Source organism: Variovorax sp. RTB1, from assembly GCF_035018765.1.
Taxonomy (GTDB): domain Bacteria; phylum Pseudomonadota; class Gammaproteobacteria; order Burkholderiales; family Burkholderiaceae_C; genus Variovorax.
This window is the reverse complement of sequence record NZ_JASJXG010000025.1, coordinates 1-57671: the sequence shown is the minus strand read 5'-3', so window position 1 is coordinate 57671 and position 57671 is coordinate 1. Positions and strand designations below refer to the sequence as shown.

Genomic DNA, 57671 nt, shown 5'->3' with positions numbered 1-57671 from the left:
GAGCAGGGTGCCCAGCGCCAGCGTACCGCCGTTGCCCACGTACGCGCCGTTCACCGTCAGCGTGGTGCCGGGGGTGGTGCCGACGATCGAGACGATGCCGGAGTTGGTGAGCGAGGCGACGGTCTGGCTGTTGCCGTTGAGCGCCAGGGTGGCGCCAGAGGCGACTGTGTGGGCCGAGGCGGCGCTGAGGCCATTGGCTGCGGTCGCCGAGAGCGTGCCCTGGGCCACGGTGGTGGTGCCGGTGTACGTGTTGGCACCTGAGACGGCGAAGACGCCGGTGCCTGTCTTTATCAGCGAGCCGCTGCCAAAGATCGCGCCAGTGAAGGCCGTGCTGGTATTCGCGCCGCCGGTGGTCAGTGCGGCAGAGCCGAGCGTCACGGCGCCTGCGCCGGCCAGCGAGCCGATGGTCTGCGCCTGGTTGGCGAGTGCGAGCGTAGCGCCGTTGGCCACGGTCACGGCCGTATTGGATGGCAGCACGTTGGCCGCACTGGCCTGAAGAGTTCCGGCATTCACGTTGGTGGCACCGGCATAGCTGTTAGCACCGCCAAGCGTGAAGGTGCCCGTGCCCGTCTTCACCAGCGAGCCGGTGCCCGAGACCACACCGTCGAAGGCCGTGCTCGCGTTGTTGCCACCGGTCGTGAGCGTTGCACTGCCGAGCGTGACAGCGCTGCCGGCGACGCCGGCCAGGGAACCGATGGTCTGCGCCTGGCCATTCAGGTCGAAGGTGGCAGCATTTGCAACGGTGAGCGCCGTGCCGACCGGCAGCACATTGGCGGCACCGGCGCGCAAGACGCCCGCGTTGACCGTGGTCGCGCCGCCGTACGTGTTGACGCCCGACAGGACGAGGGTGCCGACAGTGTTCTTGATGAGGCTGTCTGCGCCCTGAATCGAGCCAGCGAAGTTGCCGGCATTGACCGTAAGCGCCTTCGACGCGTCCGTACCCGTCAGTACCGTTCCAGCACCTTGCAGGTTGGCAACGCTCGTGTTGAAACTGTTGAGATCGAGCGTGGCGCCCTTGGCGACTGTCGTCGATGCATTGATCGAGGTCAGGGCGTTGAGGCCGGTGGCGTCGCCGGCGCGCAGCGTGCCGCCGGCCACGTTCAGGCTCGCCACGTTGGTCGTCGTGACAGACGCGGGCGTGAACAGCACCACGCCGTTGTCGGTCGCGTTGCCGAAGGTCGCGACCGATGCCTTGTTGGTGATGCCAGCCGTGAAAGTAAACGTCTTGCCTGTCGCTGCGGCCACGGTGGCCGATCCGTTGAAAGTGATGCTCTGCAAGGCACTGCCGAACGCCACGTCGTTTGTCGCCAGCAATTCACCACCGGTCATGACGACCGCGCCAGTGCCCAAGGCTTGCGCGTTATTGAACGCCAGGGTTCCCGCAGTGATGCCGGTACCGCCCGAATAGGTGTTTGTGCCGGTCACCGCCAGCGTTCCGGCGCCGACTTTGACGACTGAACCGCCGGCCGCAGTAGCGGCGTTGTTGTAGCCGTTGCCATTGAGGTCCTTGAACTGCTTGCCCAAGTCAGAAATGACGCCGCTGATGGTGTCGCTGTCACCCAAAATGCTGGCCCCGCCGACCGTCAACGCTTTTCCGCCCAAGACCACGTTGCCGGCGCCTGACAGCCTGCCAATCGCAACGCCGGTGGTGGAGTCGCTGATATAGACCGTTCCGGCGACGGCGTTGTTCACCTTGGCACCGCTCAGATCTACCGTGCCCAGGAGATACAGCCGACCGTCGGTGTTGTTGATCGTTGCAGTGCCGCCCGTGCTGTTGCCCTCGAAATAGATTCGACCGCCGCCGCTATTGTTAAGGGTCGATGTTGCCGCCGTCGTACCGGTTAGAAAGTCGATCAAAGCGCCCGCAGCACTGATGCCGATGGTGGCATTGCCAGCCGACGCGCCGGCAGCGAACGTCACGCCGGAGTTCGTTCCCAGCGTATCGGTACTTCTCAGCGTGTTGATGTGCAAGTTGCCGGCGGTAACGCCCGTGCCCGTGAAATCGAGTTCGCCGTTGTTGTAGATGTTGACCACGTTGCCGCCCGTTCCGAGGGCGCCGTCACTCGTGATTGCGACGTTGATGCGGCCCGAAGCAGGGACATTTGGCACATCGTTGCGGCCGACTTGGGTAGTTCCGGTGAACCCCGCGCTGCTGCCTGCCAGCGTCAGTCGCGTCGTTTCGCTCGGGCTGGTCCCGAGGTTGACCAGCGCCAGTGCACCGCTGCCGGCGAAGCCACCGCTCAGGACATTTGCGAAGGCGTCGTTGACGTCAATCGAGCCACCGCTAGCCGATACGGTTATGGCCCGCGCGCTCGTGACGTTTCCGGCCCCGAACTGGAGTGTTCCACCGTTGAGTTGCAGGCCGTTAGCCGCGTTTCCCAATGCCAGATCGTTTGAAATGGCCAGAATGCCCGCATTGATCGTTGTCGCGCCGGTGTAGTTGCTTGTCGTGCTGCTCAGAGCCAAGCGACCCACGCCCGTTTTGATAATCCCGCCTGCACCATTGATGTCGGCTGTTTGGCTTGCATCGATGCCAAGGTTGGTATTTAGAGAAATCGTAGCCGGGGCCGGGGCCGTGTTGATAACGGTGCCATACGGGCCATTGCCATAGTCATGCGACTGTGCCGAGGCGCCCGTAGCAGCGAAGAAACCTACAAACGTTGCGGCAGCGATCGCAACCACCGACCCAGAGCGCTTTCCGCGCGAACGTGTGACTTCAGAAACGGCAACCCATGCGCCGAGAGCATGGTTCCAGACGCTGCGATACGAGGTATTCAAAACAAGCTCCGATGACGGTGAAAATGTCCGCTACGCCCAGTAACAACTAGACGTGCAGAACAGTGCAATCGAGTATCTTAGTGTTACACAAGTTTGGCGTTTGGCTGTTGCTGGTAAGCACCAAGTACTACCTTCCAAAGCGAAGTGCCAATTTGTTCCACCTCGTCAGATGCTATAAAAACGATAGCAAAAGTCGCAAGCGGGACAAGCTTTTCCAGCCCTGCTATTGCCAAATAGACTCATGGGAACCCTCTACTTCGTGCGCCACGGACAAGCAAGCTTCGGGGCGTTGGACTACGACAACTTGAGCGATTTGGGAATCCGTCAGGCCGTGCGGCTTGGCGAGTACTGGCGCGAACGGGGCGTGAAGTTCGACGCGGTGATCACCGGAACGCTCAAGCGCCATGTCCAGACATGGAACGGCATCGCCAAGGGTTTGGGCATCGAGCGCGACGACGTGCTGCCGTGGCCGGGGCTGAACGAGTACGACAGCGAGGCCATCATTGCGACGATCCATCCGGAGAAGCTTGAAAAAGCCGATTCACCGGAGATGTACCGCCATCATTTCCGGCTACTTCGCACTGGCCTCGCCGCGTGGATGCAGGGCAAGACCGAGCCGGTCGGCATGCCCAACTACATCGACTTTCTGGCGGGCGTCACGACCGCGCTAGACCATGTGCGAGACAGGCACCATGGCGCCAAGGTGCTGGTGGTGTCGAGCGGCGGGCCGATCAGCACGGCGGTCGGCCATGTATTGGGGACCAGCGCGGAGACGACGATCGAGCTCAACATGCGCATTCGGAACACCTCGGTCACAGAGTTCGTGTTCACGCCGAAGCGCCACATGCTGGTCACCTACAACACGCTGCCGCACCTCGACGGGCCGGACTACGAGAGCTGGGTTACGTACGCCTGAAACGTACGCCTGAAACGTGCGCCTGAAGCCGCCTTCAGCGCAGCGGCTTCACGAAGTTCAAGGTCATGCGGTCGGACTCGCCGATGCCTTCGAACCTTTTCCGGTCGACATCACCACCGCGCAACGTCGGCGGCAGCGACCAGACGCCGTTCGGATGGTCTTTGGTGTCGCGCGCGTTGGCGTTGATCTCGCTGCGCGCTGCCAGTTCGAAGCCCGCTGCGCGGGCGCGGGCAATGACGAAATCTTCCGGCACGTAGCCGCTGGCGATGACGCGGGCGAGCGAGGTGCCGGCCGGCGCGCGATGCTCTTCGACGCCGAGCACGCCGCCGGGCTTGAGCACCGCATAGAACGCGCGCAGCATATCGTCGAAATCACCGGCCTCGATCCAGTTGTGGATGTTGCGAAAGGTGAGCACCAAGTCGGCACCTCCCTTGGGCGCGATGCCGACGAAGCCGCGTCCGGCAGCGGGCATCGTGCCGAGAACAGTACGGCCATAGACGTCCGGGCTGGCTTCCAGCTTCTTCTCAAAGCGCTGGCGCGAAGCCCGGGCGTCCGGGCTTTCATCCGGTTCATAGGCGGCGTAGAACTTGCCGCCGTCGCGCAGGTACGGCGCAAGGATCTCGGTGTACCAGCCGCCGCCCGGAGCGATCTCGATCACTGTCCGGCCGGGCGTGAGGCCAAAGAAGCGCAAGGTTTCGACAGGATGGCGCGCCGCATCGCGTGCGCGATTGGCAGCACTGCGTTGCGGACCGTCGATCGCCGCGGCGAGCCGCGAGCCCATGACGTCTTCAATCTGTGCTGCAGCCGCGGCAGCATGACCATGACCTTGCGCTGCAAACGTCGCGGACGGCGTGGTGGCGATCAACAAGGCAGCGAATATCGTGGAAGAAAGCAGGTGCATGCGGACCAGTGTGCCAGCCGAGGCACCTCGTGCGTCAAGCCTGCCAGACACCGAAGCCGAGTCTGCGCAGCGAGATGCCGAGTTCGACCTCCATGTCACGCGCTGCGTCGTATGGCATCGGGTTGTAGCGATCGTAGAGTTTCGGCAGCAGCCGCACACCGAAGTCGCGCACGAACACGTTGGCCTGGATACCAGCCTTGTGCTTGTCGAAGCGCACGTCGGGATCGAGCCCCGTCATGCCGACGTAGACGAAGGGCTTGCCCAGCATCCAGCCAGAGTTGGCCTTGCGAAAACGCGTGCTGTTCCAGACCTGGTCGTCGAGCTCCACGACATACACGTGGTAGTGGTGACTGCGGGGAATGCGCGGGACTTTTGGCGCCTTGGGGACTTTTGGAACACTGGGAACGCGAGGCGGCATGCGGTCATCGTATTTGACGAACCTGCACAGGTCGGGCGTTCGGTGGTGGAACCATCGGCAGCGGCGCACGATAACCCTCCGGCTTCCACTGCTGGCTGGCGGTCGACCCCGCACTGAACACCTTGACGGCGCGGTCGCCGTCGCACATCGCGTCCGAATACGAGACCTTGCCATTCGCGTCGGTGCAGCGCTGCACCTGCGCTTCGACGGTTCCGACACTCACGGCAGCGAGCAGCGCCGCGCACGACATGAGCGAATGCCTCCGCGACGCGTGCACGGCATCAGCGCAGTACGCGCCCCTCGGCCGTGATGTAGACCAGGTCGACCGCGCGTGCCGCATCGTGCAGTGGCGGACGCAGGTTCACGCGAAAGCCGCCGACGTCGTAGTCGGTCATGCCGGTCATGGCTTTTTGCAGCGCCACGCGTGTGGGGGACGGCCCGGCGCGGCGTGCAGCCTCGGCCAACGCCTTGGCGGCGATGAAACCTTCAAGTCCTTCGTACGACGCGATCTGATCCGAGTCGCCGACCGCCGCCAGATATTCCTTGACGATGGCGACCGTGGCCGAACTGCGCGGCGACGGCACCACCTGCGAAATGATGACGCCACGGATTTCCTTGCCGAGCGCGGTGTAGAGCGGATCGATGCCAACGACAGAGAACGTCATGAACGCGCTCCCGTAGCCGGTCTTGCGCATCTCGCGCACGAACGCTGCGGTGGTCGATGAGAGCGACGCCTGGATGATGGTCTGCGGTTCAGCCTTGGCGATGACGGCTACCGCGGCGGCCACTTGCGTGCTGCCCGGCTTGACGAACACGGTTGCAACCGGAGGCGCCAGCTTCAATTCGACCGCGGCGTCTTGCACCGCCTGCAGTGCGGCGCGCCCCATCGCGTCGTCGTCGGCGACGACCGCGATGCGCTTTTGCCCGAGGATGTCGCAGTGCCGGAGCATCGCAAAAGCCTCGTCGGCCATGCTCGGCCGTACATGGAAAACGTTGGCGTGCGCCTTGTCGCGCAACAAGTCGGGAGCCGCAAAAGGGGCGAAAAACGCTGCGCCCTGCTGCTGTGCCACTTGTGCGCCGGCCATGCTGCTGGCGGTACCGACATAGCCGAACAACACATCGGCGCCGTTGCCCAGCAACTTGGTGGAATTGGCCTTGGCTCGCTCTGCGTCGTAGCCATCGTCGAGCTGGCGCAGTTCGAGCGTCGGGCCGGTGGTGCCATGCTCGTTCCACGCGTCGACGTAGAGCTTGGCGCCCGCCGCAAATGCCATGCCGATTTCGTTGGCCGCGCCGGTCATGGGGATGGACTGGCCGACGATGATCTTCCAACCCGGGACGCGGCGCGCAGCCTGGGCAAACGACGTCGTCCCGATCAGGGTGGCGGCGCCCGTCGCACCCAACAAACCGATGGCAGCAGCCGTCCGGCCAAATCCTCTTCGAGTGGCTTGCATGATCGTGTCCCTGGAGCGCATGAAAACGGTTGCAAATTGATTGCCATGAAACAATCAATTACAAAGGTCATCATACGCAAACCACTGGGTTTGTACGACTGCAGCGCATGGCCGTCGGGCGCGCCTGTGACTTTATGCGCACTCTGGCAACCCGGCGCCATGCGCGCCTGACTTCAGGCTATCCGCGCGCTGTCGCGTTCTCTTTCATCTTTGCGAGCGTGACCATCAACGCAGCGCTGCCGAGCATCTTGATGAGCCCCGAATGCTGCGCATAGAACTGGCTCACCTGATCGACGATGCCGGGGTGCGACTGCTCGGCATGCGCCGCGATGTCGGTCACCTGCGCCGGCGACAACTGCGATGCCTGGTCCGGCGTGACCTGCGTCTGGCCGGGCGACAGGATGCGGCCCAGCGCACCGCCTGCGATGGCGGATGCGGCAGCAGGCCCGAGCGTGGCAAGAATCTGGTTCAGCACGCCCGCCTGCTGCGCAGAAGACGATTGGCCGAACAGCTTGCCGACCATGTCACCGAACGGCGGTGTCTGGTCGGAGCGCATCGCGCCCGCCAGGCCGGCTCCCAATTCGTCGGTCGACGCGTGCTGAGCCGCTTGATCGAAATGCTGTTCGGCATTTGCTTCGTTCGCAGCGCCGTTACCAGCCAGCGCGCTCTGAAGAATGTCCATCAATCCCATGATTTTCTCCTTGTCTGTGGGTTCAGCTCTTGCGCGCAACGAGCCCGTAGAGCACCAGCAACACGATCGCGCCGACCACCGAGGCGATGAAGCCCGCGCCTGCACCCGCCGTGTACCAACCCATGGCCTGCCCGATGTAGGTCGCGATAAGCGATCCTGCAATTCCGAGGACCGTGGTCAGGATGAAGCCCAGCGACTGGTTGCCCGGCAGCACGGCACGTGCCACCAGACCGGCGATGAAGCCGATCAGAATTGTCCAGATGATTCCCATGCTTTTCCCTTTTGTCGGTTGTTGAAACCGCCCGATGATAGAGCGACCAAGCTGACGGCTAACTGTGTTCTGTCGGTGCGACGAGCGCAGGCTGCAGCGCCTTTGACACGGCTGTTGCGAGTGTCGAAATATCGAAAGGCTTGATCAGGATCGACTGCGTACCGAGCACACGTCCGACCTCGGCCATGTCGGCATAGCCGGTCGCCAGGATCACCGGAATATCGCCTGCCTGCTCGCGCGCCCTGGCGATCACTTCGGCGCCATTCATGCCGGGCATGGCGTAGTCGACGATCAGCAAATCCTGCGGCGCAGCCCCGAGCGCGGCCAGTCCACTGGCACCGCCAGCCGCTTCGCTCACCGCGTAACCCAGCATCGTCAGACTGTCGACGATGGCGCGGCGAACCTCGGCGTCGTCTTCGATCACCAGCACCCTCTGCCGCTCGGCGGCGACGTCCGGCGTCGGTATCGCAGCGTTCGAGGCCCCGGCTTGGACCCGATCGTTCGACGCCGGAAAGCGCATCTCGACCACGGTGCCGCGACCTTCCTCGCTGCGCACCGTGGCAATGCCGCCCGACTGCTGCGCGAAGCCATAGACCTGGCTCAGCCCCAGGCCCGTGCCGCTGCCTACTGGCTTGGTCGTGAAGAACGGGTCGAACACCTTGGTCAACAGATGAGGAGGAATGCCAGCGCCGGTGTCGACCACCGACACGGCGACATAGGGACCGGGCTTCAACAAGGCGCCCACAGGATCAGCGCCATGCCCGGCGTCTCGGCCGTCCGCACTAGAAGCCATGTGGGCCACAGATGCGCAGATGGTCAGGGCGCCACCGCCCGGCATGGCGTCGCGCGCATTGACCGCCAGATTGAGCACGGCCATTTCCAGCTGATTGGCGTCGAGCACGGCCCAGACGGGTTCGTCGGCCAGCTGCAGTTCGACGTTGACGGACGGCCCGACCGATACCGCGACCAGTTCGCGTAACCCTTCCAGCAGCGCATTGACGTCGGTCAGCCGCGGCAACAGCGACTGGTTGCGAGCGAAGGAAAGCAGTTGCCCGGTCAGCTTGGCGCCGCGTCCGACCGCACCCTTCGCGCGCGCCGCGATGCCCAGCACCTTGTCGTCCTTGGCGACACGCGACACCATGTCGAGGTTCATGTTGACCACGTGCAGCAGGTTGTTGAAGTCGTGCGCGATGCCGCCCGTGAGCCGACCGATCGCCTCCATCTTCTGCACCTGGATCAACGCGGCCTGGGCCCGCTCCCGTTCAGCGATCTCAGCCATCAGGCGGTCGTTGGCGCCGGCCAGCTCGCGGGTGCGCGACACGATGCGTTCCTCGAGCGCGCCGTTCAGCCGTTCGACTTCGGCACGCGTGTCCTGCAGTTGCTGCAGGTTGAGCCGCGTCGCGTATTGGCGGCGACGCGCACGCACTGCGGCGTCGGCAGCTCGCGCTAGAGTTTCGGAATGCACTGGCCGCTCCAATACGAACACGTTGCCGAGTTTCTGCAGCAGCGCAAGCGCCCTTCGCGAACGACCATTGGCATCGCGCGAAGCCAACACGATAAAAGGAAAATCGGACCAGCTGGGCTGCGCGGTGAGCCAGGCGCTCAACGGCATCTCCGGCACTTGCAGCAAAGACTCTTCGGTCAGGATCGCGGTCGCCGCGCCTTCATCGAGATTGGTCAGCATTTCCTCGGCCGACTCGCACACCAACGCCACCAGATCGCGACCGGCCAGAACCTTTTGAACCACCGCGGCATCGCGTCCGCGCGGCGTATGAATCAGTACGCGCCCTTCCATGCTCAGGCGGCGGCAACCATCGCGTCGCCGAGCAAACGGACACCACCTCTGTAAGACGGCACGCCCGACAGAACGCCCTCGAAATCGGTCAAGGCAGGCCCCACTTCGACGCCCGCATCGCCCAGCCTGAACTCGCGAATCGTCAGCTCGTGCCGGTTCGTCCGGCTCTTGACCACCGACACCGCCTTCAAGAGCTGCCCGCGCGCCTCGAAAAAACGGAACAGCACGATGGCGTCCGACAAATAGCTGAGGTCGAGGTCGCTGCGCACGTCGCCGACGATGCCATGCTGCCCGAGCACCAGCAAAGTAACGATGCCCTGCTGATTCAAGAAGTTGAGCAGCTCGTGCATCTGCAGCAGCAGGAACTTGGCACCCGGCATGGCTTGCAGGTACGCATTGAGACTGTCGATCACTACGGTGCAGGCGCCGCGTTTTTGCACTGCATTGCGAACCATGTTGGTGAACTGCCCCGGTGATACCTCGGCCGGGTCGAGCGCGAAGACCTCGAGCTGACCGTTGTCGAGGTAGTTGCGAATCGGCAGATTCAGCGAGTCGCAGCGCTGCAGCAAGGTGCCCATCCCTTCGTCGAACAGGTAGTAAGAAGCGCGCTCGCCACGTTGCAATGCGGCGAGCACGCAAGACATGGCGGTCGTCGTCTTGCCCACGCCCGACGGACCAATGAACAACGTATTGCTGCCACGCGCCAGGCCACCGCCGAGCAACGCATCGAATGCGGTGGTTCCCGTGCAGACCGATGACGCCTCGAACTCCGTCCTGTGTTCAGAGGCGATGAGACGCGGAAATACTTCAAGGCCACCGGTGTCCAAGCTCACGTCGTGGTCGCCACCGCGGTACTTCACGCCACGCATCTTCACGATGCGCAAATGGCGCCGTACCGGGCCGTAGTCTCCGCTGGCCTGATCCAGCCCCAGCACACCATGGGCGATGCTGTGCAATTGCAGGTCGCCACCCGAAGCCGTCATGTCGTCGAGGAGCAGCACCGTGCATTCGCGCGCGGCGAAAAAATGCTTGAGCGCCAGAATCTGACGGCGGTAGCGCAACGGGTCTTGCGCCAGCAAACGCATCTCGGAAAGACTGTCGAAGACGACACGGCTGGGCGTCAACCGCTGGACCGCTGACATGACTCCGCGCGTCGTTTCCCCGAGTTCGACTTCGGACGAATAGAGAATCGACTGCTCGGCCGACGGACTCAGGCCCTCTTCAGTCACGAGCTCAAAAACCTCGATGCCTTCGAGCGACCAGCCGTGCGAAGCGGCGACGATGCCGAGCTCGGTCGCGGTCTCCGAAAGGGTCACGTACAAACCGCGCTCGCCGCGCTCGCGACCGTCCAGAAGAAATTGCAGGCCGAGGGTGGTCTTGCCAGCGCCCGGCGTTCCTTCGAGCAGGTAAAGATGGCCCCGCGGCAGGCCGCCGCCGAGCACGCTGTCGAGTCCGGCAATGCCGGTAGAAGCGCGCGGCTGCGCCGGGAAAGATGCGGGAGACGAGGGCGGGGTGCGCATGGAGAATGACGTGTTCGTTTCGAAAACATTCTGGTGGCAACCTTGTGCTGCGCATGTCATGCACCGTCCTACAACCCGCGCCGGACAGGCGCGCTATACCTCGTCCCATGCTTGAAAAATTACCCGACGTCATCGGTCACGCATTGCACGATGTGCGTGCCGGCCTCGACCAACTCGTGTTCAACACGCTCGGCCTGCGCAGCGGCCTCGCGGCGATCGAAGTCTCGAGCCTCGCCTTCGTCGATCACGCACCCATTCCCGATCGCTACACGGCCGACGGCATCGGCCACTCGCCCCCGCTGCAATGGGCCAAGGTTCCGGCCGATGTCGCGAGCCTGGTGCTGCTGGTGGAAGACGCCGACTCGCCGACGCCCAACCCGCTGGTGCATGCGATCGTGGTCGATCTGCCACCGCAGGACGGCGGCATCGCCGAAGGCGCACTCGCGAGTTCGGAGCACGACGGCGCTGGCCTGCACACCGGTCGCAACTCTTATCTGCAGTCGGCCTGGTTGCCACCCGATCCGCCACCCGGTCACGGCGTGCATCGCTATGCATTTCAAATCTTCGCGTTGAAGCCCGGCGAGGCGTTTTCCGAAACACCGGGGCGCGATGAGATCGTGGATGCGCTGCGTGCGAGAGCCGTGGCGAGCGGATTGCTGATCGGCACCTGCGAGCGGCCTGACGGCTCGGTCAAGGTTGGCAAGACCGAATCCGTGCCTTTCGGGATGACGCCAGCCGCCGGCTGATCAGAGGCCAGTGAAGGATGAGCGGCGACCGATAGACCGATAACGTCAGGGCGCCAACATGCCTTTGGAACGAATGACGTCGGCCGCGCCCGCACCGGTCATGCGCGACATGAAGGCTTGCGCGGTGGCCGCATGCATCGACGCCGCACCGACCCCGCCGGCATAGCTGGTGTAGTTCTGGATTTCTTCAGGCAGTGGACCGACCAGCGTGACGCCGGCTACCGGCAGGATCTCGCTGATCTGCTGGATCGCCAGATCGGCCTCGCCTGTCACGAGCTTGGCCGCAGAGTACCCACCCTGCACGAGCACCGCCTTGGCCGCGACCTGCGAGCCGATGCCGAGCCGATCGAACAAGCCTTGCAGGTAGATGCCGCTCGAGCCCCCCGCTGCCGGGTCGATGTACGCGACAGCGCGGGCGTTCAGAACCGTCTGCTTGAACTGTTCGACCGTGCGGATCTCCGGCAACAACGAGCCCGCCTTCACACCCACGCCAGCGCCGACTTTTGCCAGGGTCGCAACGCTGGACGGCACGACCTTTCCTGTCTCGGCGTATCGCGCGAGTGCCGCCGGCGTGATGACCACCACGTCGAATGCCTCACCGCCATCGACACGCTTTTGCAGGGCGCCGGCGGTGCCATCGGCAACTTCGACCTTGTTGCCGGTTTCAGCTTCGAAGGCGGGCACGAAGGCCAGCACCACTTGCTTGAAGGCGCCCGATGTCAGCACCTTGATCGTGTCGGCGAAAGCAGCCGGCGTGAAGGCCAGCGACGTTGTACAAGCAAGGCCTCCAAGCACGCGCGCGACCGATCTGAAGGCCACCCCCGTTGTTGCCTTTGCCTTTGCCCTTGCCTCTGTTTTCATCTTCATACCGGGTCCTTTCCCAAAATCGACAAGGGCAAGCGTGCCACTTCGGCGAGCAGCAGCGCGAGTTGTCGCGCAGCAGCTTCAACCACCGCGCGCCCCTTCACCGCCGTCGCCGCAAGCGCGTTGCCAGCCGCGCCCTGCGCGTTGTAATCCTGCATGGCCCAGCCCAGCTTGGCGCTCTTGCCGTTGCCCAAAATGGCGTAGTCCGCGGCGCGCTGCTGCGATGCGGACGCGAAGTCTTCTGCCGCCTGCATGCGGACGAGTTCAGGATGCAGCGTCAGCACCATCGAGGTCTCGATGTCGCCGGCATGCACGCCGAAGCGATGCTCGTCGGCACCGAACTGCGTGCCTGCGTCGCCCAGCGGCAAATTGAACCAGCTCACGCTGTAGACGATGAGGTCGTGCGCCTCGCGCAGCTCGCGCGCCACGACGTCCATCGCGCCGACATGCCCGCCGTGGGCGTTGAAGAGCACTAGCTTCTTGATGCCGGCACGGGCCACGCCGGCGCCGATCTCTTTCCACATCCGGATGAGCGTTTCGGCCGACAGCGTCAGCGTGCCGGCAAAGCGCGCGTGCTCCGGGCTCAGGCCGATCGCCTGCGTCGGCAGCACCAGCACCGATGCATCGGGCAGCAACAACGGGAGCATCGCGGCGACGATGCCATCGGCCAGTCGCGTGTCGACACCCAGCGGCAGATGCGGCCCGTGCTGCTCGGTCGCGCCGAGCGGCAGCACCGCGACGGTGCGGGTCGCGTCGAGCGCCGCGAAGTCGCGCGTCGTCAGGTCGGCCCAGAAGCGATTTGACGCGATAGCGCTGGGGGCACTGGGGGCACTGGCGTTGGATGCGGTCATGCAGCAATCTTAGAGCGGTGTTTCAATGGCGGCATGGACCTCCAACTCGAACACCAGCACATCCTCATCACCGGCGGCAGCAAAGGCATCGGCTTGGCTTGCGCGCTCGGTTTTCTGCGCGAAGGCGCGCGCGTCAGCCTGGTCTCGCGTGACCAGGCGAATCTCGATCAAGCTAAGCGCACGCTCCTTGAGCAACTCCCCGACGCCGCCAGCCGCGTGGCGCTGTATGCCGCCGATCTCAAGCTGCCCTCCGAGGCGATCGAGGCGCTTGATGCAGCCGAAGGCAACTTCGGCCCGGTCGACGTGTTGGTGAACTCTGCCGGTGCCGCCAAGCGCACGCCGCCGGATCTGCTAGACGCCATGGTCTGGCATGAAGCGATGGAAGCCAAGTACTTCACCACCATCCACATGATCGATCCGGTGGTCAAGCGCATGGGCCAGCGAGGTCGTGGCGCCATCGTCAACGTCGTCGGCGCCGGCGGCAAGGTCGCGAGCCCCGTCCACATGCCGGGCGGCGCGGCCAACGCGGCGCTCATGCTGGTCAGCGCCGGCATGGCTGTCGCCTACGCGCCGCGGGGCGTACGCGTGAATGCGGTGAACCCCGGCCTCACGCTCACCACCCGGCTGCAGGAAGGCCTGGCCGTCGACGCCAAGGCGCAAGGCATCGACATGGACGAGGCGCTGAAGCGCGCCACTGCGCGGTTGCCGCTCGGCCGCATCGCCACGCCGGAAGAAATCGCCAACGCGGTGGTGTTTCTGGCATCGTCGAAAGCCAGCTACATCACCGGCGCGATCCTGGCGATGGACGGGGCCGTGACGCCGATGGTGTGATCCCGCAAGCACCGACAACAACCGATCGATACCGATCGAAAGCAAGAAAGAACGATTCATGAAAGCTGTCGGCTACCGCCACGCATTGCCCATCGACGATCCTGCGGCGCTCGAAGACTTCGAGCTGTCCGCGCCCAGCCCCGGCCCGCGCGACCTGCTGGTGCGCGTGAAAGCGATCTCGGTCAACCCGGTCGACACCAAGGTGCGCAAGAACGCCGCGCCCGAGCCCGGCCAGACCAAGGTACTGGGCTGGGATGTGGTCGGCCTCGTCGAGGCGATCGGCGCCGAGGTGAAGAACTTCAAGGTCGGCGACCGCGTGTACTACGCCGGCTCGATCACGCGGCCGGGGGCCAACAGCGAGCTCCACGCAGTCGACGAGCGCATCGTGGCAAAGGCACCGACGAGCCTGGACGATGCGCAAGCGGCCGCGCTGCCGTTGACCACGATCACTGCCTACGAACTCCTGTTCGATCGGCTCGGCGTACCGAAGGGCGGCGGCGCCGGACAGACGCTGCTGATCGTCGGCGGTGCCGGTGGCGTCGGCTCGATCCTCATTCAGCTGGCCCGCCAGCTCACGCAGTTGAAGGTCATTGCCACCGCGTCGCGCGCGGAGACACGCCGGTGGTGCCTGGACCTCGGCGCGCATGCGGTCATCGACCATTCCAGGCCACTTGCAACCGAGCTCAGGGCCGGTGGCTTCGGCGAGGTCGACATGGTCGCCAGCCTCACGCAGACGGTGCAGCACTACGCGCAGATCATCGAGAGCTTGAAGCCGCAAGGCAGCATCGCGGTGATCGACGACATGCCGATGCTGGACGCGATGCCGCTCAAGACCAAGTGCCTGTCACTGCATTGGGAAATGATGTTCGCGCGCTCTCGTTTCGAGACGCCCGACATGGACGAGCAGGGCAAGCTGCTGGCCGAAGTCGCAGCGCTGGTCGACGCTGGCAAGGTCCGCACGACTGTCAACGCCAATCTCGGCACCATCAACGCGGCCAACTTGATAAAGGCACATGCGCTGGTCGAGAGCGGCAAGGCACAGGGGAAGGTCGTGCTGCAGGGGTTCTAGCCCAGACCTCTAGCTCGGCTCGGCCCGGCGCTCTTACCTGGCCTTCGACACCCGCCAGACAGCGTTACCCACGTCGTCTGCCACCAGCAGCGCACCCGACTTGTCCAGCGCGACGCCGACCGGTCTGCCTTGCGCCTTCTCGTCGGCAGTCAAAAAACCGGTGAGCACATCGACCGGCGCGCCACTAGGGCGGCCGCCGATGAAGGGCACAAACACCACTTTGTAGCCCGACAGCGGCTTGCGGTTCCACGAGCCGTGCTCGCCGATGAACACGCCATTGGCGAAATCGCCCGGCATGCCACGCGCGCTGGAGAAGGTCATGCCGAGCGGCGCCACGTGGGAACCGAGCGCGAAGTCGGGCGGGATCGCCTTGGCCACCATGTCGGGTCGCTGCGGCGAGACGCGCACATCGACATGGCCCCCGTAGTAGCTCCACGGCCATCCATAGAAAGCGCCGTCCTTGACGGAGGTGAGATAGTCGGGAACCAGGTCGCTGCCGATCTCGTCTCGCTCGTTGACCACGGTCCACAGCACTTGGGTGTCGGGCTCGAAACCCATGCCGTTCGGATTGCGCAGGCCGCTCGCGAAGAGTCGCTTGGCGCCGCTCTTGACATCGACTTCCCATATGGCGGCTCGGCCTTCTTCGGCCGGGATGCCGTTCTCGCCGATGTTGCTGTTGGAGCCGACCGTCACATAGAGCTTGGTGCCGTCGCGGTTGGCGATGACGTTCTTGGTCCAGTGGTGGTTGATGCCAGCCGGCAGGTCGGTCACCAGCGTGGGCGCTGCGGTGATCTTGGTCTGGCCTTCGGTATAGGGCACCTTTATCAACGCATCGGCGTTGGCGATGAAGAGTTCGTTGCCGACCAGCACCATGCCGTAGGGCGAGGTGAGGTTCTGCAGGAAGATTTCCTTGACCTCCGCCACACCGTCGTTGTTAGTGTCACGCAGCAGCGTAATACGGTTGGCGCTGGGCGTGCCGGCGCCTGCACGCTTCATGACCATGCCCATGATCTTTTGCCTGATCTGCGCGAAGAGGCCGTCGCCGCCGTCCTTCGGCTCGTTCGGCTTCGGGGGCTTGTTGCTTTCGGCCACCAGCACGTCGCCGTTCGGCAGCACGTAGACCCAGCGCGGATGGTCGAGCCCGCGCGCCAGGGCCGTCACCGCGAACCCGCTGGCGGGCGTCGGCCCGGCGGTGTCGGTCCAGCCGACGGCGGGAGCGATGTTGACGGTGGGAATCAGCGTCGGGTTGGGGGCGGCCAGCTGGGGTGTGGGGCCGGTCGTGCGTTCTGGCGGCAGCTTGGCGGTTTCACTGCAAGCGGCGAGCAGCACTGCAGTGGCGACGGCCATGACGGTCAGCACCTCGGCGGGCCGGCGCGTCGTAAATCGGTTCATTCGGAATTCTCCTTGCACGTCCATCGGACGTCCGAGTAGCTTGCTCGACTCACAGGCGAACGCTGTCGGCGACAGGCGCTTTCTGCCGTGAGCGCACCCCTTTGGCGCATCGCCGCTACCATGCCGCATGACCGAAGACCTGTTCCGCACCGACGCCTACCTGCGCGAATGTGAAGCCCGTATCGTGCGCGTCGTCGAGGCGGGCATCGTGCTGGACCGCACGGTGTTCTACCCGCTTGGCGGCGGTCAGGCCGGGGACAGTGGCGTTTTGACGCTGGCCGATGGGCGCGAAATGGTCATCGTCGACACCCGCAAGACGAAAGATGCCGACGGCAAGCCGACCGCCGAGATCGTTCATTTGCCGGCGCCCAATCAGGCTGACGATGCCGTTTTGCTCGCCACGCTGCAGCCGGGCGATCGCGTCATGGCTCGCATCGACTGGGAACGCCGCCATCGACTCATGCGCTTTCACACCGCCACCCATCTGCTGTGCCATCTGGTGCCGCAACCGGTCAACGGCTGCTCGATCACGCCCGACTACGCGCGGCTCGACTTTCATATGACCGAGCCGCTCGACAAGGACGCGCTGACCGCCGGCCTCGCACGGCTCGTGGCCGCAGCGCATCCGCTGGCGGTGGGCGCCATCACGGATGCCGAGCTTGATGCCAACCCGGCGCTGATCAAGAGCATGAGCGTGCAGCCGCCGCGTGGCAGCGGCACGGTGCGCACGATCCGCATCGGGCGCACTGGCAACGGCGAGGAGGAAAGCGAGCAGATCGACTTCCAGCCCTGCGGCGGCACGCATGTTGCAAACACGTCGGAGATCGGCACCGTGGTGGTGACGAAGATAGAGAAGAAAAGCGCTAACAGCCGACGGGTCATCCTCGGTTGGGCCGCGCCGGCCGGAACTAACTCGATCACTCCCCGCTCCGACATTCCGGCATGAACCCTTCCGCACCGCTTCTTCCCGCTCGACCGACGCCCGGCGTGGGAGGATCGTTCCGGACGTTGTTCAATGACGCGTCCAAAGCGGCTCGCAGCAGCGCTACGGCGGCTCTCGTTTCCGTAGCAACCGTGCTGTCGTTCAGCTTTCCAGCCCACGCCCAGCTGTCGCCCAAGACCAGCGCCGTCGTCACCACCTCGCACGTGCGCGCCGAACTCATTGCCTATGCGCCCGATGGCGTGGCGCCTGGCGCCCCAGTATGGGTCGGCCTCCAGATCGCCCACCAGCCGGAATGGCACACCTACTGGAAGAACGCTGGCGATTCCGGCTTGCCCACCGAGCTGGCGCTGACGCTGCCACCCGGCATCACCGCGGGCGACATTGCCTGGCCGGTGCCCGAAAAGATCGCGGTCGGGACGCTGGCCAACTACGGCTATGAAGGCACGGTAGTGTTGCCGGTGCCGCTCATGGTCGCGCCTGACTTCAAGCCCGCCACCTCGCTGACTGGTAGCCCCGACATCGACATCCGGCTCAAGGCGTCGTGGCTGGTGTGCCGGCAGGAATGCATTCCCGAGCAGGGCGATTTTTCTCTCAAGCTTCCGGTTCAGGGCTCGACCGCGCTCGACAAGGCCGGCTTCGATGCGGCGCTGGCAGCGCAGCCGGTCGCGCTCGCCCGGCCCGGCACGATCGAGGTGCAGGGCAAGACGCTCAAGGTGCGCCTCGACGGCCTGCCCGCCGCGGTGCAGGGCAAGACGCTCGGCTTCTTCCCCGAAACCGGCGACGTGATCCATACCGCGGCGATTCCGGGCAAGGACTGGACGCAGGCTTGGGACGGCGCGGCGTGGACCGCCACCATCCCGTTGGCCGACCAGCGCAGCGCCCGCCCGACCGTCATGCCCGTGGTGGTGACACTGGCAGTGTCGGACCGCCAGCCCGGCCAGCCCATCGCATGGCGTGCCGAAGCGCCCGTCTCCGGCATCTGGCCGACCTCCGCACCGCGCGCAGAAGTCTCGCCGGCCCTGCAATCCGCGCTGGCTGCCAACGCGGCTGCGGTCTTGGCTGCGACCCCGACCTCAGCCACCGCTGGCAGCTTCATCGCCGCCCTCTTCGGTGCCTTCATCGGCGGCCTGCTGCTCAACCTGATGCCGTGCGTGTTCCCCGTGCTGGCGATCAAGGTGCTGGGTTTCGCACGCCAGGCTGGCGACAAGCGCGGCCACCGCAGCGCCAGCGTCGCCTACACGGCCGGCGTGATGTTGTCGTTCCTGGCGCTGGGCGGTGCGATGCTGATGTTGCGTGCCGCCGGCGAACAAATGGGTTGGGGCTTTCAGTTGCAGTCGCCGGTGGTCGTGGCGGTGCTGGCCGGCCTCTTCACGATGATCGGGCTCAACCTGGTCGGAGTCTTCCAGTTCGGCATCCTGGTGCCGCATTCGCTATGCGCCGCGCAGGTAAGGCACCCGGTCGCCAACGACTTCTTGTCGGGAATCCTGGCCGTCGTCATCGCCTCGCCCTGCACGGCGCCGTTCATGGGCGCCTCGCTCGGCTTCGCCATCGCGCTGCCGGCTGCGCAGGCGCTGATGCTGTTTGCCGCACTCGGCTTCGGGCTTGCGTTGCCGTACCTGGCAGCGGGCTTTATCCCGGCGGTCGCACGGCTGCTGCCAAAGCCGGGCGCCTGGATGGAAACACTGCGGCATGTCATGGCGTTTCCGATGTTCGCCACCGTCGCCTGGCTGGTGTGGGTGCTCGGCCAGCAAAGCGGCATCGACGGTGCTGGCGCGTTGCTCGGGCTGCTGGTGTGCCTCTCTGCCCTCGCCTGGTCGTTCACGCTGCGCGGCCGCACTCGCATGCTCGTCTCGGGCTTGCTGGTGGTGTGCAGCGCGGCGGTGGTGGTCGCCATCGGCGGCAACATCGTGCGCACGGTCGAACCGGCTGTCGCTGCGAGCGGCGCGCGCTGGCAACCGTGGTCGGCGGCGCGCGTGGCCGAACTCAATGCCGAAGGCCGGCCGGTGTTCGTCGACTTCACTGCGGCGTGGTGCGTCACCTGCCAGTACAACAAGAAGGCGACGTTGAACAACGCCGCTGTGCTGGCTGATTTCGAGGCGCGCAACGTGGCGCTGCTGCGCGCCGACTGGACCCGCCAGGATCCGACGATCACCGCCGCCCTGACGGCGCTGGGCCGCAGCGGCGTACCGGTCTATGTGCTTCACGTCGCAGGTAAAGCGCCGGTCGTCATGACGGAAATCCTCAGCGCAGAAGAGGTCCGGGCCGCGCTCGCAGCGCTGTAAGACTCGGGCGGCTACGGGTTGTCACACCGGCGTTAGAAAAGCGGCCTAAGCTGTCGTCGGTGTTAGATTTTTCACTGTCAGGAGTCCAAGTTGGCACAGCCATCTCCTTCCCAAACTGAATCCAGCAAATCCAACGAGTCTCGCGGATCAGCGACGCCCTCGTCTTCTCCATCCCGCACCCGCCGTGTCGCGCAGACCGCACGCAACGCCCGTGCCGCACTCGACCGCGCCTCGCGCCGCGCCGTCATGGCGGCGGCTGTGGCGCTTGGCGCCACCTTCTTGGTTGGCACCACTGCCTTCGCAGCGCCGTCCGTCGGCCAGCAGGCGCCCGACTTCATCGCCGTCGACACCCGCGGTCAGCAGCACAAGCTTTCGGACTTCGCCGGCAAGTTCGTGGTGCTCGAATGGACCAACCCTGGCTGCCCTTTCGTTCGCAAGCACTACGGCAGCGGCAACATGGCCGCCACCCAAAAGTCCGCAACGTCCAAGGGCGTGGTCTGGCTGTCCATCAACTCGACCGAACGCGCCGCCAGCGACTACCTGAAGCCGGCCGAGCTCGACAGCTGGATGAAAGAGCAAGGTGCCGCGCCGAGCGCTGTGCTGATGGACGAAGACGGTGCCATCGGCCAGGCTTACGGTGCGCGCACCACGCCGCACATCTCCATCATCGACCCCACGGGGATGCTGGTCTACGCAGGCGCCATCGACAGCATCGCATCGTCTCGGCTCGATGACGTCAAGACCGCGACCAACTACGTGAACCAGGCATTGGGCGAAGCCTTCGGCGGCAAGCCGATTTCGGCTGCAACGACGCGCGCCTACGGGAACTCGGTCCGGTACAAAGCCTAGCCGGTCCAGGCCTGAACGCAGGCGCGGACCAAAGCTGACCAATCAAGTCAGCCTCCGGTCAAGTGTGGTGAGCTCGCTTCGCGAGTTGCCGGCCAACGACTTGAGACGCTGACCATGACACCAGGGACGACTTCCATCGCTTCCTCCTCGAAATTCGCCACCGTCCTGCGCGTGACTGGCGGTAATTTCATGGAGATGTTCGACTTCTTTCTGTTCGGCTTCTATGCCACGCAGATCTCGAAGGCGTTCTTTCCGACCGGCAACGAGTTCGCATCCTTGATGCTGACTTTCATGACCTTCGGCGCGGGCTTTTTGATGCGCCCGCTCGGTGCCATTTTTCTCGGCGCCTACGTCGACCGGGTCGGACGGCGCAAGGGCCTGATCGTCACGCTGGCGCTGATGGCGGTCGGCACCCTGCTCATCGCCTGCGCGCCGGGCTACGCGACCATCGGCCTGGCCGCGCCCGTTTTGGTGCTGATCGGCCGTTTGCTGCAAGGCTTTTCGGCCGGCGTGGACCTGGGCGGCGTGTCGGTGTATCTGTCTGAAATGGCGACGCCTGGCCACAAGGGCTTCTACGTTGCGTGGCAATCGGCCAGCCAGCAGGTGGCGATCGTCGTCGCGGCGGCGCTGGGCTACTGGCTCAACGTGACCTTCACCCAGGTCGAAGTCACCGACTTCTACTGGCGCATTCCGTTTTTCGTCGGTTGCCTGATCGTGCCGGTGCTGTTTTTCCTGCGCCGCTCGCTGCAGGAAACCGAAGAGTTCATGGCGCGCAAGCATCGGCCGGATGCGCGGGAAATTTTCCAGTCGATGGTCGCCAACTGGGGCCTGGTGGTCGCCGGAATGATGCTGGTGTCGATGACGACGGTGAGCTTCTATCTCATCACCGTGTACACGCCGACCTTCGGCAAGGCGGTGCTGCACCTGAGTACGACCGATGCGCTGATCGTCACGCTGTGCGTGGCGATTTCGAACTTCATCTGGTTGCCGGTGATGGGCGCAGTGTCGGACCGCGTGGGCCGCAAGCCGCTGCTGATCATCTTCACGGTGCTGGCGATCTTCACCGCGTACCCCTCGCTGAAATGGCTGGTCGGTTCGCCAAGCTTTATTCACATGCTCGAAGTCGAACTGTGGCTGTCGTTCCTGTACGCCAGCTACAACGGTGCGATGGTGGTGGCGCTCACCGAGGTGATGCCGGTCAACGTGCGCACCGCCGGCTTCTCGCTGGCATACAGCCTGGCGACGGCCATCTTCGGCGGCTTCACACCGGCCATCGCGACCGGTCTGATCGAGATGACGGGCGACAAGGGCGCTCCCGGTTTGTGGATGACGGCGGCTGCGATTTGCGGGCTGATCGCCACGCTGGTGCTGTACCGGCGGCAAGCGCCGCGGCCTTACGGCGTGCCGGCCTGAGCTGAAGCCCGCGTCAACGCGCGCCGAACGCGGTCTTGCCGAATACGGCCTGGTGCTCGCGAGGCGGTGCGCGCCAATACGGCGGCGGCGCTTCGACGGTCGCACCCAGTTCTGCCGCGGCATGCCAACCCCAGCGCGGGTCGTACAGCATCGCTCTGGCGAGCGCGACGAAGTCGGCCTGCCCGCTGGCAATCAAGTCCTCGGCTTGACGCGCCTCGGTGATCAGGCCGACCGCCATGGTCGTCACGCCCGTCGCCTCTTTGACCGCCTTGGCGAAAGGCACCTGGTAACCGGGACCAACGGTGATTTTCTGCAGTGGCGAGATGCCGCCCGAGGAGACGTCGATCCAGTCGACGCCGCGTGTCTTCAGCTCTTTGGCGAAGGCAATGGTCTGCCCTATGTCCCATCCACCTTCGACCCAATCGGTCGCAGAAACTTTCAGCCCGACCGGCTTGTCGGCGGGGAAAGCGGCACGGACCGCGTCGAACACTTCGAGCGGAAAGCGCATCCGGTTCTCGAGCGACCCGCCGTATTCGTCGTTGCGCCGGTTGCTAATGGGCGACAAGAACTGGTGCAGCAAATAGCCGTGCGCGCCGTGAATTTCCAGGCCGTCGATGCCGAGCCGCGCTGCACGTTTCGCCGTAGCGACGAAGGCATCGCGCACGCGCTGCAAGCCGGCGGAATCCAGCGCCAGTGATGCCGCTTCGCCTGCTTTCTGCGGCACGGCCGACGGTGCGTGCGGCACCCAGCCGTCCGGCGCGTCGGCTGGAATAAGTTGCCCGCCATCCCATGGCACGTGGCTCGATGCCTTGCGGCCAGCATGGGCGATTTGCATCACGACGGCCGTGTTCGAAACCTGTCGGATGGCGGCCAGCATGGGTACCAGTGCCGCTTCGGTAACGTCGTCCCACAGGCCGAGGTCACCCGGTGTGATGCGGCCGAGTGCCTCCACGGCAGTCGCTTCGATGATCAGCATGCCCGCCCCCGACAAGGCGAGGCCGCCGAGATGAATGAGATGCCATGCATTGGCTTGCCCGTCGGTCGCGGAGTACTGGCACATGGGAGAGACGACGATGCGATTGGGCACCGTGAGATCACGCAAGGTGAAAGGCGAAAAAAGGGCACTCACGAGCAAACTCCGGTAGGTAGGCGTTCCCAGCATGCCAACAATGCGGCCCCTCGACGCACCCGCCCTCAAAAGCCCCTGCGACAATCCCACGATGCCCTCCGCCTCCACCTTCGCACCTCTTCAAAACGACACGTTTTTGCGCGCCTGCTGGCGTCAGGCCACCGACCACACGCCCGTCTGGCTGATGCGCCAGGCCGGCCGTTATCTGCCCGAATACGTCGCCACCCGCGCACGCGCCGGCAGCTTCATGGGGCTTGCGACCAACGTCGACTATGCAACCGAAGTAACGCTTCAGCCGCTGGCCCGCTACCCGCTCGACGCCGCGATCCTGTTCTCGGACATCCTGACCGTGCCCGACGCGATGGGCCTTGGCTTGTCTTTCGAAGCAGGCGAAGGCCCGCGCTTTGCCCGACCGCTGCGTGACGAAGCCTCGATCGCCGCACTCGAGGTACCGGACATGGAAAAGCTCAGGTATGTATTCGACGCCGTGACGTCGATTCGCCGTGCGCTCGATGGACGCGTGCCGCTGATCGGCTTTTCAGGGAGCCCGTGGACGCTCGCCTGCTACATGGTCGAGGGCGCAGGCAGCAGCGACTATCGGATGGTCAAAAGCATGCTCTACGGTCGCCCCGACCTCATGCACAAACTGCTCGCGGTCAATGCCGACGCCGTCGCCGCCTACCTCAACGCCCAGATCGAAGCCGGCGCGCAAGCCGTGATGGTGTTCGACAGTTGGGGGGGCGTGCTGGCCGACGGCGCCTTTCAGGAATTCAGCCTCGCCTACACCGCGCGGGTGCTTGCCAAGCTGCGGCGCAACGGTGTCGACGGCACGCCGGTGCCGCGAATCGTCTTCACAAAGGGCGGAGGCCCGTGGCTGGAGGCCATGCGGTCGCTCGATTGCGAAGTGCTGGGGCTCGACTGGACGGTGAACCTCGGCAAAGCGCGCGCGCTGGCGGGTGAAGGCCAAGGGGCCAAGGCGCTTCAAGGCAACATCGATCCGAACGTGCTGTTCGCGCCGCCGGCGCAGATCGAGGCAGAGGTCGTGAAGGTGCTGAACAGCTTTGGCGTGCCGCACACTGACCGCACGACAACCGGCCCGACGCACATCTTCAACCTCGGTCACGGCATCAGCCAGTTCACGCCGCCGGAGCACGTTTCTGCGTTGGTCGATGCGGTTCATTCGCACTCTCGCATGGCGCGCAGTTCCCTGAAGAATTCGAAAGAACTGTGAGCGGCTGTAAGGCCGACCAAGCCAGTTCACACTTGTCAACCCTTAAAAACCACGAGCGCCGATTGACTTATGCACAAAAGTCTTGCTGCGGTGCGCAAAAACAGCGTGCGTGAAGTATTCCCTGCTACCAAAGCGATAGCGCTCCTAAGTCATTGATTCATATGGATTTCCAGATTTGCTTTTTTTGTGGGCATTCCAGCGAAGCCCTTGATTTGCGGGGCTCTGCGGCGTCTCAGGCAAGGATATCAACAAAGTTATCCACACAAACTCTGGATGATCTGCAAAGGACAAGGAAATCAACGACTTAACCCGTCTTGTTCAACTTCGCTTTAAGAAACACGCGTACCGGAGGCGGCCATGAACTGGCACGTTGAGGTGGCGGTGCAGACCCCGGCTCACAGTGCGCTGGGAGAACTTTTGACTTACGCAAGCTCCGTGCCGCTCGTCGCAGGCACCCTGGTCCGTGTGCCTTTTGGTTCACGCGAGGTGCTCGGCGTGGTATGGGGCCAAGCGCTGCCGGACCCGCAGCTGACACTCAAACCCGTGGGTGCCGCATTGGATGCCCTTGCGCCGTTGGGCGATGCGTGGCGCGATCTCGTGGCGTTCTCGGCGCGCTACTACCAGCGCTCGCTGGGTGAAGTGGCGCTGGCAGCGCTGCCGCCGCAGTTGCGCGATCTGAGCACGGCGCAACTTGCGCGGCGGCTCAAGCGCAAGGTGTCTGGCCGGGTCGATGTGCTGTCGGAAAGCGCCGAGAGCGCCGTGGCGCTCAGTTCCGAGCAGCAGACTGCGCTGACACGATTCGATGCGGAGGCCGGCCCGTTCCTGCTGTTCGGCAGCACCGGCAGCGGCAAGACCGAGGTCTATCTGCGCGCGGTCGCCGAGCTGCTGGTACGCAATGCCGCAGCGCAGGCGCTGGTCATGGTGCCGGAGATCAACCTCACGCCGCAGCTCGAAGCTCGCTTCAAGACACGCTTTGGCGCCGACGCCGTCGTGTCGCTGCACAGCGGCATGACCAACCCGCAGCGCCTCGCGAGCTGGCTGGCGGCGCACAGCGGCACGGCGCGCATCGTGCTCGGCACGCGGATGGCGGTGTTCGCGTCGATGCCGGGGCTGAAGCTCATCGTGGTCGACGAAGAACACGACCCGAGCTACAAGCAGCAGGAAGGCGCGCGTTATTCGGCACGCGATCTGGCCGTGTGGCGCGGCCAGCGTGAAGGCGCCAAGGTCATCCTCGGCTCGGCCACGCCGTCGTTCGAAAGCTGGCATCAGAGCCGCCCCGCGGAGGGCGACGACGCGGGGGGCCGCTATGTCCGGCTGGCGATGCCGTCGCGCATCGGCGCCGCAAGCAGAGGCAGCAGCGACGGTGGGGCCGGTGCAGGCGCCGGCGAACTGCCCACGGTTCGGCTGGTCGACATGAACCTGCAGCCGCCGAAAACGGTGCTGTCGGGCGCGCTGCTCGCCGCCATCGGCGAACGCATCGCGCGTGGCGAGCAGAGCATGGTGTTCCTGAACCGCCGCGGCTACGCGCCGGTGCTGGCCTGCGGCGATTGCGGCTGGAAAAGCGAGTGCCCCCACTGCAGCGCATACCGCGTGTTCCACAAGATCGACCGCACCCTGCGTTGCCACCATTGCGGCTTTACCGAGCGAGTGCCGCGCGCCTGCCCGGCCTGCGGCAACCCTGACATCGCGCCGGTGGGGCGCGGCACCGAAAGGCTGGAGGAACACCTGGCAGAGCTCTTCGCCGATGTGAAGCGACCGGATGGCAGCGCCGTTCGCATCGCGCGAATCGACGCCGACAGCACGCGCAAGGAAGGCGCGCTCGAATCGCAACTGGCGGCCGTGCATTCCGGCGAGGTCGACGTGCTGGTCGGCACGCAGATGATCGCCAAGGGCCACGACTTTCGCCGAATCACTTTGGTTGCCGCGGTGAACCCGGACGGCGCCTTGTTTTCCAGCGATTTCAGGGCACCCGAGCGTCTGTTCGGATTGCTGATGCAGTCGGCAGGACGCGCAGGGCGCGATGCCGCCTACCTCGCGGCGCAAGGCAGCCGCGCCGAGATGTGGCTGCAGACCTCGCACCCGCAGCACCCGTTGTTTGCAGCCCTGCGCCGGCATGACTACGCGGCGTTCGCTGCGTCGGAACTCGAGCAACGCCGCGCCGCCGGCATGCCGCCTTTCGCGTTCCAGGCGCTGTTGCGTGCCGACGCGCGGACGCAGGAGTCGGCGCAGGCCTTCTTGACTGCCGCGAGCACGGCGGCCGATGGGTTACCTGGCGCCGAACACGTGACCCGCTACCCGGCGGTGCCGCTCGCGATCCAGCGGGTCGCCAACGTGGAGCGAGCGCAGATGCTGATTGAGAGCGGCTCGCGAGCCGCGTTGCAACGCCTGTTGGCGGCGTGGCAGCCACTGTTGCAGACCGTGCGACGCAGCGCCGAGGGCAAAGGCGTGATCCGCTGGCTGGTCGATGTCGACCCGCAGCAGATCTGACTGGTTTCGGATCAGCCGGCGCGGCCGCAGCCGACGATCTTGAACTCGACACGGCGGTCCAGCGCATCGACCGCGTTGTCCGTTCCGCTGCCGATGAGGTTCTCCCGAAAGCCCATGCCGGCCGCGCGCGTTCGGTCGCCCAGCACGCCAGAGACGCCTGTCAGCCGCTGGCGGATGTAGCCGGCTCTTTGCAGCGACAGCGCATCGTTCAGCGACTCCGCGCCGGTGCGACTGGTGTGGCCGACGATGTCCATGCAGACGTTCGCTTGCGTACTGACCTGCGCGATGCGCGCGAGCCACAGACCGTAGGAACCGCTGACCTTGGGATCGGACCAGAACACGGTGGTGCCGGGGTTGAAAAGAAACTTCACCCCGAGTTGCTTGTTGGCGATGCCGAAAGCGACGATGTTCCCAAACGCCTTGTCGGCTTCGGCGGCGCGATCGAGCTTGACCGATGCAAGGTAGATCCCGCTCAGCACCCGAAGTTGCTCACCAGCGGGTGTCGCGTTGGCCAGGTTGTATTGATTCAGTGCGTCCTCATAGCGGCCCGCGTTGTAGGCGGTGCCGGCCTCGCTCACGATCGGCGCCACCGGCAAGCGTTGCACGTAATACGCGTCGGCAGGCTGCCCGGCCGGCGTGACGGTGGTGCGCGCATAGCCTTCGATGAGCTGGTCTTTGGGCAGCACCGGGCTGTCTTGTTCGAAAGCCAGCGGCGTGTTGTCGAGCTCGTCGTCGCGCAACACGGCCGACGATTGCGCGACCACCATGCCCTTGCGCAAATCGGTCAACGCAAGGTTGATCTGAAGTGCGCCGCGTGACTTGCCGGTCTGCCGTTGACGTGTGAGCGTGCCCGTCAAAAGATAAGTGGCCTTGTCGAGGTTAGCGCGTTGAAACGGCAGCAGCTCAAGCGATGCGTGCTTCGACCGGATGCGATCCGAAACACGGCTTTGCAGCAGCTGCGTCGATACGGTCTGCTGCCCGCTGTTCGCATCGATCATCGGATCAAGCACCACACCGCGGCGACCTGTGTCCAACATGCCCGACAACGATTGCGTTTGTGACACCAGCGTGTCGGTGACCTGCGCGACGGCCTGGTCGACACGTTGCGCTGCAGTCGTCGGTGCCGACTCGGTGCTGGCACAGCCTGCGATGGTCAAGCCGAGCATCAAGGCTACGGACAAGGACACTGCTTTGAGCCCGCGCAGCCGAGAAAAGGAGAGCACGGATACGGAAAAAGTCATGATCGACATTCGCTTTTAAGAAGAGAGGTATCGCCGGCTCGAAGTGGTCCGAGCGAAGCGGATTGAAGAAGCTCGCTGCATCTACTGCGAGAGGCGACGGTTGGATGGGCGGTTGCGCTGGCGGCCACCGCTTTTGCTTTGGCCGATGCGGTCGACGCCATTGAAAAAATCACCATGGGCTCCGGCAATGTCGACGCCTTTGACTCCGTGGCCAACCGGGTCGTTGCGGACGGCGCAGGTGGTGCGGCCTGGGCGGGAAGTCCAGGAAGCGGCGAGACCTCCGTGTGAGTGCGCGTGACCGCCTCGCGCATCTGCCTCAACTTCAACGCCTGCTTCTGCCCGAGTGCAGAGCGTGCTTCAGCGTCGGCATGGCGCGCCTGGAACATCGCGCCGCCGATGACGGCAGCGACCAGTGCGACGCAAAGCGCTGCGACCACGAAGTAACGTGCACTGCCCTGCCGCCGGACTCCGCCACGCGATGTGGCGGAGAGCGCGGCGTCGCTCGACCAGAGTGGGTCCATCTCACTCAGATCGAGCCGCGTCTCAGCAGTCGACTGCCATGCGCCTTGCTCGACCGGCTCGAGCGGGGCCGGGTAGGTCGGGTACGTCCCGTTGTTATCCGATGAGCTACCGGAGTTCGTCGATGGCGTTTCGGTTTCACGGCCATTCAGTTGCGCCCAGAACGCTTCAGCCGTTTGCGTTCGGTCTTGCGGTCGCAGCGCCAGTGCGTTGTCGATTGCGGCGAGAAACGGCATGCCGTACCGGCCTTTGGCCCGCTCTGAAATCGACACCAACCGGTCTTCCATCAAACGCTCGATCGCGGCCATCGGCCGCTCGCCGGTGACCGCTGCGTACACCACGCCCGCCAGTGCATACAGGTCGGTCCAGGGGCCTTGCTTCATTGACGGCGCCTCGCCGTATTGCTCAATGGATGCAAAGCCGAGCTGGCGCGCAGCATTGGGTGTCTGCGCGATATTGCCGATAACGCGGCGTGCCGCGCCAAGGTCGAGCAACACCGGGCCACTGCGCGAGACGATGATTTTTTCGGGCGCTACGTCGCGGTGCAGGCAACGCACCGCGTGCATCGCGGAAAGCCCGGCAAGCAACGGGTGCAGTAGATCGAGCAGCTGCTTTTCGTCCGGAGCGTGACCGAGATCGGCGAGCCACTGCGCCAGCGTCGGGCCTTCGTAGTACGGCATGGCCATATACGCCGTGTCATTGGCCTCCCACCAACGCAGCACCTTGACGACGGCCGGATGATCGAAGCGCGCGAGCGTCCGGGCTTCGTTGATGAAGCTGCGCAACCCCGACTGATAAAGGTCGACATGCCGCTCCGACTTGACGACCACCGCGGGCGATGCAGCCGACCGAGCAGCCAGCGCAGCCGGCAGGTATTCCCTGATGGCAATGCGCTCTCTTGAAGAAGGATCGAAGGCGAGGTAGACGATACCGAAGTCGCCTTCGGCGATTAGACCCGTGATCTCGTATTCGAACGGCTTCGTGCTCTCGGCCAATGCAGCAGCGCCCGCCCCGTTTTCCTCGATGCGATGCCGCGTCGACGTCATTGAACCCCCCTGTTTTGGGAGGCACTCTAACAGTGTCATGAATACCAAATAGCTACACGATTCGACACATTCAAGTTTGAATGTGAACCGCTGCAGACGTCCCGCCCAACCCTGTCGAGGTTTGTTTTTTGTCCGTTCTTCCTACGCCGCGAGAGGCGCTCGCGCCCTAATCTCTGGCGATGAAAAACCAGTCGATTCCAATGCCGAGACGCATGCTGCGTTGGGTCATGCCTTTGATGATTTCCCTGGCGCCTTGGTCGGCCCATGCGCAGGAAGACTCGAGCGCCGAGGGCTTGCGAGCGCAATACAAGACGATGACGCCGGCCCTGGCCAGCAATCCGTTTCATCGCAAGTTGGTGCTTCAGTCCGAGGAAGGCTCGGGCAAGCTGAGCGGCAATATCTATGCGGTGGTGGACCATCCGTATGCCGATGTCGCCAGTGCCTTCAAGCTGCCGGCCACATGGTGCGGTGTGCTCATGCTGCATCTCAATACCAAATACTGCGGCGTGCAGGGAAGCGGCGCCAGCCCGACGCTCAATGTTGCCGTCGGGCGCAAGTTCGATCAGCCTGTGGCCGACGCCTCACAAGTCAATTTCGTTTACTCGCTCAAGGCCGCGACAGCGGATTACCTCGACGTCAATCTGAATGCCGCGAGCGGGCCGATGTCGACGCGAGACTACCGCATCGTGCTCGAGGCAACGCCTATCGACGCCAGCACGACTTTCATTCATCTCGGCTATTCGTATGGCTACGGCGCGGCGGCCAAGATCGCGATGCAGGTCTACCTGGGCACCATCGGAAGTGACAAGGTAGGTTTCACCGTCACAGGCAAGAACGGCAAAGGCGAGCCCGATTACATCGGCGGCGTGCGCGGCGTGGTCGAACGCAACACCATGCGCTACTACCTCGCGATCGACGCCTATCTCGATGCGCCCTCGCCGCAGCAGCAGGACCAGCGTACCGCGGCTTGGTTCGATGCCACAGAGCAATACGCATTGCAGCTGCACGAGATGCCCAAGGACGACTACGTCGCGATGAAGAGGAGCGAGTACCGCCGACTGATTGCCAGGCAATAGGCCAGAGGCACGGAGCGGCAAGGAGGCGGGCATAGAGAGCAAGACTATGCGGGCGACGCAGCGCGAATGGCGGGTCGCCCTGGCGATCAAATAGTCTGCAAAATGAAGCGATGCCTTGACCCTGCTCAGCAAACCGTAAGCAGGCAGGTGTCTGATGTGTCGACTACCGGAGAACGCCGTGAAAACGCTGTCAGCCTTGTTGAGTGTCCTCGGTGCCCTCGCCGCCTTTGCGGTTGCCAGCACTGCATTTCCTGCGTCGGCGGCGGAGCTGGAACTTGAAGGTCCGCGCCTGCGCGTCAGCGGCATGCTCGACGGCAGTGCTACCAAAGCATTCATCGAGCACCTCGACACCGGAAAAGTTCGCGTTGTCGTCTTCGAAGACTCGTTCGGTGGCACCGCGGAGGCAGCCGAGATTTATGCCAAGGCCATCCGAGCCAGCGGCGTCAACACCGAAGCACGCGGCCAGTGTTACGCCGCCTGCGCCTACGCGTTTCTGGCCGGCAAGGAGCATCGCTTCGGCCGCGGGATACAGGTCAACGGCTTGCTGATTCCGGTCGCGATGCGGCCCAATCCCAGTGAGTTGCAAAGCCGTTGGCGCGGCGACGAAGCACAGAAAACGCTGGCGGAGTTCACCGCCGTTTCCTCGTCGAGGCCTGCGACACTGCCAGTGTCGACCTCCGACTCGCCGAGGGGTGCACTGTCTGCAACCACCGTCGCATCTCCCGCTACGGTCTCGTCCGCAGCCCCATCGGCGCCACGCGAAAATTGGCAGCCAGACCATGGGCTGCTGTTCAGTTCGACTCCGACGCTCTTCGGCCGCGTCTACAACACCTATTACTGCGATGGCTCGCAGGGCCGCGACGTTTCGAAGTGCGAGGCGTTGAGCGATGCCGACCCTTACAAGCTCGGCGTGTTGACGCCTTAGCGGTACAAGCAGTTACCAGTGGCCCGGGTCCGGCACAAAGCCGTACTGCGGGTTGCGTGGATTGGCCGGGAAAGGGCGAGGCCGGTCCGGCACATCGACGTCGGCCGGCAACACACCCATACGCACCAGATTTGCACGGCTGTCGTATCGCACGGCGATGACTGCTTCGGGCGCGCTTGCGGCCCGCTCGAAGCGCGTGTGCCCTACCACCGATTCTTCGCGTTGGCCATGCCCTGTGCCTAGCTTGGCTGTGCTGTCTGCGCTGAATTCGCTGGATGGGCCGGACGGCCCGGCAGAGGCTTTGGCCTCGCCACGCGTTTCCGGGACGGGCGATGCCGACGGCGCAGGTGCCTCTCGCACACTTCGCTCACGTCGCTCGCTGCGGCCATCCGACTCGCTGCGCTCGTTCTGCGCCGCCCCTTGATCGCTGCCGTCACGCCGCAGTGCCTGCCGGGGTGCCAACGGCATCGGTGCCGCCACGGACACCCGCTCACGAAACACCGCAATGCCGATCACGCCCACGTCGAGCGGCCGGCCCGTCCGCGCCGCATAAGACTGCGCCTGTGCGGTGAACTCGAAGGCGGCGATCTCGCGGTCTGTCTTACGCCAGCCATCGATCTGGCCTGCGTCGAGCGGGCCGAGCACATAACCGTTCTGCTGCCAGCCCGCGGTCTGCCCCGTCAGAACGTTGACTCCGTCGACCGCCATCACGACAAGCACGCGCTCGCGTCGCAAGTTGCGAATGCGAAGCCCGTATCGCGCACCCGGCCGGCCAGGCACATAGCGCTCACCGCCGCTCGCATAGACCGGAAGCGATTGGCCGGTGTCGCGGTCGACCACTTCGAGTTGCAACCAGCGGCCGCCCGTCGTCGTCGATGCGAGCGGCGCTGAGCTCGACCAGCTCGGCCCGGCGCAGGCGTCCAGAAACGCCATGGCCGGCAACGCCAGCAACAAACGCCGCCTCAGTGCAGGAAGGTCGATAGAACGGGCCATGGAAGTGCTCCTGAAGAACGGTCGAAATTGAACCGTCCGACTTCTACGGCCGACGCGCAGCAATGGGGTTAAGTGCCGGTCAATCGGTGTCCAGACCCAACGAACAGGATGTCAGCGAATCCATGCGACCGCGAGCGGAAAGCTGAAGAATGCCGCCACCGTGGTCCACAGAATGATCCGCGCAATGCGCCCGTTGTCTGCGCCGAAGCGCTCAGCCAGCATCGCCACATTGCTTGCGCTCGGCAAGGCCGCGACCAGCACGATCGCCGCCAGAGCCATCGGGCTGATGGGCAAACCCAGCGCCATCGCTCCGCGCGCCACCGCATAGACCAGCAGCGGATGCACCACCAGTTTGACGATGACCACAGGAAGCACATCACCGATGCGTGACAGGCCACGGTGCGGCGCTTCGGGAAATTGCAGGGCGTGACCGCGGCTCAACAAAGCCGAGCGCGCCAGCACCGCGCCGATAGTGAACAGCGCCGCAGGCGAGGCGGCATCGGCCAGCATCGCAATCGTGTCCGTAATGGGCGCGGGCAATTTGAGTTGCACCGCAGACACCAGCGCGCCGAGCAGGATGGACCACGGCAGCGGATTGACCGACATGCCGCGCATCGCCTGACGGACCGCTTTGGCCGCACCGTGGTCGTCGGCGCCGTCGAGCCGCGACAACGCGATGCACACGGACGACGTCACCAACGTATCGAAGGCGATCGTGATGATGACCGGCCCCGCCACCTGCGGCCCGAACAGCGCAGCCAGCAATGGCACACCCATGAACCCGGTGTTGGGAAAAGCCGCTACAAGCGCTCCGAAGGCCGCGTCGTTCCATCCGATGCGTGCACTCCGCGTACCGCACACCACGGCACCGACCACGATCAGCGCACACACGCCCCACACCAGCGCAACGCTGCCGTCGAGCAACTGGGCGATGGGCGTGCGGGCGCCGAAGCGAAACAGCATGCACGGCAACGCGAAGTAAAGAACGAAGGTGTTGAGGCCCGGAATGGCATCCAGCGGCAGCACCCGACCACGGGCTGCCGCATAGCCAGCTGCGATCAGCGCGAAGAACGGAAAGGTGACAAGAAAAATCTGCAGCACGCGGCGATTGTCGGGGCTGCCGGTGCCGCTGCTGGTGGCCCGTATCATTCATCGCTTTCCGCTCACAGCCCCGCTGGCCGACCCGCTAAGTACCCTGCCCCCATGTCATCCGGTCTCAATCTCGCGCAACAGGAAGCGGTCAACTATCTGCACGGGCCGTGCCTGGTGCTGGCCGGTGCCGGCTCCGGCAAGACCCGGGTCATCACGCACAAGATCGGACGGCTCATCGAAACCGGCATGGCGCCGAACCGCATCGCGGCCATCACCTTTACGAACAAGGCCGCTACCGAAATGCGCGAACGCGCCAAAGGGCTGATCGGGCGTGACGCAAAGAAGGTCGTGATCTGCACCTTCCATGCGCTGGGCGTTCGCATGATGCGGGAAGACGGCGCAGTGCTCGGCCTGAAGCCCGCCTTCAGCATCCTCGACAGCGACGACGTCACCAAGATCCTCAAAGATGCCGGCGGCACCACCGATGCCGCGACCGCGCGCATCTGGCAGTGGACCATCAGCAAGTGGAAGAACATGGGCCTCAATGCGGCTCAGGCTGAGGCCATCGCCGTGGACGACAACGAGCGCATCACCGCCAAAGTGATGGGCCGCTACGAAGAGCGGTTGTCGGCCTACCAGAGTGTCGACTTCGACGACCTGATCGGTATGCCGCTCAAGCTGCTGCAGCAACACGCCGATGTGCGCGCCAAGTGGCAAGCCACGCTGGGCCATGTGCTGGTCGACGAATACCAGGACACCAACGCGACTCAGTACGAAGTGCTGAAGGCGCTCGTCGGCGCGGGCGGGCGCTTTACCGCGGTAGGTGACGACGACCAGTCGATCTACGGCTGGCGCGGCGCGACACTGGACAACCTGAAAAAGCTGCCGATCGACTATCCGACGCTCAAGGTCGTGAAGCTCGAACAAAACTACCGCAGCACATCCGGCATCCTGCGTGCGGCCAACAACGTGATCGCGCCGAATCCGAAGCTGTTCCCGAAAACGCTGTTCAGCGAACTGGGCGAAGGCGAACCGGTGCGCGTGGTCGATGCCGACAGCGAGGCGCATGAAGCCGAACGCGCAGTGGCGCGCATCCAGAGCCTGCGCGCCGGCGAAACCATCACGCAAAGCTCTACCGGCACGCAGCACCTGGAGTGGCGCAACTTCGCGGTGCTGTATCGCGCCAATCACCAGGCACGCGTGTTCGAGCAAGCGCTGCGCAAAGCCAACATTCCCTACAAGGTGTCGGGCGGGCAGAGCTTCTTCGATCGGGCCGAGATCAAGGATCTGTGCGGCTGGTTCCGGTTGTGGGTCAACAACGACGACGATCCGGCGTTTCTGCGCGCAGTGACGACGCCCAAGCGCGGCATCGGCCATACGACGCTGGCCAGCCTGGGCACCTTCGCGAGCCAATACAAGCTGAGCTTGTTCGAGGCGCTGTTCAGCCCGTCGTTGCCCAGCGTCATGGCCAAGCGCGCGCATGAGCAGTTGCACGAGTTCGGCCGCTACATCAACGACCTCGAATACAAGGCGCGCCGCACCATGGGCGCCGCAGATTCGCGCGCTTTCATGACCGAGTGGCTGAAAGAGATCGACTACGAGAAGCACTTGTACGACGGTGAAGACAGCGAGCAGGTCGCGGCTGCACGGTGGACCAACGTGCTGGAGTTCTGCGACTGGATGTCGGCCCGCGCCGGCGGCGAGATCGACGATGCGTCGGGCGCGACGGTCGAGAGCGAACGCAAGAGCCTCCTCGAAGTGGCACAGACCATCTCTTTGCTCTCGACCATCAGCGAACGCGAGAAGGACCAGAACGTCGTCACGCTGTCGACGCTGCATGCATCCAAGGGTCTGGAGTGGCCGCACGTCATGCTCGTCGGCGTGACCGAAGGGCTGCTGCCCTTCAAGCTCGATGATGACAACGGCAAGCAGGAAAAGATCAGCGAGAGCACGTTGGAGCGGCTGCAGGAAGAGCGCCGGCTGATGTACGTCGGCATCACGCGTGCACAACGCACGCTGGCCGTGAGCTGGACCAAGAAGCGCAAGAAAGGCCGCGAGATGATCGCCGGCATTCCGAGCCGCTTCATCGCTGAAATGGCGCTCGACAAGACCACCGCCAAGGAAGATCCGCGCGAGAAGCTCAAGGCCCTGCGTGCCGAGTTCGCGCGCAAGGCACTGGACAGCGCAGCCGCTGCAGCAGCCGCCGCCGCTGCGCCATGAGAGCTTTGGCTGCCACCTTGTTGCTGTCAGGCTGCATCGCCTCAACGACCGCTATGGCAGATAGCGGATCAGGCACGTGTCCTGCAAGTGCGAGCGACATGTCGACCGAAATGCTCTACGGCACCTGGCAAGTCCGCTTCGACGATGCGCCCGCGATAGCCATCGTCACGCTCGGCAAGCACCCGGACTACGACGGTGTGCGCGGCACGATCACGCGCGATGGCGCCCGAAGTGGCGACGCTGCTTTGCGCTCGGTAGCGCAACTTGCAGGCGACATCGACGCCGAAGGTCAGCTTGCAATCGACGAATCGCAAGACGGGCGCAGCATCAGCGGCGTGTGGGACGGCACGCTGCAGCCCGGCTCTTGTGGCGAGGAATTCAGGGGGACGTGGCGCAACGTCGCCGACGAGAGCACGCATCCGTTCGTGCTCCACAAGACCGGCACATATCGATGATCGCAAGGACAGCAATGACTTCAAACATTCGTACGCTCGCCGCGCTGCTGGCCCTATTTGGCTTCGCAGGCGCAAAGGCGCAAGCTGCGGACAAGCCACCGAGCCAACTCGCCAGCGCGCAACTCACCTGGCAGCAGTGCAGCGCGCTGGGGGCGAGCAACGACGCACGGCTCGCGTGCTACGACCGTTGGGCTCAGCAGCAGACTCTGCCACCGACGTCCGTACCGACCGCGCCGCCCGTGCTGGCCACGACACAGCCGGCCACCCCCGTCGATGCGTCCATACCGGCAACCCGCGTGGTGTCGGTCAGCACCGAAGAAGGTTGCCGCGACCGCCAATATTCCGAGCTGTCGCGCTTCTGGGAGTTGGAGAACGGCAGCGACTGCGGCACCTTCGTGTTCCGTGGCTATCGCCCGATCAATGTCTCGTTTTCAGCGGCCAGCGACAAGCTGGAAATCCCGACGTCACCGGCCGAAGGTCACACCGGCACCGCGACCGCGTACCAGGCCAACGAGATGCGCATCGGCGTCTCGATCAGAACCAAACTGGCGCAAGGCCTGCTGACGCAAAACGATCCACAAAAAAAGGATTCGCTCTGGTTCGGCTACTCGCAGCAATCGACCTGGCAGATTTTCAACAGCGAGCTGTCGCGCCCCTTTCGCACTACCGACCATGAGCCTGAGCTGATGTACGTCTACCCCACCGACTTCGCCTTACCCGGGGGGTGGAGATGGCGCTATGCCGGCCTCGGTCTGGTACACAACTCGAATGGCCAGAGCCTGCCGCTGTCGCGCAGCTGGAACCGTACGTACCTGATGGGCGGCATGGAATTGGATGACCGCTTTACCGTCACCGGCCGCATCTGGAAGCGCATCAACGAGAGCGCCCAGAGCGACGACAACCCGGATATCGAGAACTTTGTCGGTCGCGCTGAGATCACCGGCCGCTGGAACTTGAATCGCGACAACACGCTCGGCGTCACGGTGCGCAACAACCTGCGCGACAGTGGCCGCGGGTCGGTGCGCTTCGAGTGGCTCAAGGCCATCGGCGATCCGACCAGGAGCAACCTGCGCTTTCATACGCAGCTGTTCCATGGGTACGGCGATACGCTGGTCGACTACAACCGCAAACGCACTGTGCTGAGCATCGGCCTGAGCCTGGTCGACTTCTAGCGCAACCCTAGCGTACCGGCGCCGGCGCTGAACTCCAGCTCGGGTCGATGCGGCCCGGCAAGCCCAGCTGCTTGTCGACATGCAGTTCGTGATTGATCTGCTCCAGCAAATGTCCGAGGCGAATGGCCTCGGGACGCGCGGATGCAGCCCCGGTTTCGAGCAAGCGCATCTGCTCGGCGAAAGCCTCGGTCAGCTGCACCCATGCATCGAACGACGCGCTGACACTGCTCGATGGCATGTGCGGCACCGTCGTAGTGCCCATCGCATCATCGACGGAATAGTCCGCAGCAAAACCATCGTCGTTCATGGCTTGGAGTCTCCGTCTGAATGTTGCAAGCTTGAGTTACTCTTGTAGACCCGCAAGTTGAATCGGTCTGTACGCAAGCGAACGTGCGTGCAGCACGAGGGCACGTGCAATGACAAACGGTTTCGCGGCGCCTATCGACCGGCCTCATACTGTCCGTTCGCTTCGAAACGGCATTCGCGACACGGCCTGCAACTGCTGGCTCCTCCCCCTTTCGGAGGCGCCAGCAACCGAAAGCCTTCTTGCCCACTTCGTCGAATCAAATGATCGAGCGGCTGCCGCGCGCCGCCCGTTCCAGGCTCATCGCAATCTGCGAACCGCACCCGCTGGTACTGTCCGAAGTCCTTTGCGAAGCCAAAACGTCCACGCGTCACGTTTACTTTCCGACGGAGGGCTTTATCTCGCTGGTGTCCGTCATCGATGGGAACCAAGGCATAGAGGTCGGAATGGTCGGACAAGAAGGCATGCTGGGTGCGCATCTGGCGCTCGGCGTGGCTTCGCAGCCTCTGCACGCGCTGGTACAAGGTACCGGGTCGGCATTGCGGATCAATGCTCGCGCCTTTCGCGCCGAGCTGAGCCAAAGCCCGGCGTTGCAAAGCGCGGTCTTTCGTTATCTCCATGTGCTGATGGCTCAGCTCGCTGTATCGACCGCCTGTGTGCGCTTTCACTCCGTGCAACCAAGATTGGCCCGTTGGCTCTTGATGAGCCAGGACCGAGCAGCCTCGGACGGTTTTCGTGTCACGCATGAATTTCTGGCCTACATGCTCGGCGTTCGAAGGGTGGGAATCACTTCTGCAGCGAGCGCATTGCGGCGCGATGGGCTGATCAGCTATCACCGTGGTGACGTGACAGTGCTCGATCGCAAAGGCCTGGAAGCCGCTGCCTGCACTTGCTATGCGGCGGATTGCCGGTCTTACGCAGCTGTCATGGGGTGAGGCGGCCCGCCACTGCGGCCCGCATAAAAAAACGGATTGCGCTGACGCGCAATCCGTTGATTTCAATTTGGTGGCCTGGGGCGGAATCGAACCACCGACACGCGGATTTTCAATCCGCTGCTCTACCAACTGAGCTACCGGGCCATACACACAAGCTCTTGCAAGCTCGAATGCAGCCTCAAATTATACCGCGCTGCGGCGGCCCCTAGAAAGGTCGACGCCAAGTTGTTTGAGTTTGCGATAGAGGTGCGTGCGTTCAAGGCCGGTCTTCTCGGCAACTCGCGTCATGGAACCGTTTTCCATGGCGAGGTGAAATTCGAAGTACGCCTTTTCGAAGCCGTCGCGTGCGTCACGCAATGGGCGGTCGAGGTCGAAGCTTTGGTTCGATTGGGGGCCTGGGTCCGTAGCTGGGATGTGCAGGGGGGGCGGCACCATCGTGCTGTCACTCACAGTGGTCAGCGCTGCAGCGAAGCTGCTCGATGCGGCAGCCGGCACCACGTTCGCAGCAGCCCGACGTGCGCTCTCGCGAGCGAGACCCTGTTCGACTGCCTTGAGCAGCTTCTGCATCGTGATCGGCTTTTCGAGGAAAGCGAACGCGCCGATGCGGGTAGCGTCCACTGCCGTGTCGATGGTCGCGTGGCCGCTCATCATCACGACCGGCATGCTGAGCAAGCCAGCTGTCGACCACTCCTTCAAGAGCGTGACGCCATCGGTGTCCGGCATCCAGATGTCGAGCAGCACGAGATCGGGCCGAGCGCGCAGCCGTGCGGCGCGCGCCTCGGCTGCGTTCTCTGCGAGTTCCACGTTGTGGCCTTCGTCATTGAGAATTTCGAAGAGCAGGTCTCGTATGCCCAGCTCGTCGTCGACCACGAGGATATTTGCCATGAATGCTTGTTTACTGCGCCGGTATGAGGCCCGCTCGCCAAAGAAAGACTTTGCGTCTTCGGTGTGAGCGACCGCTATTGCGGATCGCCTGCCAACGCGAATGATAACGAGACTTGCGCTCCTGCTACAGCTCCGTCGGACACGCGGTTGCTCAGCTCGATGCGCGCACCGTGTTCATCGGCGATTTTCTTGACCACCGCGAGCCCGAGACCGGTGCCTTTGGTCTTGGTCGTGACATAGGGTTCAAACGCTCTTTTCAGGATGTTCTCGGCGAAGCCCGGCCCACTGTCCTGCACCGTCAATCGCACCCGTTGGCCGGAGTCGGAAAGGCGCGTGCGAATGCTGATCTCGCCGGCGCGACCGAGACTGTGGGCAGCCGTTTCCGCCGCGTCCTGAGCATTTTGTAAAAGGTTGTGAATCACCTGCCGAATCTGTTGTGCATCGCCTCGAATCGGCGGGCAACGCGGGTCGAGTTCGGACAACACGGCGATAGGCGCGTTCTCGGCACCATACAGTTGGAGCACGTCGCCGACGAGTGCGTTGAGATCGACCGCCTTGAGGTCTGCAGCGGGCAGGCGGGCGTAGTCACGAAACTCGTTGACCAGCCGCTTCATCGCGTCGACCTGGTCGACGATGGTCTTGACCGATTTGGTGAGGATCGCCTGTTCAGGCGCTGCCACCTTGCCAGACAACTTCATCTCCAGCCGCTCTGCCGACAGCTGAATCGGCGTCAACGGATTCTTGATTTCATGTGCCAGCCGCCGCGCCACCTCGCCCCATGCCTGCGCGCGCTGTGCCGACACGATTTCGGAGATGTCGTCGAACACCAGAAGCCGAGCGGCGCCCGGCAGCTCCGCCCCCCGCGCCACGAGATTGATGGCGTCCTGCGACAGGCCGTTGCCCGAAGCGTGCAACTCGAAAGCATGCTGCCAATGGTCCAGCCCATGCTGCAGGCGCTCGACCTGGAAGTCGTCGAACTGCTGCTGCACGTCTTGCCCAAACTCGGTCAGGCCCGGCACTTCGCTCAGCAAGCGACCTTCGAATGCGGCCAGCGGCGCCCGCAGAACACGCGTGGCGCCGGGGTTGATCGAGAGCATCGTGCCCCTCGCGTCCAACACGATCACGCCCGAGGTGAGGTTGTCGAGAATGGTCTGGAGATTGGCCCGCGCGGCGTCGAGCTGCCCCATCGTCTTTTCGACCGCGCCGCGGGCGTCCGACAGCTGTTGCGTCATGACGGCGAAAGAGCGCGTCAGCCCACCAAGCTCGTCCCTGCCTTGCAACACTGCGGTCGGTCGCAGATCGCCAGCTGCGACCTGCCTCACGCCGTCGGCCAATACCAGCAATGGTCGCGCCAGCTGGGTGCCGAACAGCACCGCCAGCAGCACGGCGCCGAACACCGCCAGGAACAGACTGAGCGTGAGCGTACCGATGTACATGCGCCGAAGGCCCTCGCGCGCCAGCGCTCGCTCCTGGTATTCGCGGTTGGCTTCCTGCACCGCCAGCGCGTTGGCAACGACGGCGGGCGGCAGAGGTTGCGTCACTTGCAGGTAGCGAGGCTCGGTATTGAAATCGAAGCCCGGTCGCTGGACCAGCGCCAGGGCACGAATGGTGGCGGCGGGTGGCGCATTGGTGCCCGGTGCCGGCACTTCGTCCAGCCCTTCGATGTGCGCGATCGGTCGATCGGCGCGCACCTGTCGAAACTGCTGCTGCGTCGGTCGCTCGGGACTGAGCTGAAAGCGCGAGGCGCCGGCACTGGCGACCAGTTGCCCGGTGCCCGTCCAGAGCACCACGTCGCTGGCGCCCAACTGGTCGCGAATACGCTCGAGCAGCAGGCCGGCGCTCGCATCGGATACCTCGGCGAGTTGGCTACTGGCGACGCGTGCTTTGGAAGCGAGCTCGTCGGACAAGGAATCGAGCGTGGCACGGCCGAGGTTCAGCCCGGCGTCGAGCGCGCCCTCTACCTTGACGTCGAACCAGCTTTCGATCGACCTTGCGACGAATTGATAGGACACCACGTACACCAGCGCGCCCGGTACGACGCCAACGAGCGCGAAGATGGCCGCCAGCTTGATGAGCAACCGGCTGCCGAACTTGCCCTGCTGCAACCGGCGCAACAGCCTGAAAGCGACCCAACCGATCACCAGCACCAGTAGCGCCGCGACCACGACGTTAATCCCGAAGAGGCGCGCGTAGTTCTGCTCGTAGAGCGCGCGGTTGTTGGTCGCCTGCGCAAGCAGGAAGATCAGCACCAAGCCGATGGCCGCAACCAGTGCGACCCCTACGCCGACGGCCCAGCGCACGGCGCGCGAACGGCGCGCAGCGGGTGACGACGCGCCGCCGCGAGGGCCGCCATTTCCGCTACTCACTTCAGTTTCTCCAGTGCCAGGCGCGCGCTGCGTTCGACCACGATGTTCCAGTCGGCCTGCCCCGCCACGCCGATCTGGAACGGCCGCGGAAGTTGCGTGGTGTCGAGCCTGAAACTGAACTGCACGGGCTGCGTCGCCTCGTCGCCAACCTCGCTCCGGTCGGCCAGCCGAAGCCTTCCGACGCGTTTGATCGCGTCCAGAGCTTCGGGCAGGCTGTCGAAGTTCTGGTTCAAGGACACGCCCAAACCCGCATTCGCGATAGGCACCGACGACACGTTGAGCCGCCAGCGCCGGCTGAGTGGCTGGTAAGCCAGCCGCATGTGGCGCGTGGCCGACCCGACCTTGCGATCCGCCCAGTACCAACGCTCACGATAAAGCTCCGCGTCGACCACGAAATAGATAGCGATACCTTTGTCGAGCACCTCACCGACGCCCAGGGGCAGTTCGAACTGGACCTGCGCGGTCAAATAGATGCCGTCGTCGGCCTCCTCCAGCCGCATTTGAGTAATGGAGGCTTGGGGCGAGTCGGCCAAGGCGGGCTTCGTCACACCTGCCAGCGTGCCAATGACAAGCAATGCTGCGAGCGCGACGATCTGACGCCGGCGCATCGGCAAACCGACCGCTGCCAGAGCGCGCAACTCAGCCGGTGCGCTTTTCGAGCAGGGCGTAGAAGAAACCGTCGTGTTCACCCAAGGCATTGTCCGGGACGGCATGGGCAATCCCGGCGCTTTGGGGTAGCAAATGGCCGGGCGAAGGTCGCAATCGGGCGTCGGTGTTGTGCGCAAGAAACGCATCGATCTGGTGCGAGCCCTCTTCACGAAAAACCGAACAGGTGCAGTAGACAAGACGTCCTCCAGCCCGCACCAGCGGCCAGAGTGCGGCCAGCAGCTGGGCTTGCTGGGCCGCCAGCTGCTCGATGTCGCTCTCACGGCGCAGCCATCGGACGTCCGGATGGCGACGCACGATGCCCGACGCCGTGCAAGGCGCGTCGAGCAGGATGGCATCGAATGGCGTACCGTCCCACCAATTTTCCGGTCGCGCAGCGTCGGCCACGACGATATTCGCCTGCAATCCGAGCCGCGTCAGCGTTTCCTGGATACGGCCAGTGCGCGCGGCGTCGATTTCGAGCGCGGTGACATCGAGGCCGCGTCCACGGTCGAGCTCCAGCAGGTGCGCAGTCTTGCCGCCGGGCGCGGCGCAGGCGTCGAGCACTCGCAGACGCGCCCCGGACGCCAGATCGAAGCCTTCGAGCAGCAGCGGCGCGGCGAGCTGCGCGGCGGCGTCCTGAACCGACACTTCGCCTTTGGCAAAGCCGGGCAGTTGCAGCACAGGTCGCGCGCGGCCCAATTGCACGCCGCTCGTGCCCACGGCCTTGGCGGTCTGCCTGTCGGCTGTCAGGGCGACCAGGTAGTCGGCAACCGACGTCTTGCGGAGATTGACGCGCAACGTCAGCGGCGCTTGCAGGTTGTCGGCCGTAAGCACGCGCTGCCAATCGCGCGGATGGTCGCGCCGCAGCCGCTCAATCCACCAGCGCGGATGGTTCCACTGCGCGACCGGCTCGCGTTCCGTCACCTCGACCAGCTCGTCGCGCTCTCGCAGAAAGCGCCGCAAGCAGGCGTTGATGAAGCTCGCTTGGGCACGCGTGGCGGGGTTGCGCTTGGCGGCCTCGACGGCTTGATCGACCAAAGTAAAGGGCTCGTACGGCGCACGGCCAACGTCCCACGCCAAAGCCAATGCGGTGCAAAGCAGCGCGTCGGCGGCCGGTGGTGGCGTGCGTTTGGCGAGGTGCCGACGCAGCGCCTCGGCGCGCCCGAGCCATCGCAGCACCTGGAAGCCGAGCGCCTGCACGCCGGGCCGCATGGCGGTCTCCACATTTTCGAAGGCGACGGAGCCGGACACGCCGCTCCGGATGGCGGCCAGGGCCATCGCTGTCAGCTGCAATTGGCGCCAAAGCGGCGGCTGGTTCGGCGCAGTGCCGCTGGAGGGGTCTGTGAGATCGGGCAAGTTGCCGCCATGGTAACGGGGCGCGCGAGCTGCCGCCGCTGCGGCGAGGTCCAAGGCGTCAAAGCAAGGGCGCCGCCGGACGCAACCGCGTGATCCAGGCGATGAGCACAGGGGGAAACTGCCGAATGGCAGCGTTGTATTGCGCAACGGCCGTGTTGAACTGCCCGCGCGCAATCTCCGCTGCAGCCGATGGTTCCGGCCATGCAATGAAGCGGCTGAGAAATGGTGATGACGGCGCTTCGTCGACGCCCTTCAGAGGCGCAGGTCGCGACAGCGTGCCCTCGGCATCGAAGCTGACGACATCGTCGGGATGCAGGCGCTGCCATGCCGACAGCATGACGTTAAGGGCCGTCCCGAGCGCGTCGATGCGCTCGGGGTCGAGCGGGCGCATCCGCGTCGCTGCCAGCAGTGTGGTGAGCTGCGTGGTGGCTGCCAGCAAAGACTCCGCCCCGACGGCCGCGTTGGCCTGGACGAACTCGAGTTGCCGCAGCAATGCGGCGTCGAGGATCGCATACGCCTGGAAGGCCGCAGAACGCAGCCTGACCATCCGGTTGTAGGCACCGACGAACCAGAACAGCAACAGCGCACAGCCGATCCAGAAAGCCAATGAATCAGGGGCCGCACTCATCGCCGGAACAGAATGAAAAACGCCCTCCGTCCGCAAGCGGAGGGAGGGCGTCGGATACCGGTCATGCCGGCATGCTAACGCGCGGTAGCGCGTGGGGCCGATTACTCGGCTGCGGCGCCTTCGCCCGCGTCGGCCGTCGCAGTGTCGTCGCTGGAATTGCCAGCCAGTTCGGCCGCTTCCGAATCGGCGATCGCGCGGCGCTCTGCCTCGTCCATGGCGTCCTTGACCTTGCGTGCCTGGTGGTACGCCATGCCGGTGCCTGCGGGAATCAGGCGGCCGACGATGACGTTTTCCTTCAGGCCGCGCAGTTCGTCGCGCTTGCCCATGATGGCCGCTTCGGTCAGCACGCGCGTGGTTTCCTGGAAGGAAGCCGCGGAGATGAACGAGTCGGTCGACAGCGATGCCTTCGTGATACCCAGCAGCAGGTTGGTGAACGTCGCGGGGATCTTGTCAGCGGCGCGCAGGGCGTCGTTGGTGTTGAGCATTTCGCTGCGTTCGACCTGTTCTCCGGAGATGTAGTTGGTGTCGCCGATGTTGTCGACAACGACCCGACGCAGCATCTGGCGAACGATCACCTCGATGTGCTTGTCGTTGATCTTCACGCCTTGCAAGCGATACACGTCCTGCACTTCGTCCACGATGTAGCGCGCGAGTTCTTCCGAGCCCAGCAGGCGCAGGATGTCCTGCGGATCGGCCGGTCCGTCGACCACAGACTCGCCCTTGTTCACCACCTGGCCTTCGTGGACCAGGATGTTCTTTTCCTTCGGCACGAGGTCTTCATAGACGCCGCCTTCGGGATCGGTGATCTGCAGGCGAATCTTGCCCTTGGTCTCTTTACCGAACGACACGGTACCGGTCATCTCGGCCAGCATGCCCTTGTCCTTCGGTGAACGGGCTTCGAACAGCTCCGCCACACGCGGCAGACCGCCGGTGATGTCGCGCGTCTTCTGACCTTCGACCGGAATGCGCGCCAGCACTTCGCCAGGGCCCACGTCCTGGCCGTCGCGGATCTGGACCAGTGAGCCGATCGGGAAGCCGATCGTCACCGAGTGGTCGGTGCCGGGGATCTTCACTTCGTTGCCCGTGCCGTCGATCAGCTTGACCTGAGGACGAACCACCTTGGTGGCACCGCGACGCTTCGGATCGATCACGACCAGGGTCGACAGACCGGTCACTTCGTCGACCTGCTTGGCAACCGTGAGACCTTCTTCAACGTTCTCGAACTGGGTCTTGCCGGCGAACTCCGTAATGATCGGGCGCGTCAGCGGGTCCCAGTTGGCGAGCACATGGCCAGCCTTGACTTGCTGATCCGCCTTCACCGCCAGGATGGCGCCGTACGGCACCTTATGACGCTCGCGCTCACGGCCATGCTCGTCGTGAATCACGATTTCGCCCGAACGCGAGATGACGACCAGATCGCCCTTGCCGTTGGTCACGTAGCGCATCGTGGCGTTGAAACCGATCGTGCCGTTGGACTTTGCTTCGACGCTGGAAGCGATCGCCGAACGCGATGCCGCACCGCCGATGTGGAAGGTCCGCATCGTCAGCTGCGTGCCGGGTTCGCCGATCGACTGCGCCGCGATCACACCGACAGCTTCGCCGATGTTGATCAGGCCGCCGCGACCGAGATCTCGTCCGTAGCAGGTGGCGCAGATACCAAAACGCGTTTCGCACGTGAGCGCGGTCCGCACCTTGACTTCGTCGACGCCTTGCGCCTCGAGCACTTCGATGTTGTCCTCGTCGAACATCTCGCCGGCCTTCAGCAGCACCGAACGATTTTCCGGATGCAGCACGTCTTCGGCCGCCGAACGACCGAGGATTCGGTCCCGCAACGATTCGATGGTTTCACCGCCTTCGACGATGGCGCGCATGAGGTAACCACCGTGCGTACCGCAGTCCTGCTCGATGACCACCAAGTCTTGCGTCACGTCGACCAAACGACGCGTCAGGTAACCCGAGTTGGCCGTCTTCAATGCCGTATCGGCCAGGCCCTTACGGGCACCGTGGGTGGAGATGAAGTACTCCAGCACGTTCAGACCTTCGCGGAAGTTCGCGGTGATGGGCGTTTCGATGATCGAGCCGTCGGGCTTGGCCATCAAACCGCGCATGCCGGCAACCTGGCGAATCTGCGCAGCGGAACCGCGAGCGCCCGAGTCGGCCATCATGTAGATCGAGTTGAAGGACTCTTGCTCGACGTCCTTGCCATGGCGATCGATGACGCGCTCTTTCGAGAGCTTGGACATCATGACCTTCGACACTTCGTCGCCCGCCTTGCCCCAGATGTCGACCACCTTGTTATAGCGCTCGCCAGAGGTCACCAGACCCGAGACGTATTGCTGCTCGATCTCTTTCACTTCCTTGGCCGAGCGCTCAATGATGCCGTGCTTTTCGGCGGGCACCAGCATGTCGTCGATGGCGATCGAGATACCGGCTTTGGTGGCGAGACGGAAACCGTTCTGCAACAGCTTGTCGGCGAACACCACTGTCTCTTTCAAACCGCACTTGCGGAACGAGACGTTGATGAGCTTGGAAATTTCTTTCTTCTTCAGCGCCTTGTTGATGTTCGAGAACGGCAGGCCCTTCGGCAGGATCTCGGACAGCAACGCACGGCCTACGGTCGTGTCGACGAGCGAGGTCGACGCGGTGAATTCGCCGGTTTCCTTGTCCTTGGCGTACTCGGTGATGCGCACCGCCACGCGGGCGGTCAGCTCGACCACGTCGGCGTCGAGTGCACGCTGAACTTCGCCGATGTCGGAGAAGATCAGGCCCTCGCCCTTGCCGTTGATGCGGTCGCGGGTCGTGTAGTACAGACCCAGCACCACGTCTTGCGACGGCACGATCGATGGTTCGCCGTTGGCCGGGAACAGCACGTTGTTGGAGGCCAGCATCAAGGTGCGGGCTTCCATCTGCGCTTCAACCGACAACGGCACGTGGACGGCCATCTGGTCACCGTCGAAGTCGGCATTGAAAGCCGCGCAAACGAGTGGGTGCAGCTGGATCGCCTTGCCTTCGATCAGGATCGGCTCGAACGCCTGAATGCCCAACCGGTGCAGCGTGGGTGCACGGTTCAGCATGATCGGGTGCTCTTTGATCACCTCTTCCAGAATGTCCCAAACCACCGGCGTGCCGGATTCGACTTCCTTCTTGGCCGCCTTGATCGTCGTCGCGATGCCCATGGCCTCGAGGCGCGAGAAGATGAAGGGCTTGAACAGTTCGAGCGCCATCAGCTTTGGCAAGCCGCACTGATGCAGCTTGAGGGTCGGACCCACCACGATGACCGAACGACCCGAGTAGTCGACCCGTTTGCCCAGCAAATTCTGGCGGAAACGACCGCTCTTGCCTTTGATCATGTCGGCAAGCGACTTGAGTGCACGCTTGTTGGCGCCCGTCATTGCCTTGCCGCGACGACCGTTGTCCAGCAGCGAGTCGACGGCTTCCTGCAGCATCCGCTTTTCATTGCGCGCAATGATTTCCGGCGCCTTCAGTTCCAGCAGACGGCGCAGGCGGCTGTTGCGGTTGATGACGCGTCGATACAGGTCGTTCAGGTCGGAGGTCGCAAAACGGCCACCGTCGAGCGGCACCAGCGGACGCAGGTCCGGCGGCAGCACCGGCAGCACGTCGAGCACCATCCAGTTGGGCTTGATGCCCGACTTGCGGAAGGCTTCGAGCACCTTGAGGCGCTTGGAGTTCTTCTTGACCTTGACTTCGGAACCGGTCAGGTCGCCGCGCAGGCGTTCGATCTCGCTGTCGAGCTCGATGCCTTCGAGCAGATCCTTGATGCCTTCGGCGCCCATCTTGGCAGTGAACTCGTCACCGAATTCCTTGCGCTTGGTGTCGTAGTCGTCTTCGGACATGATCTCGCGCTTCTTCAGCGGGGTCATGCCGGGGTCGGTGATCACGTACGCTTCGAAATACAGCACGCGTTCGATGTCGCGCAGCGTCATGTCGAGCACCAGGCCCAGACGCGATGGCAGCGACTTCAGGAACCAGATGTGGGCGCAAGGTGCGGCCAGATCGATGTGACCCATGCGCTCGCGGCGCACCTTGGTCTGCGTGACTTCAACGCCGCACTTCTCGCAGATGACACCGCGATGCTTAAGACGCTTGTACTTGCCGCAAAGGCATTCGTAGTCCTTGATAGGGCCAAAAATCTTCGCGCAGAACAGGCCGTCGCGCTCGGGCTTGAACGTGCGGTAGTTGATCGTTTCCGGCTTCTTCACTTCACCGAAAGACCACGAACGGATCTTCTCGGGTGAAGCCATGCGGATGCTGATGGCATCGAAATGCTCATCGGGCGTGAATTGCTTGAACAGGTCGAGTAGTGACTTCATGTGACTCTTTCCTTTTCTGCTTATGAACGTTCGAGTTCGATGTCGAGGCCGAGGGAACGAATTTCCTTGACCAGCACATTGAACGATTCCGGCATGCCGGCTTCGATGGAGTGTTCGCCCTTGACGATGCTCTCGTACACCTTGGTACGGCCCACAACGTCGTCGGACTTCACCGTCAGCATTTCCTGCAGGACGTAGGCAGCGCCGTAGGCTTCGAGTGCCCACACTTCCATTTCGCCGAAACGCTGACCACCGAACTGAGCCTTGCCGCCCAGCGGTTGTTGCGTAACGAGCGAGTACGGACCGGTCGAGCGCGCGTGCATCTTGTCGTCCACCAAATGGTGAAGCTTCAGGAAGTGCATGTAGCCGATGGTGACCGGACGATCGAACTGATCACCCGTGCGGCCGTCGTACAGGTAGGCCTGCGTGCGCGTGTCGGTGAGACCCTTGAGCTTGGCGATCTCTTCCGGATAAGCGAGCTTCAGCATGCCGCGGATTTCTTCTTCCGAAGCGCCGTCGAACACCGGCGTCGCGAAGGTCACGCCGGCCGCCAGATTGGCGGCCATCGCCAGCACATCGCTGTCGCTCAGTTGCGCCAGGTCTTCCTTGCGGCCGGAGCCGTTGTAGAACTGGTCCATGAACTTGCGCACTTCGGCCACCTTGGCCTCGGCTTGCAGCATGTCGCCGATGCGCTGACCGATGCCCTTGCCGGCCCAGCCCAAATGCACTTCGAGGACCTGGCCCACGTTCATGCGCGAAGGCACGCCCAGCGGGTTCAGGCAGATGTCGCACGGCGTGCCGTCGGCCATGTGGGGCATGTCTTCGACCGGAACGATCTTGGACACGACGCCCTTGTTGCCGTGACGGCCGGCCATCTTGTCGCCGGGTTGCAGGCGGCGCTTGACGGCCAGGTAGACCTTGACCATCTTCAGCACGCCAGCCGGCAGCTCGTCGCCTTGCGTCAGCTTCTTGCGCTTCTCTTCGAACATCAGATCGAAGCTGTGACGTGTTTGCTCCAGCGAGTTCTTGATCGATTCAAGCTGCGAGGCCACTTCGTCGTCCGCTGGGCGGATGTCGAACCAGTGGAACTTCTCGACCGACGTAAGGTACGCCTTGTCGAGCTTGGTGCCCTTGGCCAGCTTGTTCGGGCCACCATTCGCAGCCTTGCCGGTCAGCAGCTTCTCGATACGGTCGAACGCATCGGCTTCGACGATGCGAAGCTGGTCGTTCAGGTCGAGGCGGAAGCGCTTGAGTTCGTCGTCGATGATCTGCTGCGCACGCTTGTCGCGCACGATGCCTTCGCGGGTGAACACCTGCACGTCGATCACGGTGCCTTGCGAGCCCTGATCCACCCGCAGCGAGGTGTCCTTCACATCGGATGCCTTCTCGCCGAAGATGGCGCGGAGCAACTTTTCTTCAGGCGTCAGTGTGGTCTCGCCCTTCGGCGTGACCTTGCCCACCAGCGTATCGCCCGGCTGCACTTCGGCACCGACGTAGATGATCCCGGATTCGTCCAGCCGGTTGAGCTGTTGCTCGGCAAGGTTCGGGATGTCGCGGGTAATTTCTTCGGCACCCAACTTGGTGTCGCGCGCCATGACCACCAGCTCTTCGATGTGAATCGAGGTGTAGCGGTCTTCGGCGACGATCCGTTCGCTGATCAGGATTGAGTCTTCGAAGTTGTAGCCGTTCCATGGCATGAACGCGATCAGCATGTTCTGGCCGAGGGCCAGTTCGCCGAGGTCGGTCGATGCGCCGTCGGCCACCACGTCGCCCTTGGAAATGTGGTCTCCACGCGCCACGATCGGGCGCTGATGAATGTTGGTGTTCTGGTTCGAACGCTGATACTTGATCAGGTTGTAGATGTCCACACCGACTTCACCGGCCGCCGCTTCGGCGTCGTTCACGCGCACCACGACACGGGTCGCATCGACATAGTCGACCACGCCGCCGCGGGTGGCCGTCACCACGGTACCGGAGTCGACCGCGGAAACGCGCTCGATGCCGGTGCCGACGAACGGCTTTTCAGGGCGCAGCACAGGCACGGCCTGACGCTGCATGTTGGCACCCATCAATGCGCGATTGGCATCGTCGTGCTCCAGGAACGGCACCAGGGATGCCGCGACCGACACGATCTGCGCCGGCGACACGTCCATGTACTGAACGCGCTCGGCACCGACCAGGATCGATTCGCCGGCTTCACGTGCGGAAACCAGGTCGCCGGTCAGCTTGCCGTCCTTGTCCAGAACCGCATTGGCCTGGGCAATGACGTACTTGCCTTCTTCGATGGCCGACAAGTAGTCGATGTCCATCGTGACCTTGCTGTCAGCCACGCGACGGTAGGGCGTTTCGATGAAGCCGTATTCGTTCAGGCGGGCGTACAGAGCCAGCGAATTGATCAGGCCAATGTTCGGGCCTTCAGGCGTTTCGATCGGGCACACGCGGCCGTAATGGGTCACGTGCACGTCGCGCACTTCGAAGCCGGCACGTTCACGCGTCAGACCGCCCGGGCCAAGAGCCGACACGCGGCGCTTGTGGGTGATTTCGGACAGCGGGTTCGTCTGGTCCATGAACTGCGACAGCTGCGAAGCGCCGAAGAACTCTTTCAACGCCGCCGAGATCGGCTTGCTGTTGATCAGGTCGTGCGGCATCAGCGGCTCTTGCTCCGCTTGACCCAAACGTTCCTTCACGGCCTTTTCGATCCGTGCCAAACCGGTGCGGTACTGGTTTTCGGCCAGTTCGCCGACGCAACGTACCCGTCGATTGCCGAGGTGGTCGATGTCGTCGACTTCGCCGTTGCCATTGCGCAGGTCGACGAGGATCTTGACCACTGCCAGGATGTCTTCGTTGGTCAACACCATCGGACCGGTCGACTCGTCGCGACCGACCTTGGCGTTGAACTTCATACGGCCGACGCGCGAAAGATCGTACGTGTCCGGGTTGTAGAACAGACGCTGGAACAGCGCTTGCACCGCGTCTTCCGTCGGCGGCTCGCCGGGACGCATCATGCGGTAGATGGCCACACGCGCTGCGAACTCGTCAACGGTTTCGTCGATGCGAAGGGTTTGCGAGATGTACGCGCCCTGGTCGAGTTCGTTGGTGTAAATCACCTGGATGTCTTGAACACCCGCTGTGCGCAGCTTCTTCAGCAGCGCTTCGGTCAGCTCATCGTTGGCCTTGGCCAGAATTTCGCCGGTGTCGGCTTCGACGATGTTGCGGGCAATGACGCGGCCAACCAGGAAGTCTTCCGGCACGCTGATGTGCGTGGTCTTCGACTCTTCCAGTTCACGCGTGTGGCGCGCGGTAACGCGCTTGTCTTTGGCGACCACGACCTTGCCGGACTTGTCGGTAATGTCGAAACGGGCGACTTCACCGCGCAGGCGTTCGGACACGAACTCCATCTGCGCGCCGCTGTCCATCAGGCGGAAGTTGTCATTCACGAAGAAGTTCGCGAGGATCGATTCCGGGTTCAGGCCGATGGCCTTCAACAGGATCGTGACAGGCATCTTGCGGCGACGGTCGACGCGGAAGTACAGCATGTCCTTCGGGTCGAATTCGAAGTCGAGCCACGAGCCGCGGTAAGGAATCACGCGGGCCGAGAACAGCAGCTTGCCGCTCGAATGGGTCTTGCCCTTGTCGTGCTCGAAAAACACGCCCGGAGAACGGTGCAGCTGCGACACGATGACGCGCTCGGTACCGTTGACGATGAAGGAACCCTTCTCGGTCATGAGCGGTACTTCGCCCATGTAGACCTCTTGTTCCTTCACTTCTTTCACCACCTTCGACTGCGAAGTCGACGACTCGCGGTCATAGATGATGAGTTGAACCTTGGCGCGCACGGCCGAGGCGAAGGTCAACCCGCGGGTCTGGCATTCGCGCACATCGAACGCCGGTTTCGCCAGGTTGTATTCGAGGTACTTCATCTCGACAAAACCGTTGTGCGAGACGATAGGGAACGCCGCTGTGAAAGCGGCTTGCAGACCTTCTATGGTGCGCTTGGTGGGCGCGATGCCGGCTTGCAGGAACGCGGTGTACGCGTCTTTCTGCATCTGCAGCAGGTAAGGGATTTCGACGACGCTGTCGCGATTGCCGAAACTTTTTCGGATGCGCTTGCGCTCGGTGTAACTGTACGCGGACGTTTGGGCCATGAGAGCTCCGGGGCTTGAGATCTTGCGCGACTTGAGTCGATGCTTTCGCACCACTCCCTGGCGGCTGGCCACTACCAGCCCTGGCGGACGGCGATGCATTGCACATCGCCCGAACCAAGGGGTCTTCTGTAGTCGGGGTCAGAAGACACTAGAAAGTCTTGAATTGACTTTCTGGTGGCCTCTCGGAGCCCGTTAAAAACCGCACCGCAGCATGGATTTTGAACGCGCTCTGAAAGCGGCAAAGGCTGGAGGGCCATAAAGCCCTCCAGCCCTTCGCGGAAACCGAATTACTTCAGTTCCACCTTGGCGCCGGCATCTTCCAGCTTCTTCTTGGCAACTTCGGCGTCAGCCTTGGACAGGCCTTCCTTGACAGCCTTGGGAGCGGCTTCGACCAGATCCTTGGCTTCTTTCAAGCCCAGGCCGGTGATTTCGCGCACAGCCTTGATCGCCGAAACCTTGTTCGGGCCAGCTTCCATCAACATGACATTGAATTCAGTTTGTTCTTCAGCGACTGCGGCGGCTGGGCCGGCGGAAGCGGGGCCTGCCATGGCAGCAGCGCTCACGCCAAACTTCTCTTCGATGGCTTTCACCAGGTCGTTGAGTTCCAGGACCGTCATGCTGTCGAGCGCGGTCAGAAATGCGTCTTTATCGAATGCCATTTTTGTTTCCTAACAATTGGGTTGAAATGTTTAAACGCAAGCCGGCTTACGCTGGCTGCGCTTCGGCTTCTGCCGGAGGTGCATCGGGTGCTGCTTCTACCGCGCCTTCGCCACGTTTCGCCGCCAGCGCCGCGAGCACGCGAGCGGTACGGGAAATGGGGGATTGCATCAAGCCCAGCAATTGCGCCAACAACACTTCCTTCGAAGGAATGCTGGCCAGTTGCTTCACGCCGTTCACGTCCAGGACTTTGCCGCCGAATGCACCGCCGCGAATCACCAACTTGTCGTTGGTCTTCGCGAAATCGGCCACCACTTTCGCGGCGGCCACGGCATCGACGGAAAAACCGTAGATCAGCGGACCGGTCATCTGGTCACCGAGGACTTCGAATGCGCTACCAGCGACAGCACGGCGTGCCAGCGTGTTTTTAAACACGCTGAGAGTCACACCCTTGCTGCGCGCTTCATTGCGCAACTTGGTCATATCGGCAACCGTGATACCACGGTATTCCGCCAGAACGAGCGTTTGAGCTTTTGCGGCGAGGCTGGTCACGTCACCGATGACCGCTTCTTTCTCACTGCGATTCAGACTCAAGGTCTACTCCTTTTAATGCGCCTCTCAGCCTGGTTTTTGCCACAGCCTCGGGACGCGCTTCATGCAGCGACCAACCGTTCAGGAAACAAATCCTTTGCAGCGGGATCGCCATCTGCGCTGGTCGCCTCTCGCGCGGGGGAGGCAATTAAGTACAGGCTGCCCTGCACACCAACGGTCTTGGATGGCCCACGGCAACAGAAGCTGCCGCGACCCACCACATCGCCCCGCCGTTCGAACAGCAGGGCAAATTCTCTTGCTCTCTCAGCTCGCCGAGATGGTTTGCGTGTCCACGCGGACACCTATGCCCATCGTCGACGAAACAGCCACCTTGCGCAGGAACACGCCCTTGCTGGTCGCCGGCTTGGCTTTCACCAGCGCTTCGATCAGTGCAACCAGATTGCCCTGCAACTTGTCGGTGTCGAAAGAACGACGTCCGATCGTGCCGTGGATGATGCCGGCCTTGTCGACACGGAACTGCACCTGGCCTGCCTTCGCGTTACGAACCGCTTGGGCGACGTCGGGCGTCACAGTGCCGACCTTCGGGTTCGGCATCAAACCGCGTGGGCCGAGGATCTGGCCCAACGTACCGACGACGCGCATGGCATCCGGCGCAGCAATGACCACGTCGAAAGGCATATTCCCCGCCTTGACCATCGCGGCCAGGTCGTCCATGCCGACGATGTCGGCGCCGGCCGCCTTGGCTTCTTCAGCCTTTGCGCCCTGGGCGAACACAGCCACACGCTTGGTCTTGCCGGTGCCGTTGGGCAGCACGACAGCGCCACGCACGACTTGATCCGACTTCTTTGCGTCGATGCCGAGTTGCACTGCGACGTCGATCGATTCGTCGAATTTGGCGGTGGCCGCGTCTTTCACGAGACCAATAGCTTCGATCAAGGCGTACAGCTTGTCGCTGTCCACTTTGCCTTCAGACACTTTTTGTTTTTTGGTGAGCTTGGACATTTACACGCCCTCCACAGTCACGCCCATCGAACGGGCAGTGCCGGCGATGGTGCGAACCGCTGCGTCCAAATCGGCAGCGGTCAAATCCTTCATCTTCGTCTTGGCGATCTCTTCGAGCTGGGCGCGCGTGATCTTGCCGACCTTGACGGATTGCGGCGTGGCCGAACCCTTGTCAATTTTGATCGCCTTCTTGATCAGGATGCCCGCTGGTGGCGTCTTGATAATGAAGGTAAAGCTCTTGTCAGCGAACGCAGTGATGACCACTGGCAGCGGCAGGCCGGGCTCGACGCCTTGAGTCTGCGCGTTGAACGCCTTGCAGAACTCCATGATGTTCAAACCGCGCTGGCCCAATGCGGGACCGATAGGCGGTGAGGGGTTGGCTTTACCAGCTGGCACTTGCAGCTTGATGAAGCCGACGATTTTTTTCGCCATGCTTTTCTCCTTGCGGGTGATAACGCGTTGGCTGGTTCAGCCTCGGCTCCCCGGGGGTTAACGACTCTTCGATAAAAACCGCGTGCGAGTCGGACTACGCGCGGTCAAAATTGGTTCCGGTCTTCCGACCGGCGGCATCAGGTCTGGCTCAGGTCTTTTCGACCTGGCTGAACTCGAGCTCGACCGGCGTCGCGCGGCCGAAGATCATGACCGAAACGCGGACCTTGCTCTTCTCGTAGTTCACTTCTTCGACGGTGCCATTGAAGTCGGTGAACGGGCCGTCCTTGACGCGCACGAACTCGCCCGGCATGAACTCGACCTTGTGACGGGGTTTCTCGGAGCCCTGCTGCATCTGATTGACGATGTCTTCGACCTCTTTTTGCGAGATCGGGGCTGGCCGATTTTTCGCACCGCCGACAAAACCCGTCACCTTGTTGGTGTGCTTCACCAGGTGCCAGCTCTCGTCGTCCATGATCATTTCGACCAGCACGTAGCCCGGGAAGAAGCGACGCTCTGTGGTGCGCTTCTGACCATTCTTGATTTCGACGACTTCTTCTGTCGGCACCAGAATGCGACCGAACTTGGCCTGCATCCCCACGCGGCTGATGCGCTCGAGGATGTTGCGTTCGACGGCCTTTTCCATTCCAGAATAAGCGTGCACCACATACCAGCGCAGATCCGGGTTGGCAGCAGGTGCCAACAGCGGATTCACCTCTTCCGGCGTGGTTTCAACAACTTCTTCGGTCATTATTTTCTCCAACCCAGAATGAGGTCAAAAAACACCCATTCGAGCGTCTTGTCGGTGAGCCAAAGGAAAACGGACATGATCGCGACGAAGCCGAACACGTACGCCGTCATTTGCATCGTTTCCTTGCGCGTCGGCCAGACGACCTTCTTGACCTCACGCCAGGAGTCGCGCCCGAAAGCCCAGAGCTGACGGCCGTTTTCAGAACTGGCGAATGCACCCACCGCTGCCGCGAGCAACACGAGCAACACGGCCCACTGCACCAGCGAGCCCTGGCGCGTGAGCAGGTAGAACGCGACGATGGCGCCCACAGCCAGCAACACCGCCGCAGCCAATTTGGCTTTGTCTGCACCGGTGCTCACGGTTTCGATTTGAGAAGTTGCCATGGTTGGCTGTGTTTCCTTAGACGCCGAAGCCCGTCAGGACATGACGGGCTTTTCAAGAGCTGCCACCTCAGGTGGCAGGGGCAGTAGGAATCGAACCTACAACCTTCGGTTTTGGAGACCGACGCTCTGCCAATTGAGCTATACCCCTTCGTTATCTTCTTAAGCGAGGACCTTGGCCACGACGCCAGAGCCGACGGTCTTGCCACCTTCGCGGATGGCGAAGCGCAGGCCTTCTTCCATGGCGATCGGGTTGATCAACTTCACGGTGATGCTCACGTTGTCGCCAGGCATGACCATTTCCTTGCCTTCGGGCAGCTCGATCGCACCGGTCACGTCCGTCGTGCGGAAGTAGAACTGCGGGCGGTAGTTATTGAAGAACGGCGTGTGACGGCCGCCTTCGTCCTTGGACAGGACATAGACTTCGGCGGTGAAGTGGGTGTGCGGCTTGATGGAGCCGGGCTTGCAGAGCACTTGGCCGCGCTGGACGTCTTCGCGCTTGGTGCCGCGCAAGAGCACGCCGACGTTGTCGCCAGCCTGGCCTTGGTCGAGCAGTTTCCTGAACATTTCCACGCCGGTGCAGGTGGTCTTCTGGGTTGGCGAGATGCCGACGATCTCGATTTCTTCGCCGACCTTGATGACACCGCGCTCGACAGCGCCGGTGACGACGGTGCCGCGACCAGAGATGGAGAACACGTCTTCCACAGGCATCAGGAAGGCACCGTCGATGGCGCG

Annotated in this window: 47 protein-coding genes, 2 tRNA genes and 1 pseudogene (1 of these 50 running past the window's edge); 16 read left to right on the top strand and 34 right to left on the bottom strand. The window is 63.5% G+C overall.

Annotation, left to right across the window (positions count from 1 at the left end; translation table 11 throughout):
* Nucleotides 1–2778: the 5' portion of an autotransporter outer membrane beta-barrel domain-containing protein gene (locus QN397_RS16155; RefSeq protein WP_416352334.1), read on the bottom strand. The gene continues 1341 nt to the left of window position 1, outside the view; only the first 2778 of its 4119 coding nucleotides appear in the window; it begins with the start codon at nt 2776–2778; the stop codon falls past the left edge of the window.
* 241 nt (nt 2779–3019) lie between these two features.
* Here QN397_RS16155 and QN397_RS16150 point away from each other — a divergent pair, with 241 nt between their 5' ends.
* Nucleotides 3020–3694 (top strand): histidine phosphatase family protein, encoded by a 675-nt coding sequence (locus tag QN397_RS16150; protein WP_323498395.1) that lies wholly within the window; start codon nt 3020–3022, stop codon nt 3692–3694.
* A gap of 34 nt (nt 3695–3728) precedes the next feature.
* Here the strand turns inward: QN397_RS16150 and QN397_RS16145 are convergent, their stop codons facing one another.
* From QN397_RS16145 to QN397_RS16110, 8 genes are all read right to left on the bottom strand, one after another.
* On the bottom strand, nt 3729–4595 hold the full coding sequence (locus QN397_RS16145; RefSeq protein ID WP_323498394.1) for a methyltransferase: 867 nt from the start codon (nt 4593–4595) through the stop codon (nt 3729–3731).
* Between the two features lie 34 nt (nt 4596–4629).
* Nucleotides 4630–5013 carry a hypothetical protein gene (locus QN397_RS16140; protein WP_323498393.1) on the bottom strand — a complete coding sequence of 128 codons (384 nt, stop codon included), beginning with the start codon at nt 5011–5013 and terminating at the stop codon, nt 4630–4632.
* Between the two features lie 4 nt (nt 5014–5017).
* Nucleotides 5018–5236: a DUF4124 domain-containing protein gene (locus tag QN397_RS16135; protein ID WP_323498392.1), complete on the bottom strand. Its 219-nt coding sequence runs from the start codon at nt 5234–5236 to the stop codon at nt 5018–5020.
* A gap of 58 nt (nt 5237–5294) precedes the next feature.
* Nucleotides 5295–6464: an ABC transporter substrate-binding protein gene (locus QN397_RS16130; RefSeq protein WP_323498391.1), complete on the bottom strand. Its 1170-nt coding sequence runs from the start codon at nt 6462–6464 to the stop codon at nt 5295–5297.
* A gap of 178 nt (nt 6465–6642) precedes the next feature.
* Nucleotides 6643–7155 carry a hypothetical protein gene (locus QN397_RS16125; protein ID WP_323498390.1) on the bottom strand — a complete coding sequence of 171 codons (513 nt, stop codon included), beginning with the start codon at nt 7153–7155 and terminating at the stop codon, nt 6643–6645.
* Nucleotides 7156–7177: 22 nt separating this feature from the next.
* Nucleotides 7178–7426: a GlsB/YeaQ/YmgE family stress response membrane protein gene (locus QN397_RS16120; RefSeq protein WP_323498389.1), complete on the bottom strand. Its 249-nt coding sequence runs from the start codon at nt 7424–7426 to the stop codon at nt 7178–7180.
* Between the two features lie 58 nt (nt 7427–7484).
* Nucleotides 7485–9221 (bottom strand): response regulator, encoded by a 1737-nt coding sequence (locus QN397_RS16115; RefSeq protein ID WP_323498388.1) that lies wholly within the window; start codon nt 9219–9221, stop codon nt 7485–7487.
* A gap of 2 nt (nt 9222–9223) precedes the next feature.
* A complete protein-coding gene (locus QN397_RS16110; protein WP_323498387.1) occupies nt 9224–10741 on the bottom strand; it encodes an ATPase domain-containing protein in 1518 nt (505 codons plus the stop codon).
* A 107-nt stretch (nt 10742–10848) separates the two neighbouring features.
* Here QN397_RS16110 and QN397_RS16105 point away from each other — a divergent pair, with 107 nt between their 5' ends.
* Complete coding sequence (locus QN397_RS16105) at nt 10849–11487, top strand: YbhB/YbcL family Raf kinase inhibitor-like protein (protein ID WP_323498386.1); 639 nt, start codon at nt 10849–10851, stop codon at nt 11485–11487.
* A 45-nt stretch (nt 11488–11532) separates the two neighbouring features.
* Here the strand turns inward: QN397_RS16105 and QN397_RS16100 are convergent, their stop codons facing one another.
* On the bottom strand, nt 11533–12354 hold the full coding sequence (locus tag QN397_RS16100; RefSeq protein ID WP_323498385.1) for a substrate-binding domain-containing protein: 822 nt from the start codon (nt 12352–12354) through the stop codon (nt 11533–11535).
* Nucleotides 12351–13202 carry a creatininase family protein gene (locus tag QN397_RS16095; RefSeq protein ID WP_323498384.1) on the bottom strand — a complete coding sequence of 284 codons (852 nt, stop codon included), beginning with the start codon at nt 13200–13202 and terminating at the stop codon, nt 12351–12353. The genes QN397_RS16100 and QN397_RS16095 overlap by 4 nt, the downstream gene beginning before the upstream one ends.
* A gap of 33 nt (nt 13203–13235) precedes the next feature.
* On the opposite strand from QN397_RS16095, the gene QN397_RS16090 reads away from it, so the two are divergent.
* Nucleotides 13236–14033 (top strand): SDR family oxidoreductase, encoded by a 798-nt coding sequence (locus QN397_RS16090; RefSeq protein ID WP_323498383.1) that lies wholly within the window; start codon nt 13236–13238, stop codon nt 14031–14033.
* Nucleotides 14034–14091: 58 nt separating this feature from the next.
* Nucleotides 14092–15102 carry a zinc-binding alcohol dehydrogenase family protein gene (locus QN397_RS16085; protein ID WP_323498382.1) on the top strand — a complete coding sequence of 337 codons (1011 nt, stop codon included), beginning with the start codon at nt 14092–14094 and terminating at the stop codon, nt 15100–15102.
* Nucleotides 15103–15135: 33 nt separating this feature from the next.
* On the opposite strand, the gene QN397_RS16080 is transcribed toward QN397_RS16085, so the two are convergent.
* Nucleotides 15136–16494, bottom strand: a complete 1359-nt coding sequence (locus QN397_RS16080; RefSeq protein WP_416352213.1) for a PQQ-dependent sugar dehydrogenase — start codon at nt 16492–16494, stop codon at nt 15136–15138.
* Between the two features lie 127 nt (nt 16495–16621).
* Between QN397_RS16080 and QN397_RS16075 the strand changes: the two genes are divergently transcribed.
* The 4 genes from QN397_RS16075 (at nt 16622) to QN397_RS16060 (ending at nt 21981) form a co-directional block, all read left to right on the top strand.
* Complete coding sequence (locus QN397_RS16075; RefSeq protein WP_323498381.1) at nt 16622–17440, top strand: alanyl-tRNA editing protein; 819 nt, start codon at nt 16622–16624, stop codon at nt 17438–17440.
* Entirely contained in the window at nt 17437–19719 is a 2283-nt protein-coding gene (locus QN397_RS16070; RefSeq protein ID WP_323498380.1) for a protein-disulfide reductase DsbD family protein, read from the top strand. The genes QN397_RS16075 and QN397_RS16070 overlap by 4 nt, the downstream gene beginning before the upstream one ends.
* A 246-nt stretch (nt 19720–19965) precedes the next feature.
* Nucleotides 19966–20568, top strand: coding sequence for a redoxin domain-containing protein (locus QN397_RS16065; RefSeq protein ID WP_323498410.1), 603 nt, complete (start codon nt 19966–19968; stop codon nt 20566–20568).
* Between the two features lie 114 nt (nt 20569–20682).
* Nucleotides 20683–21981, top strand: coding sequence for an MFS transporter (locus QN397_RS16060; protein ID WP_323501419.1), 1299 nt, complete (start codon nt 20683–20685; stop codon nt 21979–21981).
* Between the two features lie 13 nt (nt 21982–21994).
* Here QN397_RS16060 and QN397_RS16055 read toward each other — a convergent pair whose 3' ends face one another.
* On the bottom strand, nt 21995–23110 hold the full coding sequence (locus QN397_RS16055; RefSeq protein WP_323498378.1) for an NADH:flavin oxidoreductase/NADH oxidase: 1116 nt from the start codon (nt 23108–23110) through the stop codon (nt 21995–21997).
* Nucleotides 23111–23201: 91 nt separating this feature from the next.
* Here QN397_RS16055 and hemE point away from each other — a divergent pair, with 91 nt between their 5' ends.
* Nucleotides 23202–24341 carry a uroporphyrinogen decarboxylase gene (hemE, locus tag QN397_RS16050; protein WP_323498377.1) on the top strand — a complete coding sequence of 380 codons (1140 nt, stop codon included), beginning with the start codon at nt 23202–23204 and terminating at the stop codon, nt 24339–24341.
* Between the two features lie 357 nt (nt 24342–24698).
* Nucleotides 24699–26828 (top strand): replication restart helicase PriA, encoded by a 2130-nt coding sequence (gene priA / locus QN397_RS16045; RefSeq protein ID WP_323498376.1) that lies wholly within the window; start codon nt 24699–24701, stop codon nt 26826–26828.
* A gap of 11 nt (nt 26829–26839) precedes the next feature.
* On the opposite strand, the gene QN397_RS16040 is transcribed toward priA, so the two are convergent.
* The gene (locus tag QN397_RS16040) at nt 26840–28069 is read right to left on the bottom strand and encodes an OmpA family protein (protein WP_323498375.1); all 1230 of its coding nucleotides are present in this window, start codon (nt 28067–28069) and stop codon (nt 26840–26842) included.
* Nucleotides 28066–29634, bottom strand: a complete 1569-nt coding sequence (locus QN397_RS16035; protein WP_323498374.1) for a serine/threonine-protein kinase — start codon at nt 29632–29634, stop codon at nt 28066–28068. The genes QN397_RS16040 and QN397_RS16035 overlap by 4 nt, the downstream gene beginning before the upstream one ends.
* A 179-nt stretch (nt 29635–29813) precedes the next feature.
* Here QN397_RS16035 and QN397_RS16030 point away from each other — a divergent pair, with 179 nt between their 5' ends.
* Together QN397_RS16030 and QN397_RS16025 are read left to right on the top strand one after the other, a co-directional pair.
* Nucleotides 29814–30710, top strand: a complete 897-nt coding sequence (locus QN397_RS16030; protein ID WP_323498373.1) for a hypothetical protein — start codon at nt 29814–29816, stop codon at nt 30708–30710.
* A gap of 178 nt (nt 30711–30888) precedes the next feature.
* Nucleotides 30889–31635, top strand: coding sequence for a hypothetical protein (locus QN397_RS16025; protein ID WP_323498372.1), 747 nt, complete (start codon nt 30889–30891; stop codon nt 31633–31635).
* Nucleotides 31636–31647: 12 nt separating this feature from the next.
* Here the strand turns inward: QN397_RS16025 and QN397_RS16020 are convergent, their stop codons facing one another.
* Nucleotides 31648–32628 carry a hypothetical protein gene (locus tag QN397_RS16020; RefSeq protein ID WP_323498371.1) on the bottom strand — a complete coding sequence of 327 codons (981 nt, stop codon included), beginning with the start codon at nt 32626–32628 and terminating at the stop codon, nt 31648–31650.
* Between the two features lie 111 nt (nt 32629–32739).
* On the bottom strand, nt 32740–33729 hold the full coding sequence (locus QN397_RS16015; protein ID WP_323498409.1) for an AEC family transporter: 990 nt from the start codon (nt 33727–33729) through the stop codon (nt 32740–32742).
* A 102-nt stretch (nt 33730–33831) separates the two neighbouring features.
* Here QN397_RS16015 and QN397_RS16010 point away from each other — a divergent pair, with 102 nt between their 5' ends.
* The 3 genes from QN397_RS16010 to QN397_RS16000 all read left to right on the top strand — a co-directional run bounded on the left by QN397_RS16010 (nt 33832) and on the right by QN397_RS16000 (nt 37567).
* Complete coding sequence (locus QN397_RS16010) at nt 33832–35940, top strand: ATP-dependent helicase (protein WP_323501418.1); 2109 nt, start codon at nt 33832–33834, stop codon at nt 35938–35940.
* Nucleotides 35941–36038: 98 nt separating this feature from the next.
* Nucleotides 36039–36395 (top strand): hypothetical protein, encoded by a 357-nt coding sequence (locus QN397_RS16005; RefSeq protein ID WP_323498369.1) that lies wholly within the window; start codon nt 36039–36041, stop codon nt 36393–36395.
* Between the two features lie 14 nt (nt 36396–36409).
* The gene (locus tag QN397_RS16000) at nt 36410–37567 is read left to right on the top strand and encodes a phospholipase A (RefSeq protein WP_323501417.1); all 1158 of its coding nucleotides are present in this window, start codon (nt 36410–36412) and stop codon (nt 37565–37567) included.
* 7 nt (nt 37568–37574) lie between these two features.
* Here QN397_RS16000 and QN397_RS15995 read toward each other — a convergent pair whose 3' ends face one another.
* Nucleotides 37575–37874: a hypothetical protein gene (locus QN397_RS15995; RefSeq protein WP_323498367.1), complete on the bottom strand. Its 300-nt coding sequence runs from the start codon at nt 37872–37874 to the stop codon at nt 37575–37577.
* A gap of 239 nt (nt 37875–38113) precedes the next feature.
* Between QN397_RS15995 and QN397_RS15990 the strand changes: the two genes are divergently transcribed.
* Complete coding sequence (locus QN397_RS15990) at nt 38114–38806, top strand: Crp/Fnr family transcriptional regulator (RefSeq protein ID WP_323498366.1); 693 nt, start codon at nt 38114–38116, stop codon at nt 38804–38806.
* Between the two features lie 68 nt (nt 38807–38874).
* Here QN397_RS15990 and QN397_RS15985 read toward each other — a convergent pair.
* From QN397_RS15985 to QN397_RS15910, 16 genes and pseudogenes are all read right to left on the bottom strand, one after another.
* Nucleotides 38875–38950, bottom strand: a tRNA-Phe gene (locus QN397_RS15985).
* Nucleotides 38951–38989: 39 nt separating this feature from the next.
* On the bottom strand, nt 38990–39691 hold the full coding sequence (locus QN397_RS15980) for a response regulator (protein WP_187053263.1): 702 nt from the start codon (nt 39689–39691) through the stop codon (nt 38990–38992).
* A 45-nt stretch (nt 39692–39736) separates the two neighbouring features.
* Nucleotides 39737–42057 (bottom strand): annotated as a pseudogene (locus QN397_RS15975) (ATP-binding protein); the annotation flags it as partial.
* Nucleotides 42054–42746, bottom strand: coding sequence for a DUF4390 domain-containing protein (locus QN397_RS15970; RefSeq protein WP_323498364.1), 693 nt, complete (start codon nt 42744–42746; stop codon nt 42054–42056). The gene QN397_RS15970 and the pseudogene QN397_RS15975, both read right to left, overlap by 4 nt.
* Nucleotides 42697–43983, bottom strand: a complete 1287-nt coding sequence (rsmB, locus tag QN397_RS15965) for a 16S rRNA (cytosine(967)-C(5))-methyltransferase RsmB (RefSeq protein WP_323498408.1) — start codon at nt 43981–43983, stop codon at nt 42697–42699. Before rsmB ends, QN397_RS15970 begins: the two co-directional genes overlap by 50 nt.
* Nucleotides 43984–44119: 136 nt before the next feature.
* Nucleotides 44120–44689, bottom strand: coding sequence for a lema family protein (locus QN397_RS15960; protein ID WP_323498363.1), 570 nt, complete (start codon nt 44687–44689; stop codon nt 44120–44122).
* Nucleotides 44690–44790: 101 nt separating this feature from the next.
* Nucleotides 44791–49020 (bottom strand): DNA-directed RNA polymerase subunit beta', encoded by a 4230-nt coding sequence (gene rpoC, locus QN397_RS15955; RefSeq protein ID WP_323498362.1) that lies wholly within the window; start codon nt 49018–49020, stop codon nt 44791–44793.
* A 20-nt stretch (nt 49021–49040) separates the two neighbouring features.
* Nucleotides 49041–53165 carry a DNA-directed RNA polymerase subunit beta gene (rpoB, locus tag QN397_RS15950; protein WP_323498361.1) on the bottom strand — a complete coding sequence of 1375 codons (4125 nt, stop codon included), beginning with the start codon at nt 53163–53165 and terminating at the stop codon, nt 49041–49043.
* 287 nt (nt 53166–53452) lie between these two features.
* Nucleotides 53453–53824, bottom strand: a complete 372-nt coding sequence (gene rplL, locus QN397_RS15945) for a 50S ribosomal protein L7/L12 (RefSeq protein ID WP_187053269.1) — start codon at nt 53822–53824, stop codon at nt 53453–53455.
* 46 nt (nt 53825–53870) lie between these two features.
* Nucleotides 53871–54416, bottom strand: a complete 546-nt coding sequence (gene rplJ / locus QN397_RS15940) for a 50S ribosomal protein L10 (protein WP_323498360.1) — start codon at nt 54414–54416, stop codon at nt 53871–53873.
* Between the two features lie 261 nt (nt 54417–54677).
* On the bottom strand, nt 54678–55376 hold the full coding sequence (gene rplA / locus QN397_RS15935) for a 50S ribosomal protein L1 (protein ID WP_187053271.1): 699 nt from the start codon (nt 55374–55376) through the stop codon (nt 54678–54680).
* The gene (rplK, locus tag QN397_RS15930; RefSeq protein WP_187053272.1) at nt 55377–55808 is read right to left on the bottom strand and encodes a 50S ribosomal protein L11; all 432 of its coding nucleotides are present in this window, start codon (nt 55806–55808) and stop codon (nt 55377–55379) included.
* A 148-nt stretch (nt 55809–55956) separates the two neighbouring features.
* Nucleotides 55957–56556, bottom strand: a complete 600-nt coding sequence (gene nusG, locus QN397_RS15925) for a transcription termination/antitermination protein NusG (RefSeq protein ID WP_323498359.1) — start codon at nt 56554–56556, stop codon at nt 55957–55959.
* On the bottom strand, nt 56556–56939 hold the full coding sequence (gene secE, locus QN397_RS15920; protein WP_187053274.1) for a preprotein translocase subunit SecE: 384 nt from the start codon (nt 56937–56939) through the stop codon (nt 56556–56558). Before secE ends, nusG begins: the two co-directional genes overlap by 1 nt.
* Before the next feature lie 72 nt (nt 56940–57011).
* Nucleotides 57012–57087 (bottom strand) — tRNA-Trp (locus QN397_RS15915).
* A gap of 11 nt (nt 57088–57098) precedes the next feature.
* On the bottom strand, nt 57099–57671 hold a 573-nt coding region (locus QN397_RS15910; protein WP_323501416.1), incomplete at its 5' end, for an EF-Tu/IF-2/RF-3 family GTPase.

Bases quoted from the DNA above. Each gene is read 5' to 3' on its own strand.
- rpoC (WP_323498362.1), bottom strand. From the start codon at position 49,020: ATGAAGTCACTACTCGACCTGTTCAAGCAATTCACGCCCGATGAGCAT.
- secE (WP_187053274.1), bottom strand. From the start codon at position 56,939: ATGGCAACTTCTCAAATCGAAACCGTGAGCACCGGTGCAGACAAAGCC.
- QN397_RS16090 (WP_323498383.1), top strand. From the start codon at position 13,236: ATGGACCTCCAACTCGAACACCAGCACATCCTCATCACCGGCGGCAGC.
- QN397_RS16000 (WP_323501417.1), top strand. From the start codon at position 36,410: ATGACTTCAAACATTCGTACGCTCGCCGCGCTGCTGGCCCTATTTGGC.
- QN397_RS16030 (WP_323498373.1), top strand. From the start codon at position 29,814: ATGAAAAACCAGTCGATTCCAATGCCGAGACGCATGCTGCGTTGGGTC.
- QN397_RS15960 (WP_323498363.1), bottom strand. From the start codon at position 44,689: ATGAGTGCGGCCCCTGATTCATTGGCTTTCTGGATCGGCTGTGCGCTG.
- QN397_RS15995 (WP_323498367.1), bottom strand. From the start codon at position 37,874: ATGAACGACGATGGTTTTGCTGCGGACTATTCCGTCGATGATGCGATG.
- QN397_RS15980 (WP_187053263.1), bottom strand. From the start codon at position 39,691: ATGGCAAATATCCTCGTGGTCGACGACGAGCTGGGCATACGAGACCTG.
- QN397_RS16070 (WP_323498380.1), top strand. From the start codon at position 17,437: ATGAACCCTTCCGCACCGCTTCTTCCCGCTCGACCGACGCCCGGCGTG.
- QN397_RS16075 (WP_323498381.1), top strand. From the start codon at position 16,622: ATGACCGAAGACCTGTTCCGCACCGACGCCTACCTGCGCGAATGTGAA.
- QN397_RS16150 (WP_323498395.1), top strand. From the start codon at position 3,020: ATGGGAACCCTCTACTTCGTGCGCCACGGACAAGCAAGCTTCGGGGCG.
- QN397_RS16065 (WP_323498410.1), top strand. From the start codon at position 19,966: ATGGCGGCGGCTGTGGCGCTTGGCGCCACCTTCTTGGTTGGCACCACT.
- QN397_RS16105 (WP_323498386.1), top strand. From the start codon at position 10,849: ATGCTTGAAAAATTACCCGACGTCATCGGTCACGCATTGCACGATGTG.
- QN397_RS16010 (WP_323501418.1), top strand. From the start codon at position 33,832: ATGTCATCCGGTCTCAATCTCGCGCAACAGGAAGCGGTCAACTATCTG.
- QN397_RS16130 (WP_323498391.1), bottom strand. From the start codon at position 6,464: ATGCAAGCCACTCGAAGAGGATTTGGCCGGACGGCTGCTGCCATCGGT.
- priA (WP_323498376.1), top strand. From the start codon at position 24,699: ATGAACTGGCACGTTGAGGTGGCGGTGCAGACCCCGGCTCACAGTGCG.
- QN397_RS16125 (WP_323498390.1), bottom strand. From the start codon at position 7,155: ATGGGATTGATGGACATTCTTCAGAGCGCGCTGGCTGGTAACGGCGCT.
- QN397_RS16020 (WP_323498371.1), bottom strand. From the start codon at position 32,628: ATGGCCCGTTCTATCGACCTTCCTGCACTGAGGCGGCGTTTGTTGCTG.
- QN397_RS16100 (WP_323498385.1), bottom strand. From the start codon at position 12,354: ATGAAGATGAAAACAGAGGCAAGGGCAAAGGCAAAGGCAACAACGGGG.
- rplL (WP_187053269.1), bottom strand. From the start codon at position 53,824: ATGGCATTCGATAAAGACGCATTTCTGACCGCGCTCGACAGCATGACG.
- nusG (WP_323498359.1), bottom strand. From the start codon at position 56,556: ATGACCGAAGAAGTTGTTGAAACCACGCCGGAAGAGGTGAATCCGCTG.
- QN397_RS16115 (WP_323498388.1), bottom strand. From the start codon at position 9,221: ATGGAAGGGCGCGTACTGATTCATACGCCGCGCGGACGCGATGCCGCG.
- QN397_RS16085 (WP_323498382.1), top strand. From the start codon at position 14,092: ATGAAAGCTGTCGGCTACCGCCACGCATTGCCCATCGACGATCCTGCG.
- QN397_RS16005 (WP_323498369.1), top strand. From the start codon at position 36,039: ATGTCGACCGAAATGCTCTACGGCACCTGGCAAGTCCGCTTCGACGAT.
- rpoB (WP_323498361.1), bottom strand. From the start codon at position 53,165: ATGGCCCAAACGTCCGCGTACAGTTACACCGAGCGCAAGCGCATCCGA.
- rsmB (WP_323498408.1), bottom strand. From the start codon at position 43,983: ATGGCCCTGGCCGCCATCCGGAGCGGCGTGTCCGGCTCCGTCGCCTTC.
- QN397_RS16080 (WP_416352213.1), bottom strand. From the start codon at position 16,494: ATGAACCGATTTACGACGCGCCGGCCCGCCGAGGTGCTGACCGTCATG.
- QN397_RS16110 (WP_323498387.1), bottom strand. From the start codon at position 10,741: ATGCGCACCCCGCCCTCGTCTCCCGCATCTTTCCCGGCGCAGCCGCGC.
- QN397_RS16060 (WP_323501419.1), top strand. From the start codon at position 20,683: ATGACACCAGGGACGACTTCCATCGCTTCCTCCTCGAAATTCGCCACC.
- QN397_RS16145 (WP_323498394.1), bottom strand. From the start codon at position 4,595: ATGCACCTGCTTTCTTCCACGATATTCGCTGCCTTGTTGATCGCCACC.
- QN397_RS16035 (WP_323498374.1), bottom strand. From the start codon at position 29,634: ATGACGTCGACGCGGCATCGCATCGAGGAAAACGGGGCGGGCGCTGCT.
- rplK (WP_187053272.1), bottom strand. From the start codon at position 55,808: ATGGCGAAAAAAATCGTCGGCTTCATCAAGCTGCAAGTGCCAGCTGGT.
- QN397_RS16095 (WP_323498384.1), bottom strand. From the start codon at position 13,202: ATGACCGCATCCAACGCCAGTGCCCCCAGTGCCCCCAGCGCTATCGCG.
- rplA (WP_187053271.1), bottom strand. From the start codon at position 55,376: ATGTCCAAGCTCACCAAAAAACAAAAAGTGTCTGAAGGCAAAGTGGAC.
- QN397_RS16040 (WP_323498375.1), bottom strand. From the start codon at position 28,069: ATGACTTTTTCCGTATCCGTGCTCTCCTTTTCTCGGCTGCGCGGGCTC.
- hemE (WP_323498377.1), top strand. From the start codon at position 23,202: ATGCCCTCCGCCTCCACCTTCGCACCTCTTCAAAACGACACGTTTTTG.
- QN397_RS16120 (WP_323498389.1), bottom strand. From the start codon at position 7,426: ATGGGAATCATCTGGACAATTCTGATCGGCTTCATCGCCGGTCTGGTG.
- QN397_RS16140 (WP_323498393.1), bottom strand. From the start codon at position 5,013: ATGCCGCCTCGCGTTCCCAGTGTTCCAAAAGTCCCCAAGGCGCCAAAA.